Origin of the sequence: Ruegeria sp. HKCCA0370, assembly GCF_013033705.1 — a bacterium.
Classification (GTDB): domain Bacteria; phylum Pseudomonadota; class Alphaproteobacteria; order Rhodobacterales; family Rhodobacteraceae; genus Ruegeria.
The window spans coordinates 114,148-171,818 of sequence record NZ_WQEP01000003.1; the positions used below are offsets into that span (position 1 = coordinate 114,148).

Here is a 57,671-nt window from a genome sequence, read left to right on the forward strand (position 1 = left end):
CGCGCCGAATACCTGCTGGATCATGGGATGCTGGACCGTGTCACCAGACGTACCGAAATGCGCGATGAACTGATTACCATCACGCGGATGCTGATGAATCTGCCGCCGGCGATCAAGGGCGATCTGCCTGCACCGGAACCAACCGACGCAATCGAGGCCCCCGCCGAAGAGACAGATCAGAAATGACGGCCAAGACGTCCGACGCCATCCTCGACCGGATGATGGCGCTGCACCCCAAGATCATTGATCTGACCTTGGACCGTGTCTGGCGTCTGCTGGCGGCATTGGACAATCCGCAGCTGAAATTGCCGCCGGTCATCCATATTGCCGGAACCAACGGCAAGGGCTCGACTCAGGCGATGATCAGAGCGGGGCTGGAAGGGGTGGGGCGCTCGGTACATGCCTATACCTCGCCGCATCTGGCCCGTTTTCATGAACGTATTCGATTGGCCGGAGAGCTGATCTCGGAGCCAGAACTGACGGCGGTTCTGGATGAATGCTACGCTGCGAATGGCGGCGAAAACATCACTTATTTCGAGATCACCACATGCGCCGCCCTGTTGGCCTTTGCCCGCGCCAAGGCAGATTTCACATTGCTCGAGGTCGGGCTGGGCGGGCGTCTGGACGCCACAAACGTGATTGAAAACCCGGCCGTCACGGTTATTACCCCCGTATCCATCGACCATGAACAGTTCCTGGGTGATACTTTGGGCAAGATCGCGGCGGAAAAAGCGGGCATCATCAAGCCCGGCGTTCCGTGCATTGTCGGCCCGCAACAGGACGAAGCGCTTGAGGTCATCGAATACACGGCCGCCCGAATGGGTGCGCCTTTGTTGGTTCATGGTCAGCACTGGCACGTGCAGGAAGAAAACGGGCGTCTGATCTATCAGGACGAAACCGGTTTGCGGGATGTGCCTCTGCCCAACCTTCTGGGCGCGCATCAGATTCAGAATGCGGGCGCAGCGTTGGCAGTTCTGCGCCATCTGAACATGGGCGACGACGCATACGAAGCTGCCGTGACCAAGGCCGAATGGCCGGCGCGAATGCAGCGTATGAAATCCGGCCCGCTCGTCGATCAGGCCCCGCAGGCCGAGATTTGGCTGGATGGTGGTCACAACGCCGCCGCCGGAATCGCGTTGGCGGATGTGCTGACGAACCTGCCGCAAAAACCCACGCACATGATCTGCGGCATGCTCAACACCAAGGATGTGACAGGGTATCTGGCACCTCTGGCCGAGAAAGCGACAAGTCTGACAGCCGTGTCCATTCCGGGTGAGACCGCAACGCTCAGCGCGGAAGAAACCGCTGCGGCTGCGGCCAGGGTCAACCTTCCCGCATCCACCGCCGACAGCGTGGCGGACGCATTGAAAGTGATCACGGACACTGACCCGCAGGCGCGTGTTCTGATCTGCGGCTCGCTCTATCTGGCTGGAAAAATTCTGCAAGAAAACGCGTAGGTGCGTTCCGGCCTCATGATCTGGCTGACACTGTCTTGGCGCGGGCGATACGGGCGGATCAGCGCCCCTGTCGCCCCCAATCCTGATCCTGCATTTCCCGCAGGCGTGATGCCGTGCGTTCAAATTCGAAGGTTCCTTCGCCTTCGACATACAGCATCTCGGGTTCCGCGGCAGCCGAGCAGATCAAACGCACCCTGGCTTCGTAAAGCGCATCAATCAGGGTAACAAAACGCTTGGCCTCGTTGAAATTGTTGCGCGACAGGCGTGGGATGTCCTCAAGCACCAGCACCTTTACCTCTTCGGCGATCGCAAGATAATCACCCGGCCCAAGCATGCGGCCACACAGATCATAGAATGAAGCCCGCGCCACCCCGTTGCGAAAGGCGGGCAATTCAACGGCCCGGCCTTTGACGTGCAACACAAGCGGATCAGCGGGTCCACCGGCAAGATCTGTCCAGACTTCTCTGATCTTCTGCCGGGCTTCTGGGCCAATCGGAGTGAAATAGACCGGGGCACCCTCCAACCGGTTCTGCCGATAGTCCGTGGGCGACACCAATTCCCACACCTGCAACTGCTCTTTGATATGGGCGATGAAGGGCAGGAACAGCTGCCGGTTCAGCCCATCCTTGTACAGATCGTCGGGATGCCTGTTCGACGTGGTAACCACGACCACGCCGCCCTCGTGCAACAAGTCAAACAGCCGCCCGACAATCATTGCGTCCGTAATGTCGGTGATCTGCATTTCGTCAAACGCGAGCAAGCGAACTGAATTGACCACCTCCTTCGCCACCGGTGCCAGGGCATCCTCGACATTCTGTTGCCGGGCCTTGTGCATTCCAGCGTGAATCTCCTGCATGAAAGCGTGAAAATGCACGCGCCGTGCTGGGATATTGCCCAGCGTATCGACGAACATGTCCATCAGCATGGATTTCCCACGCCCGACACCGCCCCACAGGTACAGTCCTTTGGGTGGCGGAGGCACCTTGCGAAAGAGCCCTCGTTTTACCGGCTTGGACAGCGCCGCCCGGATGCGTTCGAATTGGGGTAGAACGGCCTCTTGCGCGTCGTCGCGTGTCAGCGTTCCGTCCGCAATGCGGGCCTCGTAAAGCGAAATAAGATCCGTCATGAATCCGAGCCTTACCCGTCGTCTCGGCCGTTGAAAAGAAGCCATTTTTGGCGACACATCAATTTTGTTTATCCGTGACCGCAAATCTGCTGAATTGACGGTGACACCAAAAGTAATACGGTCCTTCGGACGTAACGCCTGAGGTCCCATGCCCCGATCCGCCCGCTTGTTGAATCCGATTCTGATTGTCGGATGTATCATCATCACGGTCAGCTTCGCCGTTCGTGCGTCGTTCGGCGTATTCCAGATTCCGATAGCCGATGAGTTCGGCTGGCTTCGGACCGATTTCTCGATGGCGATTGCAATTCAAAACCTGGCCTGGGGCATCGGGCAGCCGATCTTTGCCGCGATTGCCGAAAAGGTGGGCGACCGCCGAGCCATCATCCTCGGCGCTCTCACTTACGCGGCTGGCATGGTGCTGACGGCATGGTCCGTTACGCCGTTCGAGCATCAGATATACGCGTGGCTGGTGGGTTTCGGCATCGCCGGGACTGGGTTTGGTGTGGTTCTGGCGGTTGTCGGGCGCGCGTCCACCGATGAAAACCGGTCCATGTCGCTGGCCATCGTTACCGCTGCGGGCAGCTTTGGGCAGGTTCTGGGGGCGCCGACCGCTGAATGGCTGCTGACTTTCCTGCCTTGGCAGCAGGTTTTTGTCGTGTTCGCCGCGGCAATTCTTGCCCTTGTGCTGACCTTGCCCTTCATGCGCGCACCCCAGCCCGTTTCGAAGGCAGAGATGCAAGAAAGCATGAGCGAGATTCTGGGCAAGGCGTTCCGCGACCCTTCCTATGCGCTGATATTTCTGGGTTTTTTCAGCTGCGGATACCAGCTGGGCTTCATCACCGCGCATTTCCCGGCTTTCGTGACCGAGATGTGTGGACCAATCCAGCCTGGAGGCGTACTGCATTCCATCGGGATCACCTCCACATCCGCACTTGGTGCGGTGTCGATTTCCTTGATCGGTCTGGCCAATATCGGCGGCACGCTACTGGCGGGTTGGGCCGGCAACCACTTTCCGAAAAAGTACCTTCTGGCCGCAGTTTATTCGGGCCGGACGATTGCTGCGGCTTTGTTCATCGTGTTCCCGATCACACCCTTTACGGTCATCGTGTTCTCGCTGGTGATGGGATCGCTTTGGCTGGCCACCGTGCCGCTGACTTCGGGGCTCGTCGCGCATCTATACGGTCTGCGTTATATGGGAACGCTCTATGGCGTTATCTTCTTGAGCCACCAGATCGGCAGCTTCCTGGGCGTCTGGCTTGGCGGACGCATGTACGACCAGTATGGCGACTACAACATGGTTTGGTGGATCGGGGTCGCGATCGGTGCCTTCAGCGCCATAGTCCACCTGCCGATCCGTGAGAACCGAACAGCAGTTCCTGCCTGAGGCACATCGATACGCCACAGGCAGGGAACCAATCGGGCAAAGGCGTTACCGAAGTTCGGCCTCGGTGTTGCCGCCATCCACCGTCACGACATGACCGGTGGTGCGTTCCATCAGCGCCAGCGCAACAAAGGCGTCCGCGACATGCTTCGCCTCGACTTCGCGGCCCAGCAGGTTGCCTGACATATAGGTCTCCTCGGAAATGCCACGTGCGGCAGCGCGTTCCTGAATGAACCCATCCGTCAGCAGGCCAGACCGAATTCGGTCTGCATTCACCCCATTCACACGGATCCCATATTCGGCCAATTCAAGTGTCAACTGGCGCAACAGGAACAGGGTGGCGGCTTTTGGCGTGCCATAGGCCCCCATGTTCCGGCCCGGGTTGATCGCCTGTTTGGAGATATTGAACAGGATCTGACCGCCGCGGCCCTGAGCTTGCATCACTCGGGCAGCCTGTGTCGCAAATGCCTTGTGCGCGAAGAAATTCAGTTCAAAAGCCGCGCGGAACTCGTCGTCACCAAGATCCAGCAAAGCGCCCGAAGTCGCCGACCCGGCATTCGATACCATTACATCGATTCCACCAAACCGGTGTATCGCCGCCGCAATCGCGGCATCTGCGGCGCCTCTCTCGGTTACGTCGCAGGCATATGTCGAATGCCATGTGCCAAGGGTCGATTTGGCCTCGGCCAACGCCCGTTCATCCCGGTCCACCAGAACGACATTTGCACCGGCGTCAGCAAAGGCCTTGGCGGTGGCCAAACCTATCGCCCCTGCACCGCCGGTCACCATCACAATCTTGCCCTGAAGCGGAGGTGGTGAGCTTTTGCCCAGCTTCGCCTGTTCCAAGGACCAGTATTCACAATCAAAGCGATCTTTTTCATTGATGGGAAAAAAACCGCCCGCGTCTTCGCCCACTGTTCGAACCCGCAGGTTTTGTTCCGCAAGATCCGCCGCTGCCGAGGCAGCCTTTGCGTTCGGGCCCATTCCCAGGATCCCCACGCCCTCGATCCAGGCATGCTTGGGGTCTTGGGGCAGTAGTTTCTTGGGTTCGTCGGCCTGCGGCGCCTGCCGTTCAAAATACGCCCGATAGTCTTTGGCAAACTCTTCGACCTTTGCCTTGATCCGCGACCGCCCCCCAGACAAATCCGACGCGCGCAATACAAGTGGGCAGCCTTTTGTCCGTAATACGTGATCCGGCGACGCCATGCCCCGCTGGGCCAATGAATCAATATCCGGACGATCAAAAAACTGCATGACATCCGGCCCGTTGCGGAGGTCAAAAACCGGCATCGGGTCATCCCGTTGGGCCGCCACTTCGGCGATGACCCCGCGCAGGATCGGCAATACCTCAAGATTCTCAGCTGGATCGCGACGGCCAATTGTCGTCAGGTCCTTCATTCCGAAATAGGCAGCAACCTCGTTGGTATGCGCCACAATCCGGTCATAGCTTTCCTGCGCCGACACGCCGAACGTGAAATGCCCGTGCTGAAGCAGCAGAAGCCCTTCGACATTCGGGTTTTCGTCAAATACTTCGGCCGCCTTTTTGGCCAGCCCGAAGCCGGGCATGATATAGGGCACAATGCCCAGTCGGTCGCCAAAAATCTCGCGGCAGACTTCCTCGGCATTTGGCAGATTGGCGAGCACCAGAAAGGGTGTCGCATGCGTATGATCCACATATTTGTGCGGTAAAAATGCATGCAACAGAGTTTCCACAGAGGGGTTCGGAGAACCCGAATCCAACAGATTGGCGCGCTGAACATTGACCATCTGCGCATCTGACAGATGGTCCAATGCGCGCAGTTTCATCAAAGGATCAAGCCACACGCCCGGCAAGCCCGGTGCCTCGATGCTGTCCAGATCCCACCCAGATCCCTTGACATGCAGAACGCGCTGCGGATCGCCGAACAGATCAGGGCGTTCCAGTTTGACCGACGTGTTGCCTCCTCCGTGCATCAGGAGGTCCGGGTTCTGACCGATCAGCCGCGAGGTATAGACACGTTCGCCCAGTTCCTGATCTGCGGGGTCTGTTCCGGCCCGATCACGCCATTTCCGTGCCTCGTCGGCCCTGTACCAGTTTTCAATCATCATTCATTCTCAGCAAGTTGAGCGGGTGCATGATCCGCGTGGGCGATTGCACAATTCAGGACTGTGCTAAACAAAGTGTTAACCAGCCCGTTCGGGAAACAACCGGGCAAGCCCGTCAGCAGACGCCTCGCTGACGCCGCGCTCGGTGATAAGCCCCGTCACCAGCCGGTTTGGGGTGACATCAAAGGCAGGATTGCCACCTTCCGTGCCGTCTGGCGTCACGCGTACATCCGAGATGTTCCCCTGCCCATCAACCCCCATGACATGGGTGACTTCCCTGGAATCACGTTCTTCGATCGGGATTTCGGCGACTCCGTCGCGAACGGTCCAGTCAATCGTAGGGGAGGGCAGGGCGACGTAAAATGGCACACCGTTGTCCCTCGCAGCCAAAGCTTTCAGATAGGTCCCGATCTTGTTGCAAACATCACCTTGGGCCGTGGTTCGGTCCGTGCCCGTAATCACCAAATCAACCAGGCCGTGCTGCATCAAATGACCGCCGGCATTGTCCACGATGTAACGATGTGGAATGCCATGTTCGCCCAATTCCCAGGATGTCAGCGCTCCCTGGTTGCGTGGTCTGGTTTCATCCACCCAGACGTGCAAGGGGATGCCCGCGTCATGTGCGTGATACATCGGGCTTGTGGCCGTGCCCCAATCCACAGTCGCCAGCCATCCCGCATTGCAATGCGTCAGCAACCGAACCGGTTCTCCGGCGGGTTTTCGGGCCGCGATATCCTTGATCAGTTCCAACCCGTGCCGGCCGATTGCCGCGTTGATCTCGACATCTTCGTCTGCAATCTCCTGTGCCAGCGACCAGGCGCGCTCGGCACGGTCACCCGGAGCAAGCGGCATCAGCGCTTCTCGGCATCTGTCCAATGCCCAGCGCAGGTTGATTGCCGTGGGTCGGGTTGCATGCAAAACGTCATACGCGGCATCAAAGGAGGCTTCGGAACTGTCCCGAGACATCTGCTCGGCAATTCCAAACGCAGCGGTCGCGCCTATCAAGGGTGCGCCCCTGACCCACATATCCCGTATCGCAGCTGCAAATTCATCAAGGGTTTTCAGGGTTACGACCCGAAAATCATGCGGCAACCACCTTTGGTCGATGATCCGAACCACGCCTGCCGGTTTGTCCCACCAAATAGACCGATAATGGGTGCCTTGTACTTTCATAACGCAGTCTCCGTGTTCGAAAAGCCTGATCGGAATTCAAGCACAGGGTGCGTTCTAATGAGGTACTTGTAAACGGGCGTTTCTGAATTCGGGTCAGTATTTGATCTGGAAAAAGGAATGGTCATCCCTTTCTGGCGGCACGTATTTCCCGTTCCAAGGCGTCCAGAAACCGCGAGCGGTCGGCTTTGCCGAAGGGTCGCCCACCGCCGCCGGTTCCCAACGGATTGGCCGCGCGCAGATCGGCCATCAAGTCACGCATTGCCAGTTGTTGGCCAATATTTGCCGCAGTGAAGGTTTCACCATTCGGGCGCAGCACGCGTGCGCCCGCTTCGACGCATTTTGCGGCCAAAGGGATGTCAGACGTTATGACGACATCCCCTTCTCCACAGCCGTCGGCAATCCATTTGTCCGCCTCATCGGCGCCTTCGGATACGACAATGACCTGCACCAGCGGGTTGGCCGATGGACGAAGCCCGCCATTGGACACCAGCGCCATCGGCACTTTGTGCCGCGTCGCGACCCGTTCGGCCTCAGCTTTTACGGGACAGGCATCGCCATCGACATACAGCGTCGTCACGCCTTCTTTGCCTCTTTCTTTGCCGGTTCCACCGGTTTCTTTTTGACCTTGAATTCCTCGGGTATGGGCATGCGGTTGAACGCATCCAACCCCGCGATTTTATACGCTTCTGCAAGTGTCGGGTAGTTGAACGTGTTCTGAACGAAGTAGTCCACCGTACCTTTCAGGTTCAGCACGGCCTGCGCGATATGGATCAACTCCGTCGCGCCTTCACCAACGATCTGGACACCCAGCACCCTGCGGGTCTTGAGCGAGAACAGCATTTTCAACATGCCGTGTTCCAGCCCCATGATATGCCCGCGTGAAGTCTCGCGGAATCGCGCGACGCCGACCTCGTAGGGGATGTTGCGCTCCTGCAATTCTTCTTCCGACATTCCGCAGGTTGATATTTCGGGCACTGAATAGATGCCATAGGGGTACCACGGGCTCTCCGGCAGCGTGGGCGTTTCAAGCGCGTGACAGGCAGCCACGCGCCCCTGCTGCAAAGAGGTCGATGCCAGTGACGGATGTCCGATCACATCGCCCGTGGCATAGATATGCGGCACCGCCGTTTGATATGTCTTGCGGTCTACCTTGATCCGGTTGCGGTGGTCTGTTTCCAGCCCGACGGCATCCAGATTGAGTTTGGACGTCGCCCCCATGCGTCCGGCCGCAAACAGAAGCATTTCAGCGCGAACGTGGCGACCGTTTTCAAGGGTCACTTCCACATGTTCACCGGCGTCTTCAATTTTCTCGACAGCCGAGCCCAAACGCAGGTCGACACCGTTTTCCCGGATCTGATGGGTAAAGTCGTGGATCAACCGGCTGTCGATGAAATCCAGAAACGTGTCGCGGGGTTCAATCAGCGTCACACGCACGTCCAGGGCTGAAAACATCGTGGCATATTCTACGCCAATGACCCCGGCACCGATAACGACCAACGAGCGCGGAATCTCAGCCATTTCCAGAAATTCATCACCGTCCACTACCGTTTTGCCGTTGAACGGGACATAATCCGGTCGATAGGTTTTCGTACCTGTCGCGATCAGGAACTTCGCGGCCGTCACACGCGTTGTTTCCCCGGCATCGGTTGCGACCTCTACTTCGTGCGGCCCGACAAATCTGGCCAGGCCGTCGAGGGTTTCGACGTGGTTCCGATTGAACTGATGCTCCAACACATCGACTTCATGGTCGAGGGTCATATGCAGGCGGGCTTTCAAGTCTTCTGCCCGGATCTGATCCTTTACCCGGTATGAACGCCCGTAAAAGCTGCGCTCGCGCCAGCCCGACAGGTTCAGAACCGTTTCGCGCAAGGTCTTGGACGGAATTGTCCCGGTGTGGACAGAGACGCCACCAAAACGGTCTTTGCGGTCGATGACCAGCACACGCCGTTTCAGTTTGCCTGCCTGAATCGCCGCAGAACGCCCAGAAGGCCCCGACCCTATGATGATCAGGTCATAATCGTAGCTGCTCATCCCTCAGTCTCCGTACAGTGCCTCGGCATGGAAGATGACGTGATCTTCCATAAACGTGGACACAAAGAAGTACGAATGATCGTAACCCGGCTGGAAGCGATACGTCGCTTGCTGGCGACGTTCGGCGATGGCTTGCGCCAACGCTTCGGGGCGCAGAAAATCCATGAACTGATCGTTTGCACCGGTGTCGATCAGGATCGGACCGTCGAAGCCGGTTTTCTTCATCAACAAGGACGCATCGTGTTTTGACCAAAGCGCTTCGTCGTCACCAAGGTAGGCGCTCAGCTGTTTGCGGCCCCAATCCGCTCCGGTCGGGTTCGAGATCGGCGCAAAGGCTGACACCGAACGGAAGCGTCCGGGCAGGTTCATGGCAAGTGTCAGGGCGCCGTGCCCCCCCATGGAATGGCCCGTAATGGCCTGGCGTTCGCTGTCGATGGCGAAGTTTTCGCACAGCAGGGCGGGCAGCTCTTCGGCAACATAGTCCCACATCCGAAAATGCGGCGCCCAAGGTTCCTGTGTCGCGTTCACATAGAACCCCGCGCCCTGACCCAGGTCGTAATCTTCGTGATCTGCGACGCCGTCACCACGCGGTGACGTATCTGGAAACACCACGGCAATTCCCTGTTCCGCGGCCCACGCCTGAGCCCCGGCTTTGGTCATCGCGTTTTCATGGGTGCAGGTCAATCCCGACAAATACCAAAGAACCGGGACCGGGCCGTCCTTGGCCTCGGCTGGAAGAAACAGGCCAAAAGTCATGTCACACTTGCACGACGAGGAAGCGTGGCGGTACACGCCCTGCACACCGCCGAAACAGGCATTTTCCGAAATGGTTTCCATCAGGCACCGTCCTTGTTTTCGAGTCGCAACATGGCTAACGATCCGCGGACCCGGCGTAAAGTCTGTGCGCCTTCGTTGAGAGTATTTTTCGAAAAGGTGAAGGTCAGAATGTGCCCGCCCAGGCGATCACCATCGGCACGGTGAGAATACTGACGATTGTGGATAGAAGGATTGCCGCCGACGCGCGATGCGGGGCAATGCCGTAATGCGCGGCCAGCATGTAAACATTGCCCGCCACAGGCAAAGCAGCGGCAGAGATGGCAACAGTTGCGGGAAAAGTATCAATCGGTATCAGCCATAACAGAGCGACCGCAACGCAGGCCGGATGGATCACCAGTTTGCAGAAGCTCAACCATGCCGCGATCTGGACACGTTCAGCCGACTTGTCCGCCAATGATGCACCAATGGCGAACAATGCACCCGGAGTTGCTGCCCCACCGAGAATGATAAGAAAATCGCCAAGAGGTTCAGGAACAGGCAATTGCAGCGAGGACCAGATGAGACCGGCCGAGATGGATACGATCATGGGATTGCGGACCAAACCCAGTCCGATCAGCTTGAAGGTGGTCGGGGTCAATCTACCGTCACGGCCGCCGTTGATCAGGATCACGATCAGGGAAGAGAACACGACCAGATCGACGGTCAGGACCAGCATCACGGGCCCGATCGCAGCCTCGGAGAACAAAAGGGAAAGCATGGGCAGCCCGAGGAACCCGACATTGCCGATGGCCGCGCACTGAGCCTCGACCGCAGCAGTCGGAATGTCGAGCCCGCGCAGCCAGGCGATGGCCGACGCCAGAACGTAAACGGTCATGGTTCCCAGCAGATATCCTAGGATGAGCCGGGCATTGAAAATCTCGGCAAAGGGAAGGGTGGCGGCAAAGCGAAACAGCATCGCCGACAATGCAAAGAAAAAGACGAACTTGGTCAGATATGCCGTGGCTTCAGCCGTGAAGAACCGCGTGCGCCCCGCCCAAAAGCCCAGGCCGATAATCGCGAAAAACGGAAGGGTGCGCAGAAATATTTCGACCATGGGCCCAGTCCTAGCACGGTTTGAACGCGCTGCAAGTCCCCGGCATCAAAGCAAATGCAACCTCCGCTTCGCTGAAATATTCGAGAATCGTTGTATCTAAACCGAACGGTTTATAAACTGGCGCGGCTATCGATCGAGGAGAAGACATGACCCAGACCGCCACCATCCTGCGCACCGGCCGAAAATTCGACCAGGTTCTGCGCGGGGCTCGAGAGGTTTTCATGGCGGATGGGTTTGAAGGGGCAAGTGTGGATGACATTGCCCGCGCGGCTGGCGTGTCAAAAGCAACGCTTTACAGCTATTTCCCGGACAAGCGCCTTTTGTTCATGGAAGTGGCCCAGACAGAATGCTGCCTGATGGCCGAGCGGGTCATCTCGATGATCGACGAAACCAAGCCTGCCCGCGAAGTGCTTCAGATCACGGCGACGCAATTGACGGCCTTCCTTGTTTCAGATTTCGCGCAGCAGGTTTTCAGGATCTGCGTTGCCGAACGCGACCGGTTTCCCGAGCTTGGTCGTGCGTTTTACGAGGCAGGGCCGCAAAACGGCCAGCGACAGATGGCCGAGTATCTGGAAAAAGCCGTGGCCAAGGGCGAATTGGCCATTGATGATGTACATATCGCTGCCGAGCAGTTTTCCGAACTGTGCAAAGTGCGGATCTGGACCCGGGCGGCTTTTGGTATTCAGAATACGTTCACCCAGGAAGAAATAGATCAGGTCGCTGCTCAGGCTGTTGACATGTTTCTTGCCCGTTACGGGGTCTGATCCATAAAAGTGATGGCCCGCGCCCGGAACAGGGGCGCAGACCATCGCTCACTCACCAAAACACTCGATACACAACAGTTTAAAGCTGTAAGTCTTGTAAAACCCTTTACTCGATGAAAGTTCTGGCCAGACGCTCGCTGACAGGCTGTGCCAGATATGCAATCACCGTGCGTTCGCCTTTGTTGACGAACAGGTCTGCGGGCATGCCGGGGGCCAAGTCCAAAGCCGCCACTTCGTCGGATTGCTGATCGTTCAGTTTGACCCGGGTCTTGAAATAGCTCTCGCCCGTGCGTTCGTCTTTCAACGCGTCGGTTGAGATATCAAAGAGGGAACCCCGGGCCTTGGGCGCATCGGCCTGCGCAAAAGCCGAAAAACGAATCCGTATGGCCTGCCCGATTTTCAGCTGGTTGATGTCGCCGGGATTGATCCGGCTCGAAATAGCCGAATTGCAACTGATCCAGCCCAGCTTCAAAATCCTCAACGATGTCGTTGCCGAAATTTACGCAAAACTGGAACGTATCTGCTCCTGAGCCACCGACAAGGATGTCGTCGCCGTCCGCTCCGTTCAGCGCATTGGTCAGATCGCTGCCGACAATCACGTCGCCATCAGCCGAGTCAATGACGTACTCAATTGAAAACAGTCCATCGGTTTCGACCTGGTTCGAGATCACGTCCTGACCGATGACACCTGTGCCCCCTTATGCGTTCACATTCAGCGTGGCGCATGCCTCCGCCAGCGATTCCTATACAACCGGGCCGTTTTGGCCGACCGGCGCATTGTACAGATGGATGGCCGAAACTGCGCCGGGGATGGGCGTGTTCAGGTCAGCTTCGTTCCGCCCGACAACGCTCAGTTCGCTGGAATACGAGACTTCTCCGGTCGCCGAATTCCGGGTGATGACTACGGTCGCGTGGCCGGTGACCTTGCTGTCCAAGGCCGGCCCGGGCTCTTGCTCCGCGTTCAGGCTACCGCTCAGGGTGACGGTGCGAATGTCACCCTTGGCCAACCAGATCAAAAAACTTAAACAGGAATTGGGAACCGATCTGTTCCTGCGCCTCAACAACGAGGTGCGCCCGGCACTGTACGGTGCCTGTGTCGTTGAACGGGCTGGGCGCCTTCTGAACGATGCGCAGAAAATCCGTGACACCGCAACCGAGTTCCGCGACCCCGAAGCAGTTCCTTTAACCGTCGGAAGGACTCCGACTTAGGCCCCTTATCTGACCGGGTATTTCTCTGAACCCTTCAGCTCGCTGTTTCTAAGGATGGGGGTCACGCTGGTCGAGGATCTGCCTGAAAAAATGTTGCGTATGGTCGATGATCACTTGCTGGACATGGCGCTTGCGGCGAAGATCAACAGCAGCGCTAGCTTGAATTTCACTTCAATCTGGTCGGAACTATTGTTTCTGGCCCTTCGAAAAGGGCAACCGCTTTGCGCCTTGTCGTCCACCACCCCAGAGGATGTTCCGCCATATGATTTCATCCGGCTTCCACACGGTTTCGGATACGAACTTGAGGGGAGGCTTCCCAAACATGACGGATCAACCCGGATCAGCAGACGTTTCGACCTGACCACGCTGAGGTTCGAGACGATCTGCCGCCATATTTGCCATTCCGACGATTGTACAATTGTCTCGGCCTTGGCCGCTGAACAACGAGAACCAAATCTCGGCTGCTTCGGACGCTGAACGGGCAAAGGTGACTGCCACGACAGTAAGGAAGGTGGGATCGAAGCGATAAGGTTTTGCCTCTATGTCAAAACCTGTTCGGTGCTCTGGCCTCAATACGTGGTGCGCATCTGGTATCCCTGATGGAAAGTCATGCGCACGAAAGTTACCGGATCGCTGCGAAACCATGTCGTGCGTTCCAGCTGAAACAACGGTGTGCCGGGCGGTACCGCCAGAAACTCCTGCAAATGCCCTGTTGCGGGGACGGCCGAGAAGGCAATTTCAGCGTTTGAAAACGGCACCTCGGACAGCAGCCATTCATTCGGCCCGGTGGTCAGGAAATCTTCGTCGAGAACCTGAGGCACGGTGCTGACGTTGATCCAGCGTTCCTCGAACTGGAATGGACGGTTGTCGGCGTGGTGCATACATTGCAGATGGACGACCTGCGCACCTTCCGGGATGTTCAGCTTTGCCTGCAACCACGCGGGGCAATCGATCAGTGTTCGGCTGACCAGAGCATAGCGGTATTCGGCGTTCATTTCTTCGATGGTCTGCCGAACGACAGTGATCGGTAATTTCGCCTGTTTTACCGGTGTGGTCACAACACGCGTGCCACCCTTGCGTTTGCGGGTGACAATTCCCTGTTCGGCAAGTTCCCGCAGCGCCCGATTGACCGTCGCCCGTGCAACGCCGAATTCGGCTGCCAGTTCCATCTCGGTGGGCAACAGGCTGCCCTGTGGCCAGACACGGGTTTGAATGCGGTTCACGACTTCGTCCCGAATGTCCTGAAAGCCGAGAGGTTTTTGATCGGTCACGTGGTGTTCATCCAATTAGGTACAAACATATTGCTATTATGAGGCCATTTTTGTCAGCCCGTAAAGGCGGCAGCAAGCTCAAAGCCTCGGCATGAGATCAGCCATGGCCCGCCGATAGCCGGATACGATCCGATCCCGAGCAATATGGCGGCCCCGGCGTACCTGATGGCGGCCAGCCGACCACAGATCGGTCACTACGTGGTCCTTCGCGGCAAAGACCAACCCGTCGAGCAACTGTTCAGGACGCAGGGCACAAAGTGCCGGATCCTGGCTGTCGATGGCAACAAGATCCGCCAGCATCCCTGCTGCGATCTGGCCCGCCGCGCGACCCAGGGCCTGCGCACCGCCCAAAGCCGCATTGCAATACAGTGTCTGTCCAACCGAACCGTCCCCTTCGACCAGGACATTGCGCGACAGGTCTCGCAGGCGTTGGGAATACTCCAGCGTACGCAGTTCCTCTGTCATCGAAACCAACACGTTTGAATCCGACCCGACCCCGAAACGACCACCGGCTTCAAGAAAGACGGCCCCATTGAAAGGGCCATCCCCCAAATTGGCCTCGGTGATCGGGCAAAGCCCCGCGACCGCGCCCGTTGCGGCCATATCGCGGGTTTCCTTTTCCGTCATGTGAGTGGCGTGGATGAGGCACCAGCGATGGTTTACCGTTGCATTGCTCAGCAGCCATTCCACCGGGCGGGCGCCCAGACCCTCGTGAACCTGCTCAACTTCCATGGGTTGTTCCGCAATGTGAATATGGACAGGTCCCGTCTTTTTTGCGTCCAGAACCCGGGCAAGATCTTGCGGTGATGTCGCGCGCAAGGAATGTGGGGCAATGCCTATCTGACAGTCATCCGGCAGATCGCCCAGTGCCGCCTGCGCCTGTTCGACCAACGCCAGATAGCGGTCCACATCATTGCCAAATCGTTGCTGTCCCGATTCCAACGGTTGCTCGCCGACCCCTGCGTAAGAATAAAGTACGGGCAGATGCGTCAGCCCGATTCCCGTCTCGTCCGCAGCAGCCATGATCCGCTGGGACAGCTCTGCAAGATTGTCATAAGGTGTGCCGTCTGGCTGGTGATGCAGATAATGGAATTCACCAACCGAGGCGTAACCGGCTTCCTGCATCTCCATATAGACCAGAGCGGCAATCGCCTGCACGTGATCAGGCGTCAGGTGCTGGGTGAAACGATACATCAGTTCCCGCCACGTCCAGAAACTGTCGCGACCGGCCTTTCGGTATTCGGTCATGCCTGCCATCGCGCGCTGAAATGCGTGGCTGTGCAGATTGGCCAATGCGGGCAGCAAAGTGTCGACGCAAGTGTCACCCTCTTGCGCCGTCGCGCCCTGTTGCAGCGACAATATCAGCCCTTGGCTGATTTCCACCCGCAGGTTCGTAGCCCAACCAGTGCTCAATAATGCGCGATTAGCGAAGATAGCCATTTTCCACCTCATTTTATGCATAGACATATAAATGATAGAAATGTACTAGAAAAGCAGGAAATGCACGGAGGGTGCGAGTCACATGCAGACGCAAACGCAGGTTTTGACGGATCTTGACGCCGCAACGATGACCGCAGGCGGTGCGCCATACGGTTTGGTCCCGGAAGCCGCGATCGCGTTGCAGGACGGGCGCATCGCATGGGTCGGCCCTGTTGCGGATCTTCCTCCTCGTTTTGCCGACCAGCCAAGGGCTCGAATGGGTGGGCGCCTGGTTACGCCCGCCTTTATCGATTGCCACACCCACGTGGTTCACGGTGGCCATCGCGCCGCAGAGTTCGAAATGCGCCTGAACGGCGCAAGCTATGAAGAGGTCGCCCGCGCCGGGGGTGGAATCATCTCGACCGTAAAGGCCACGCGTGCAGCCGGAGTGGAGGAGTTGGTCGCACAGGCATTGCCGCGAGTTGATGCGATGCTGGCCGAAGGGGTATCGGTCATCGAAGTGAAGTCCGGTTACGGATTGGATGACGATACCGAATTGAACATGTTGCGCGCGGCTCGGGCGTTGCCGGATCATCGTCCCGTCCGCGTTCTGACCAGCTTTCTGGGGGCGCATGCGGTGCCTCAGGACTATAAGGGCTGGGCGTCGGACTACATTCATCAGGTCTGCATTCCCACGCTTCGCGCCGCTCATGCCGAGGGATTGGTCGATGCGGTCGATGCCTTCTGCGAAGGCATTGCTTTTCAACCGGAAGAGTTGATCCCACTGTTTGAAGTCGCGACAGATCTTGGCTTGCCGATCAAGATCCACGCCGAACAATTGTCGAATTTGGGCGGCGCAAAACTGGCTGCCGGATACGGCGCGCTTTCGGCAGATCATATAGAATATCTTGACGAAGCAGGTGTTCAGGCCATGGCGCGGGCCGGAACCGTAGGCGTCATTTTGCCGGGTGCGTTCTACACACTGCGCGAAACACAGGCGCCACCGATTGACCTGTTGCGCCAGCACGGTGTGCCCATGGCGCTTGCCACGGATTGCAACCCCGGTTCGGCGCCGATGACCTCGTTGCTGCTTGCGATGAACATGGGCTGCACCCTGTTTCGCATGACGCCAGAAGAGGCCCTTAAGGGCGTGACGACCCACGCGGCCCGCGCTCTCGGGTTGGCTGACTGCGGTCAGATCTCAGTCGGGCGGCACGCTGATCTGGCGGTTTGGAATGTCGAACACCCTGCGGAGTTGGCCTATCGCATCGGCTTCAACCCTCTTCATACCCGCATATTCGGAGGTATATTTTGACGACCCTCACCCTTACCCCGGGCACCGTTACCCTGTCGCAGCTGGAACAGGTCTTTCGCGAAGAGTGCGCTGTTCGGTTGGACCCCGCTTGCCGCCCGTCCGTCGAAGAAGCGCACAAGCGCATCGCCGATGCGGCGGCGGGCGCGGCCGCCGTATATGGCGTGAACACAGGGTTCGGGAAGCTGGCCAGCGTCAAAATCGCGGCCGAGGACACAGCAACCTTGCAGCGCAACCTGATCCTCAGCCATTGCTGCGGCGTGGGCCCTGCGATCCCGCGCGCCCTTGCCAGATTGATGATGGTTCTGAAATTGCTGAGCCTGGGGCGCGGGGCCTCGGGGGTTCGGCCAGAAGTAATCAACCTGCTGGAAGGGATGTTGTCCAAAGGTGTGACCCCGGTGATCCCGGCGCAGGGTTCGGTCGGGGCTTCGGGTGATCTTGCGCCCTTGTCCCACATGGCTGCCGTCATGATGGGCGCTGGTGATGCCGAATTCGGTGGCGATGTGATGCCCGGTGACGCTGCGCTGTCCAAAGCGGGTCTGCACCCGATCGAACTGGGCCCCAAAGAAGGGCTGGCGCTGATCAATGGCACCCAGTTTTCGACGGCCTTTGCGCTGTCCGGCCTGTTTGGCGCGTGGCAGGCGGCGCAAAGCGCGCTGGTTACCTCGGCGCTGACGACGGATGCGATCATGGGTTCGACCGCCCCGTTGCAACCGGAAATCCACACGTTGCGCGGGCATCGCGGGCAGATCGAGGCCGGCGTGACCATGCGAGCGCTGCTGGCCGGGTCGGTCATTCGTGAAAGCCATCGGGATGGCGATACCCGGGTTCAGGACCCGTATTGTATCCGCTGCCAGCCTCAGGTGGTTGGCGCCGCGATGGATGTGCTGAGGCAGGCTGCAACAACGCTGGAAATCGAGGCCAACGCGGCGACGGACAATCCTCTGGTTTTATCGGAAACCGGCCTAATCGTTTCGGGCGGGAATTTTCACGCCGAACCCGTTGGGTTTGCCGCAGACATGATTGCGCTTGCCGTGGCCGAGATCGGGGCAATTGCGCAACGCCGCATTGCGTTGATCGTCGATCCGGCGCTCAGCTTTGATCTGCCGCCTTTTCTGACGCCCAATCCGGGTCTGAATTCGGGCTATATGATCGCTGAGGTGACGACCGCCGCACTGATGAGCGAAAACAAGCATCTGGCCACTCCATGCGTGACGGACTCGACGCCCACATCGGCCAATCAGGAAGATCACGTTTCGATGGCGGCCCATGGTGCTCGGCGATTGGGGCAGATGGTTGCCAATCTGGAACGCATTCTGGGGGTCGAACTGCTGTGTGCCACACAAGGGGTCGAGTTCCGCGCGCCGCTGCCTACGAGCGATACGTTGCAGGCCGTGATGGCACGGTTGCGCGCCGTGGTGCCGGCCTTGGGTGACGATCGCTATATGGCACCCGAGATCGAAGCAGCCTCGGCCCTGATTGCCAGTGGTGAGATTGCCCGTGGCACGGGCATCGCCATGCCGGAACTTGGCGCATGAGCGGCCCGGTCGAGATTTCGCGCGGTGACGGTCCGACCGTGCTGGGTCTGCCGCATACCGGCACCCATGTTCCGGCCACGATCGAGGCCAAGTTGAATGCGCGGGGTAAAGCTCTAGCAGATACGGATTGGCATGTTCATACCTTGTATGAAGGACTTCTGCCCAGTGCGACCACGGTTCGGGCGACCTTCCACCGATATGTGATCGACGCCAACCGGGATCCGTCGGGCGTGTCGCTTTATCCCGGCCAGAACACGACCTCTCTTGTGCCGCTGACGGATTTTGACGGCAAGGGCATCTGGGACATCCCGCCTTCGGAAAAGGATATCCTCGAACGACGGGAAGCTTTTCATGCACCGTATCATGCCGCCTTGAAGGCCGAGCTGGAACGCGTGAAGGCGGCCCATGGGGTTGCGGTGCTGTATGATTGCCACTCGATCCGCAGTCATATTCCTTTTCTGTTCGAAGGTACTCTGCCCGATATGAGCATCGGCACGAACAATGGGGCGACCTGCGCGCCGGAAATCGAAGCCCTAACGCATGAATTCGCGGCGTCCTCGCCCTATACGGCTGTTCTGAATGGGCGGTTCAAGGGCGGATGGACAACGCGCCATTATGGGCGCCCCTCGGAAGGGGTTCACGCGATCCAGATGGAGCTGGCTCAGTCGACCTACCTGAAAACTGAAGCGCCGCCCTGGGCTTTTGACACCGACAAAGCCGACCGCCTGCGCCGGTGGCTCAAAGACATTCTTGACGCTATCCACGACACTGCATTGGAGCTTGCCCGATGACCGATCCTCGCAAAAATACCCGTGACATCTATCCCCCGACAGGGCCCGAACTGAACGCCAAAAGCTGGATGACCGAGGCCCCGATGCGGATGCTGATGAACAATCTGCACCCGGATGTGGCCGAGAATCCGCATGAACTGGTTGTCTATGGCGGGATCGGCCGTGCCGCGCGGACGTGGAAAGATTTTGACACCATCGTTGCCAGCCTCAAGGACCTCGAGGAAGATGAAACGCTGGTGGTGCAATCCGGCAAACCGGTCGCCATCGTTCGGACGCATACCGATGCACCTCGGGTGCTGATCGCGAACTCGAACCTCGTGCCGCATTGGGCCAACTGGGACCACTTCAACGAGCTCGATAAGAAGGGCCTGATGATGTACGGCCAGATGACGGCCGGTTCGTGGATCTATATCGGGACGCAGGGCATCGTTCAGGGCACCTACGAAACCTTCGCCGAGGCGGGACGCCAACACTATGACGGGGACCTGACCGGCAAGTGGATTCTGACTGGCGGTTTGGGCGGCATGGGTGGCGCGCAACCTCTGGCGGCGGTCTTTGCAGGGGCGTGTTGCCTGGCCGTCGAGTGCAATCCAGACAGCATCGATTTCCGCCTGCGCACCAAGTATCTCGACGAAAAGGCCGAGACGCTGGACGAAGCGCTGGAAATGATCGACCGCTGGACCAGGGCGGGCGAGGCGAAATCGGTCGGTTTGCTGGGCAATGCGGCCGAGATTTTCCCCGAAATCTATCGGCGGATGCAGGCGGGCGGGATGCGCCCTGACATCGTGACCGACCAGACCAGCGCCCATGATCCGGTCAACGGCTATCTGCCATTGGGCTGGGGCATGGCGCAGTGGAAAGACAAGAGGGAAAGCGACCCCAAGGCCGTGGAAAAGGCAGCCCGAGCGTCGATGAAGCAACACGTGGCCGCCATGGTCGATTTCTGGAACGCGGGCGTGCCAACCCTGGACTATGGCAACAACATCCGGCAGGTGGCGCAGGACGAAGGTTTGGAAAACGCCTTTGCCTTTCCCGGTTTCGTGCCCGCCTATATCCGCCCGTTGTTCTGCCGCGGCATTGGCCCGTTCCGCTGGTGCGCACTGTCGGGTGATCCCGAGGACATCTACAAAACCGACGCAAAGATGAAGGAACTGTTCCCCGACAACACCCATCTGCACAACTGGCTCGACATGGCGCAGGAGCGCATCGCCTTTCAGGGCCTTCCCGCGCGCATCTGCTGGATCGGGTTGGGCGACCGCCACAAGGCTGGGCTGGCATTCAACGAGATGGTCAAAACCGGAGAACTGAAGGCGCCGGTCGTCATCGGTCGCGACCACCTCGACAGCGGCTCGGTCGCGTCGCCGAACCGCGAAACCGAGGCGATGAAGGACGGCTCGGACGCCGTTTCGGATTGGCCGCTGCTGAACGCGCTGGTCAATACCGCCTCGGGCGCGACATGGGTCTCGCTGCACCACGGAGGCGGCGTTGGCATGGGTTTCAGTCAACATGCGGGTGTCGTGATTTGTGCCGACGGAACCGATGCAGCGGCCAGACGTCTCGAACGGGTTCTGTGGAACGATCCGGCTTCTGGCGTCTGGCGTCACGCAGATGCGGGTTATGCGGACGCCAAGGCCTGCGCACGTGAACACGGGCTGCGTCTGCCGGGGATTCTGGGCTGATTTGCCATTCATCTTTGAATTTGTCTGCATGGCTTAGCGCTAACGTCTCATTTTCCGGTTTCGAACCGAGGATGTTTCCGCTAGGGCTAAGCCGTTAAGCAGCCCGCCAGGCTAACGACAACTGACAAAGGTGGCTCGCCCGTTGCTCGATATTGCACAAGTCCGCACTGTTCTTTCGGACGTCTATGACCTCGCCCCATCGGCCACGTTGGCCAATGAGATGAAAGACACGTTTGCCCGTATGGATCGTGTGATCAGCCCGCCGGATTGGGCGATCTATGCGCCCTATGTGCGGGCGATCAACGCGCTCAAGAAAGAGCGTAACGCCGTGATCCTTGGGCACAATTACATGACGCCGGAAATCTATCATGGTGTGTCCGATTTCGTGGGTGACAGCCTGCAACTGGCGATCAAGGCCAGCGAGGTGGAAGAGGATGTGATCGTTCAGGCCGGGGTTCATTTCATGGCCGAGACATCGAAAATTCTGAGCCCCGGGAAAACTGTTCTGATGCCCGACATGGATGCGGGCTGTTCTTTGGCAGAATCGATTACTGCCGAAGGAATCGACGAAATGCGGGCCAAATACCCCGGCGCGCCAGTTGTGTCTTACGTGAACACCACTGCCGAGGTCAAAGCGGCTTCGGATATCTGCTGCACCTCGTCGAACGCCTTGCAGATCGTGAATGCCATGGAGAGCGACACGGTCATCATGACGCCGGATCAATATCTGGCTCAAAACGTGGCCAATGAAAGCCACAAGAACGTGGTGTACTGGCCCGGTTCCTGCATCGTGCATGAACAATACACCGCACAGGACCTGCGCGACTTCCGCGAATGGAACCCCGGAACGCGCCTGATTGCGCATCCGGAATGCCCGCCGGATGTGGTGTCCGAGGCGGATTATTCCGGTTCGACCAGCGGGATCATCAAATATGTGCATGATGAGAAACCCGAAAAGGCGATGCTGATCACCGAATGTTCGATGGCGTCGAACATCGCGGGTGAACTGCCCGAGGTCGATTTCGTAGGGCCGTGCAATATGTGCCCGTACATGAAAAAGATCACGCTGGAAAAGATCCTCTATGCGCTGCACACGATGGACGGCCAGGTCGAGGTCGCCGAAGACGTGGCAGAGAAGGCCCGCAAATCTGTTCAGGCGATGATTGATCTGTCCCGCAAGCTCGGCATCTGATCGGCAATGACCGACATCACCACGGATCGCGTCGTTATTGTCGGGGCCGGGATTGGCGCGCTTTATGCTGCGCTGAAACTGGCGCCGCGCCCGGTGGTGATCATCTCGCCTGATCCTTTGGGCGAAGGTGCAAGTTCGGCATGGGCGCAGGGTGGCGTGGCGGCGGCGATGGACCTGGCTGACAGCCCGGAAAGCCACGCCGTTGACACCGTCAATGCCGGGGCAGGCACTGTCGAGCCTGACGTTGCGGATTTGGTGACGCGAGAGGCGCGGGATTATATTCTGGACCTGACCACTTTGGGCACACCATTTGATCGCACCGAGGGTGGCGGGTATGTCCTGTCCCGAGAAGCCGCGCACAGTTTTGCCCGCGTCGTGCGGGTAAAGGGCGATCAGGCCGGCAGTGAAATCATGGCCGCCCTGATCGAACGAGTTCGCGAAACTCCTTCGGTGCAGGTATTGGAAGGGGTCCTTGCCGTTGCGTTGGAAGTGACGGATGGGCGCGTGGTGGGCGTGGTTTTGCAGGAGGCCTCGGAAAGCGGATCCGCGCCTGTGACGCTTCGTGCGCCTGCCGTATTGTTGGCGGGTGGCGGTTCTGGCGGGCTTTATGCCCTGACGACCAATCCGGCCCGCATCCGCGGACAGGTCATCGGAATGGCCGCTCGGGCGGGGGCGCTGATCGCCGATGCCGAATTCGTGCAGTTCCACCCCACCGCCATGGACGTGGGTGAAGACCCGGCCCCGCTGGCGACCGAGGCCCTGCGCGGAGAAGGGGCAATACTGATAAACAAGCACGGCGAGCGTTTCATGCAGGCCGTTCACCCTGATGCCGAGCTTGCCCCGCGCGACGTTGTGGCCCGGGCGATATTTGCCGAGGTACAGGCCGGCAACCGCCCGATGCTGGACACTCGCAAGGCTTTGGGCGCGCAAGTCAACGAACTTTTTCCGGCGGTTGCCGCATATTGCGCGCGCAACGGAATCGATCCGGTCCGGGATGCGATCCCGGTTGCTCCGGCAGCGCATTACCACATGGGCGGGATTGCCACAGGCACTGATGGCCGCGCGACGCTGGATCGGTTGTGGGTGTGCGGCGAGGCGTCTTCGACCGGCCTTCACGGCGCCAACCGGCTGGCCTCGAACGGTTTGCTCGAAGCGTTGGTGTTTGCACGCATCTGTGCCCAGGACATTGCGCGTTCGTTACCGGACACTTCCGCGTCGGAACCTGTGGCCCTTCGATTTGATCAAGCTGACATCCCTGATACGTCCGATGCGGTCAGTACGTTGCGCACGACCATGTCGCGCGATGTTGGCGTTGTCCGGGACCGCGCCGGGTTATGCCGGGCATTGCGCAGGATTGCCACGCTCGAAGAGCAGCATGGCACATGCCCGTCCTTCAGAAACATGTGTGCCACAGCAACCTTGATCGCCGCGGCGGCATTGCAGCGCGAAGAAAGCCGCGGCGCGCATGAGCGATCCGACTTTCCGGAAGCTGCCGATGGCCCCGGCAAACGATCCCGGATGTATCTTAGCGACGCGCTGCACATTCGCGCCGAAGCCTGCAAGGAAATATCATGAGTTTTGCGACCCTGCCCGATCTGATCCTCGAACCCGTCATCCGCGCGGCGCTGATGGAGGATCTGGGAGCATACGGTGATGTGACCACCCGCGCCGTGATCCCACCGAACGCGACCTATACGGCCCGGCTGAATGCGCGTGAGGATGCCGTCGTTTCGGGCGTGCAGGTGGCGACGATAGCGTTCCGGCTGGTCGACCCGACGCTTGAGGTTGAGGTGCTTGTCAAGGATGGCCAGCCTTGTCGGCGCGGCGACACGCTGATGATCATCAAAGGGTCCGCGGCCTCGATCCTGTCGGGTGAGCGGGTCGCGCTGAATTTTGCCGGTCGCCTGACCGGTATTGCCACAAAAACTGCCAGCTTTGTTCAGCAGACAAAGGGCACGAATGCCCGCATGACCTGTACCCGCAAAACCACGCCCGGACTTCGCATCGTCGAAAAACAGGCCGTGCTGCATGGCGGCGGTTTCAATCATCGCTACTCTTTATCCGACGCGATCCTGATCAAGGACAACCACATCGCCGCCGCCGGGGGTGTGCGTCAGGTTCTTGAGGCCGCCAAAGCGCAAGCCAGCCACATGATGGCCGTCGAGATCGAAGTCGATCGACTGGACCAGCTGGCCGAAGTCCTCAGGATTGGCGGCGCGTCCGTCGTATTGCTGGACAACATGGATGACGAGATGCTGCGCGAAGCGGTTGCCATGGTGGACGGGCGGATGAAGACCGAAGCCAGCGGGAATGTGACGTTGGGCCGGGTTGCATCAATTGCGGCGACCGGGGTCGATTACATCTCGTCCGGGGCGCTGACGCATTCCGCCCGAACCGTTGATCTGGGTCTTGATTTCTGAAAAATTTCTGAAAAGCGCGGCATTTCTGCTTGATTTGAGATCGTTTGCGCCAACACGGTTGCGCCTTCAGGTTTTATCGATAATAAATCCTCGGCAACGCAAGCTGCAGGAAGTTTTATAGATAAAATGATCATCCCTCATTCCGGCTGGACCCGAAAGTCTGCGCAAGCTGTTCATGACCTCCCGTTGATGGACCTTCTGTTCCGGGCACAGACCGTGCACCGCGAGAACTTTGATCCGAACAAGATCCAGACCTCTAAGCTGCTGTCGATCAAAACCGGCGGGTGCGCCGAGGATTGCGCCTATTGCTCGCAATCGGCCCGCAACGGATCCACCCTGCCTGCATCGAAGCTGATCGAGGTTCAGCGTGTACTGGCCGAGGCCAAAAAGGCCCGCGACGGTGGCGCGACCCGGTTCTGCATGGGGGCCGCCTGGCGCGAGCCCAAGCCGCGCGATATGCCTGCCCTGATTGCCATGGTGGAAGGCGTCAAGGCGATGGGCATGGAAACCTGCATGACGCTGGGCATGCTGGATGACACCCAGGTGGTTCAGCTGCGCGATGCCGGGTTGGACTATTACAACCACAATATCGACACGTCCGAACGCTATTATTCCGAAGTGATCACCACCCGTACTTTCGCGGACCGGATCGACACGATGAACCGGGTGCAGGAAGCCGGAATCAAGGTCTGCTCGGGTGGTATTCTGGGGATGGGTGAACACACTGGTGACCGTATCGATATGTTGCTGACTTTGGCCAACATGACCCCGCCGCCGGATTCGGTGCCGATCAACATGCTGATGCCACAGGCGGATACTCCGCTGGCTGATGCGGAACCGGTTGATCCAATCGACTTTGTGCGGATCATCGCAACCGCTCGCATCCTGATGCCCAAAGCCTATGTTCGGTTGTCCGCCGGGCGCAGCGACATGAGCGACGAGATGCAGGCGATGTGCTTCTTCGCCGGAGCTAATTCCATCTTTGTCGGTGAAACTCTTTTGACGGCGGAAAACCCCGAAGAAGACACCGACTCGATCCTGTTTGCAAAACTTGGCCTTCAGGCCGAAACGGCTGAAGACCATAAGCGCACGGAAGCCGCCGAATGAAAGCAGTCGAACGACTGGAATCCATGCTGGGTGCGCTGGAAGCCCGGCACCGCCGCCGGGTTTTGATCCCCGCGCGCGGGCTGGATTTTGCGTCCAACGACTATTTGGGCTTGGCCGGGTCAAGCCTGTTGCAAGAGGCCGCACAGGCGGCGCTGGCCCGCGGCGTGCCCGTAGGCTCGGGCGGCTCGCGGCTGCTGCGGGGAAATCACCCCGAGCATGAGGCGCTGGAACACGAAGCAGCTGTGTTCTTTGGGGCCGAGGCCGCATTGTTCATGGGTGGAGGGTTTCAGGCCAATCAGGCAATCTTTTCCACCCTGCCGGCGGCCGGGGATCTGGTTTTGTATGACGAACTGGTTCACGCCAGCGCCCATGAGGGGATGCGCGCCAGCCGAGCGGATCTGCGCGCTTTTCGTCACAACGACGTCGCGGATGCGCGAAACGTTCTGACCGAATGGCGATCCGCTGGTGGGCAGGGTCAGGTGTGGGTTGCCGTTGAAAGCGTCTATTCCATGGAGGGCGATCTGGCTCCGCTGGAAGATTTGTCATGTCTGGCGCGTGAAGCCCAAGCTGTTCTGATCGTGGATGAGGCGCACGCAACCGGCGTTTTCGGGGCAAATGGCAAAGGTCTGGCGCATGATCTGAACGCTGACCTTCTGACCCTGCACACCTGCGGCAAGGGGCTTGGAGTTTCCGGCGGGCTGATCTGTGGCCCGCGGGCGATGATCGATACCCTGATCAACCGCGCACGGCCCTTTATCTTTGCAACGGCGCCGTCCCCTCTGAATGCTGCGCTGGTACGGGCTGTCCTGTGTGAACTGGCCGGGACTGACGATTTGGTCACTGCTGCACGCAAACGTCTGCGCCATGCACATGAGGCGGCCCGTGAAACAGGGTTGCCTGACGCGGCCTTGAACAGCCAGATCATTCCCGTCGTTCTTGGGGACGAGGCCCGCACGATGGCGATGGCACAGGCTTTGCAACATCAGGGGTTTGACATTCGCGGCATTCGCCCGCCAACCGTTCCAAAAGGCACATCCCGTCTGCGCGTCTCGATCACCGGGAATGTCGGTCCCGAGGACATTTCGGCCCTGTTTGCAACCATCTCCAGCCATCAGTCGGAGGCCGCATGAGCGCTCTGGTCATTGTCGGAACCGACACGGGCGTCGGAAAAACAGTTTTTTCGGCTGGCCTGACGGCGGCCCTGAACGCCACTTACTGGAAGCCGGTTCAATCGGGGCTCGAGGATGCGACGGACACGGAAACCGTCTGCACCTTGTCCGGTGTGGACGTGTTGCCCGAGGCGTATCGCCTGAACATGCCTGCCTCACCCCATCTTTCTGCCGAGGATATGGGCATAGAGATCGATCTGTCCCGGCTCGCGCTGCCGCAAGTTGACGGGCCGCTGGTTGTGGAAGGGGCAGGGGGGCTGATGGTGCCTCTGAACCGCAAATCCTACTATCTGGATCTGATTGCCCAATGGCAGGCCCCGGTCGTTCTGGTCGCACGCACGGCGTTGGGAACGATCAACCACACCACGTTGTCCCTGATGGCGCTTCGACGCGCTGGGTCCGAGGTGGTCGGCGTTGCCTTTGTCGGAGATCCGGAGCCCGACGTGGAACAAACCATCGTCGAAATGAGCAAGGTGCGACACCTCGGACGCCTGCCTTATCTTGGCGACCTGACGCAGCAAAGCTTGTCAGAAGCTTTCTCGTCCATAGACGTGGCGACCATACGGAGGTTTCTGTGACCCCGCTGGAGTTTGACGCCCACCACCTTTGGCATCCCTATACCAACGTGGCCGATACCGGTGCGATGCATCTCATCGACCGGGCCGAGGGCGTGTATCTTTACCGGGAGGACGGCGCAAAGATGATAGACGCCATGTCGTCATGGTGGTGCGCCATCCACGGCCACAAGCATCCCGAAATCACATCCGCCATGCAGTCCCAGCTGGAAAAGATGCCTCATGTGATGTTCGGGGGGCTGACACACCATCCGGCCATTGATCTGGGGCGCAGGATGGTCGACATGTTGCCCGAGGGGCTGGATCGCATTTTCTATTGCGACAGTGGGTCTGTCTCGGTCGAAGTGTCGATGAAGATGGCGGTGCAGTACCAAATGGCCCATGGCCGCACCCGCAAATTCGAATTTGCCACAATTCGGGGCGGCTATCACGGTGACACGTGGAAAGCGATGAGCGTCTGTGACCCGGTCACGGGTATGCACGGGCTGTTCCGAGGGGCTTTGTCGATCCAGCACTTCCTGCCGCGTCCCCAGGTTCGGTTGGAGGATGACTGGCCCGAAGACCCGGCGCTGAACGGGTTGGGGGCGCTGGAACGACTGTTGGCCGACAAGGGTGATCACCTCGCGGCCCTGATCCTTGAACCCGTGGTTCAAGGCGCCGGGGGCATGTATTTCTATCATCCCCAATGGCTGCGCGCGGCACGCGCCATGTGCGATGCCCATGACGTGCTGATCATTTTTGACGAGATCGCAACCGGATTTGGCCGAACCGGCAAGCTGTTCGCCACCGATCATGCGGGCATCACCCCGGATATAATGTGTCTGGGCAAGGCATTGACCGGGGGGCATATCTCGTTTGCTGCTACCGTAACCAGCAAGCAGGTGGCGTATGGCATTGGCAACAGTGAGGCCGGAGTGTTCATGCACGGCCCGACCTATATGGCCAACCCTCTGGCCTGTGCCGCAGGTTCGGCCAGCCTCAGACTGCTGGCCGAGGGGAACTGGCAACGCCAGGTGGCTGATATCGAAGGCCAGATGCGGACCGAACTGGAGCCAGCACGCAGTTTGTCGGGCGTTGCAGATGTCAGGGTTCTTGGCGCTATTGGCGTTATCGAAATGAAGGAAACGGTAGATCCTTCGGTTGCTCATCGGCTGGCCCCTGAAACCGGAGTGTGGCTGCGCCCCTTTGCGCGCAACATCTATTGTATGCCGCCTTACATTGTTTCACCTGATGAGCTCGGCCGGATCACCAGCGCGATGGTCGCTTTGGCCGGGGGGCAGCAATGAAACACCAGTGGCTGGCGCAATCGGATGACAGCAAGCTGACCCTGATCTTCGGGGGGTGGGCGCTAGGTGCTGCCCCGTTCCGCGGGCTGACCGGAGGCGGATCTGTTCTGCTGGTGGATGACTATACCCGGCTTGATGATCCCTTGCCCGATCTGGCCGGGTTTGACCGCGTCGAAATGCTTGCGTTTTCCTTCGGTGTCGCATCCGCGGCCCATTGGCTGGCCAGCACAGGGTTTCGCCCTGACCGGCTGGTTGCCGTCAGTGGTACGTTGCATCCTGCCTGCGCAGACCGGGGCATCGCGCCCGATATTGTCCGGGCCACGGCGGATCAGCTGTCATCGGCAAGTTTCGTCAAATTTTGCCGACGCGCCGGACTGTCTGCTGACATACCTGAACTGGACATCGAGCAGGCAAGAAAGGAACTTCACGCGGTCATCGAACGCGGCTCGGCGCCTGATCCCGGCTTTGATCGGGTTTGGATATCAGAGCGGGACCGGATCATTCCGACCAATGCTCAGAGGGCGGCCTGGGCCGCAACCCCGGATGTGGTCAAGGGCGTTGCCGCTCCGCACGTGCCATTTGAACCGGGCCAAAGCTGGGCGGAGTGGATGTCATGACGGCGCAATTGGCGGACAAGGTGCAGCGAAGCTTCAGCCGAAGCTTCCAGACTTACAACGATACAGCCAGCCAGCAGGCCTGGGTTGCCCGCAAGCTGGTTTCCGAGATGCACCGGGTTGGCGCGCCGAACCGGTTTGATGTGGCCTTCGAGCTGGGATGCGGCACTGGCCATCTGACCCGGTTGCTGCGGCAGAACTTTGACCTTCCCGATTTTCACGTGAACGATATAGCGCCGCAGGCTCGGGCGACGGCAGATGCGGAAAATGCGGCTTTCATTGACGGAGACGTCCGCCTGGTCGAATGGCCCGCAAAGCTGGATTTGGTCGCATCGGCCTCGATGATCCAATGGATGGAGGATCCGGCCGGTTTGCTGCAACAGGTTGCCGAAGCGCTTGAACCCGGAGGGTGGCTGGCCATTTCAGGGTTTGGCCCAATGCAATATCAAGAGCTTGCGCAAATTGGATCAACAGCCCGTGCACCGGGCCTGTGCCTGCCTGACACCCTTGCAGCCGCCATAGATGGGCCGTTTAAGATTCTGACGGTTGGCCAAAGTGTTCGGCCATCCTATTTTGACACGCCCAGAGATGTACTGAAACATTTGCGCAGTACAGGGGTAAATGGCCGGGCTCAGGGTGCATGGACCCGGTCCACCTTGGCCCGGTTCGAAGCTGACTACGTTCAGAAGTTCGGAGCTGACGGCAGGGTTCCTCTGACCTACCATCCGGGGTGGGTCATTGCCGAAAAGCGTTAGGCGCTTATTCGGCGACGACAAGGTCGATTTCATTCGCCGACAGCATCTGGCAGATACCCTCGGGCGGGGTCACATCTGTAAAGAACAGATTGATCTTGTCGGCAGGTTCCAATGTGACCGGCGCGCGCTTTCCCAGCTTTTCGCCATCGGCCACGACAATGCGGACCTGTGCGTTTTGAATGGCGACGCGGGCCAAGTTTGCTTCTTGCAGGTCGTGCAGCATAAAGCCCGGGTCCGCGTTGACCGCCCCGACTGAAAGAACGGCGAAACGGACGTTCAAACGTTTGATCAGGTCCTGAGCTTCAACGCCGAATGCGCCCCCATCGTGCGACCGCAGCTCGCCACCAGCCATGAACACCCGGTTGTTGTTTCGTGAAGCCAATGCCTGAGCGACAAAAACCGAGTTCGTCACGACAAAGAGATCGCTGTGGTTGCCAAGCGCCTGCGCCACATAAGCGGTAGTAGAGCCGATATCGAGGAAAACGGAGTCGCCGTCACTGATGACCTCGGCAACCGCCTTCGCCAGCTTCTCTTTCGCGTCAACCTTCTTGTCAAGGCGGCTTTGCAGCGACGGTTCCAGAATGTCTTCGAGAAGATGAACCCCGCCATGGACCTTGCGCACGATGCCGCGTTCTTCCAGATTGCGGACGTTTCGCCGAATGGTTTCCAGGCTGACCCCAAGTTCATTCGCCAGAACGCTTACGCGGCACGACCCGCCCGCGCGAAAAAGGGCGCGCAGGATTTCTTCTTCTCGTTGGTTTGTGGTTGGCAGGTTCATGTTTCGCGCTCTGATGGCATCGTCATAAGGGACGTTAAGCCATACCACAATACCCACATAAAGCAACGTTATCCGCGGGTATGGCTTTAGAAACTTGCTTCATGCAGGAAATAATGTGGCTTTACGTGGTTTTTATTGACACAAAACCCCACGATGTGGTCGTCTGTACTCAATACCACCGATTCATCGAAAAAAATCACGACAGGGAGAAGGTGTTATGAATTGTAAAATGGGAATCTCTGCGCTGGCCATCATGGCCGCCGGAGCCGCAACAACTGCATGGGCTGTTGAGTCCACGGACCCAATCAAACTGACGCTGCACGACTGGTCGGGGCAGTTGATCAATACCAAGATCATGGGTTCGATCCTGGAAGAAGCCGGGTACAACGTTGAATATGTTCAGGCGGATTACATTGCTCAGTTCGCCGGTCTGAAAACGGGTGACCTGCATCTGGCAATGGAAATCTGGGAAACCACCGGACGCGAAGCGCTGGACGAGGCAACCGGCACCGGCAAGGTCGTCAATGTCGGCGAAACCGGCCTGATGGCGATCGAAGAATGGTGGTATCCCAGCTACATGAAGGAACGGTGCCCGGGATTGCCGAATTGGGAGGCGCTGAAAGACTGCGCCGAGGAATTCGCGACGGCGGAAACTGCTCCGAACGGGCGTTATGTCGGCGGCCCGGTGACCTGGGGTGGCTTCGATGACGAGCGTGTCGAAGCGCTTGAACTGGATTTCGAAGTCGTCCATGCGGGTACCGACGCGGCCCTGTTTGCAGAATTGGAATCCGCTTATCAAAGACAGGATCCAATTGTTCTGTGGGTCTATGTCCCACATTGGGCGCCGGCAAAATACGAAGGCGAGTTCGTCGAGTTCCCGCCATTTACGCCAGAGTGTTACAGCGACCCTTCTGTCGGTGTGAACCCGAATATGGCCTATGATTGCGGCAAGCCGCGTGGCCCGATCTGGAAAGCAGCCTGGTCTGGCCTGCAAGAAAAATGGCCGGGTGCTTATGACATCATCGAAGCCTACAAAATCAACAATGATGAAATGAGCGCTATGGTTGGCAAGGCCGATCTGGACGGCGTGGAAATCGACAGCGTTGTTGCAGAGTGGATGGAGACCAACAAAGACCGCTGGTCTGGCTGGATCTCGAAGTAATCCACTGGCCAGAGCGGGCCTGTCGCTCTCTCGGACCGCTCTGGCCTTTTTCGCGAATGAACCGGACCACCCTGATGCCCCCCAAGACCAAACTGTCGTGCCGAAACGTCTGGAAGCTTTATGGCCCCAACGCAGATCGGTTGCTGCGGACAACCCCCGAACCTACGGCAGAAGAAATTCGCAAGGCAGGCGTGATCGGCGCAGTGCGCAACGCAAATATCGAGATCTCGGAAGGTGAGATTTTCGTCATCATGGGCCTGTCGGGGTCCGGCAAATCCACTCTGGTTCGGTGCTTGTCCCGGTTGATCGAACCAACCGCCGGTGAAGTTCTGTTCGACGATGCTGACCTCTTGCGCGCCAGCGAGAATGAGCTGATCGAAATCCGGCGTCACAAGATGGGCATGGTGTTCCAGCATTTCGCGTTGCTGCCGCATCTGACCGTTTTGCAGAATGTGATGTTTCCGTTGACGATTCAGGCCACACCCAAACCCGAAGCCGACGCCAAGGCCCGCGAGGTGGTGGAACTGGTCGGTTTGAAGGGGCGCGAGGATTATTACCCGCGTGAGCTGTCCGGCGGCCAGCAACAGCGCGTCGGCATTGCCCGTTCCTTGGTGACCGAGCCTGATCTATGGTTTCTGGACGAGCCGTTCTCGGCCCTCGATCCGCTGATCCGGCGCGAGATGCAGGATGAATTCCTGCGGTTGCAGGAGCGGTTGCACAAGACCATCGTTTTCATCACCCATGATTTCGAAGAGGCCGTTCGCCTGGCCGACCGCATCGCCATCATGAAGGACGGAGAGGTGATCCAGATCGCCACGCCGGAAGAGCTGGTGATGCACCCGGCCACAGACTATGTGGCTGAATTCACCAAACATATCCCCCGTTCAAAGGTCCTGACCGTCGGCGGTGTCATGGCCCCCGGCGCTGTGGGCGAGGGCAATCCGATCTCTCAATCCACCCGCATCTCGGACGTGGTGGAACGGATTATCGCGGCAGATGCGCCGATCCCCGTCGTGGACGCAGAGGGCCAGCCCATCGGAGCGATTGACCGCAAGGCCGTTGCGCATGTGCTGTTCGGCGGCGGAGACACGGCATGATCCGCCTGACCCGCAGCCAGATGGCAATTCTGCTGCTTGTTCTGATCACCATCGTGCTTGGCTATTTCGGTCGTGATTTGAGCAAGGCGCTGGATGCGCGCTGGTTGACCAAGTTCCCTTCGGCCTGGGTGATCCCGTTCAAAACCTACATTTCGTCGGCGATGACATGGCTGATCGAGGATGCCGCCATCGGGCCGGTGTCCTTCACCGATGTCACCCGCGCCATCGCGTGGTTGATCGAGCAGCCCTACAATCTGGTATTGGCTCTGCTGGCCGATGGCTTTGTCAGCGGTCAGGGAAATGACGCGCAGGTCATCCTGCCTGCGATCAGCTGGATCGTGGTCATCACCGCCGTTGTCGCTTTGGGTCAATATTGCCGTGACTGGGGATTGGCCGCTCTGGTCGGGGCCTGCTTCGTCTATCTTGCAGTTTTCGGACAATGGGATAGCGCCATGGTGACGCTGGCCTCGGTCCTGATCGCGGTGCCGATTGGAGCGGGCGGCGGGTTGCTGTTGGGCATTCTCGCCTATCGCCATCCGCTTTTTGAAAAGATCATCTCACCAATACTGGACCTGATGCAGACGATCCCGATCTTTGCCTATCTGGTGCCGATCCTGTTCATGTTTGGCTTTGGCCCGATCTCTGCCTTGGTCGCGACGATCATCTATGCGACCCCGCCGATGGTGCGGATCACAACGCTGGCACTGAAAGGCGTGGATCCTGAGATTCTGGATTTCGGACGCATGGCGGGCACGACCCGGCGGCAGTTGATGTGGCGCGTGCTTGTGCCCTCGGCCAGCCACAGCCTGATGGTGGGCGTCAATCAGGTGATCATGCTGACCCTGAACATGGTCATCATCGCCTCGATGATCGGGGCTGGGGGGCTGGGCTTTGACGTCCTCGCCGCGCTGCGCCGTCTGGACATTGGGGCAGGGTTCGAAGCCGGCATTGCCATCGTGGTACTGGCCATCGCCGTCGACCGTCTGAGCCAGGCCTTTGCCGAACGGATGGGGCAGGTGCATCATGAGGCCCCCGGCTCGTGGATCGCGCGTCATCGCCGGACGGTTCTGGTTGTGGTCCTGATGCTGCTGACCTGGGTGCTGGGACAGTTCTCGCCTCTGTTGCTGGAATATCCTGAAAGCCAGACCATCACCACCGGCGCGTTCTGGGACAACACGGTCGAATACCTGAACGTCAACTATTTCGACACGTTCGAGGCCATCAAGGTTTTCTTCCTGACCTGGTTCATGATCCCGATCAAAACGGTTCTGCTGGGCATCCCGTGGCCATGGGCCATCGCGATGCTGTTCCTGCTGGGCTGGCACGCAGGCGGTTGGCGTCTGGCGTTTCTGTGTGGCGGAATGGCCTCGCTGATACTTGTGTCGGGCCTGTGGTCAAAGGCGATGGTGACAGTGTATCTGTGCGGCGCATCTGTCATTCTGGCGACGCTGATCGGGGTGCCTCTGGGTGTTCTGGCGGCACTGAACAAACGCGCCGGAACGGCCATCAACCTGCTGATCGACACACTGCAAACCCTGCCCAGCTTTGTTTATCTGATCCCTGTCGTCATGCTGTTCCGGGTCGGCGATTTCACCGCCCTGATTGCCATCGTTCTCTATGCGCTGGCCCCGGCGGTCCGTTATGCCGCCCATGGCGTGCGCTCGGTCAGTGAGGAACTGATCGAGGCGGGTCTGGTTTCGGGCTGCACCCGCAGACAACTGCTGCGCCATATCCGCCTGCCGATGGCGTTGCCTGAAATCCTGCTGGGCGTCAATCAGACGATCATGCTGGCGCTGTCGATGCTGGTGATCACCGCCCTCGTCGGCACCCGCGATCTGGGGCAGGAGGTCTATATCGCCCTGACCAAGGCCGATACCGGCCGCGGTCTGGTGGCCGGCCTGTCGATTGCCTTCATCGCCATCATCGCTGATCGGTTGATCAATGCCAGTGCCCGCCAGGCCCGCATCCGCTTTGGACTGGAGAGTTGATATGAGCCATCCCGATCTGATGACCCGCATCCGCGCTCTGCCGATCTGGCAGGGAGAGATCGAGGCCACTCCGTTGACCGGTGGCATCACCAATGTGAACTACAAGGTTACGGATGGCAGCGGGTCTTATGTGGTGCGTGTGGGCGATGACATCCCCCTGCACCAGGTGATGCGGTTCAATGAGCTGGCCGCCAGCAAAGCTGCCAATGCGGCGGGTCTGTCGCCTGCCGTGCTGCATTCCTCGGGCGATTTGACAGTGCTGGAATTCATCGAAAGCCGCACATTGACGGAAGAAGATGTACGCCACCCGAACATGCTGCCCCGAGTTCTGGAATTGGTGAAGGCCTGTCATGTCGAAGTGCCGAAACACCTGCGCGGGCCGTCGCTGGTATTCTGGGTGTTCCATGTCATCCAGGACTATGCCGCAACGCTAACCGAGAATGACAGCGCCCATGCAAAGCTGATCCCCGATCTGATAGACGCAGGCACGCTGCTGGAACGTGAGGCAAGGCCGTATGACATCGTGTTCGGCCATAACGACCTGCTCTGCGGCAATTTTCTGGACGACGGCAACCGCCTTTGGCTGATCGATTTCGACTATGCCGGGTTCAATTCTCCGCTGTTCGATCTGGGCGGGCTGGCGTCGAACAATGGCCTGTCGTCTGAACAGGAAGACTGGGTGTTGGAGAGCTATTTCGAAGCCCCGGTCACCGACGATCTGCGCCACCGCTATGCGGCGATGAAATGTGCCTCGCTGCTGCGGGAAACCATGTGGAGCATGGTGTCCGAGATCACCTCGGATATCGACTTTGATTACGCAGCCTACACAGCTGAAAACCTGGCGCGGTTCCGCGCGGCCCTTACCGATTTCAAAAATACCTGAGGACAGACATGACCGACCTTCCGACAACAGCCAAAGCCGTCATTATCGGTGGCGGGATCATCGGCTGCTCGACCGCGTATCACCTGGCCAAGCTGGGCTGGACGGATACGGTGCTGCTGGAGCGCAAGAAGCTGACCTCGGGCACCACCTTCCACGCCGCGGGTCTGGTGGGGCAGTTGCGTTCGAACGCCAATATCACGCAATTGCTGGGTTATTCCGTCGATCTGTACAACAAGATCGAAGAGGAAACAGGGCTTGGCACTGGCTGGAAGATGAACGGCGGCTTGCGTCTGGCCTGCAACGAAGAGCGCTGGACCGAGGTGAAACGCCAGGCCACTACGGCGCATTCCTTTGGTCTGGACATGCAGCTTCTGACCCCATCCGAGGCGCAGGAGCTGTGGCCCTTGATGGATGTCTCTGACGTGATCGGCGCGGCTTACCTGCCGACTGACGGTCAGGCGAACCCGTCAGATATCACGCAGGCATTGGCCAAGGGCGCCCGCATGGCCGGGGCGAAGATAATCGAAGATACCAAAGTTACCGATATCGAGATCGAAGGTGGCAAAATTCGCGCGGTTATCACCGAACAAGGTCGGATCGAGTGTGAAAAGGTGATCTGCTGCGCCGGGCAATGGTCCCGCACCTTTGCCAGCCGCTTTGGCGTCAACGTTCCTCTGGTTCCGATGGAGCACCAGTACATGGTGACTGAACCTTTCGACGTGCCCGGCAATCTGCCCACTCTGCGCGATCCCGACCGGCTGACTTACTACAAGGAAGAAGTCGGAGGTCTGGTCATGGGCGGCTATGAGCCGAACCCGATCCCCTGGGCCACCAAGGGTATTCCGCAAGGCTTCCACTATACCCTTCTTGACAGCAACTTCGATCATTTCGAACAGCTTATGGAACTTGCGCTGGGTCGCGTGCCCGCGCTGGAGAACGCCGGCGTCAAGACGCTGACCAACGGGCCGGAAAGCTTCACGCCCGACGGCAATTTCATCATCGGCGAAGCGCCCGAGTTGAGGAACTTCTTCGTCGGTGCTGGCTTCAATGCCTTTGGCATCGCGGCTGGCGGTGGTGCGGGCATGGCGCTGGCGGAATGGGTGCATAAGGGCGAGCCGCCCTTCGATTTGTGGTCTGCCGATATCCGTCGCTTTGGCCGCCCGCATTTCGACACCGACTGGGTTCGCACCCGTACTGTCGAGGCATATGGCAAACACTACACGATGGGTTGGCCGCATGAGGAACATGACTCGGGCCGCCCCTGCCGAAAATCGCCGCTTTATGACACGCTGAAAAAGCAGGGCGCGTGTTTTGGCGAGAAACTGGGCTGGGAACGCCCCAACTGGTACGCGGACGCGTCAAAGGGCGAGGTGCCCAAGGATGAATACAGCTTTGGCCGCCAGAACTGGTTCGATGCCGTCGGGCGGGAACATAAAGCGGCACGTGAAGCGGCTGTGTTGTTCGATCAGACCTCTTTCGCCAAATTCGCCCTCAAGGGTCCGGATGCTTTGGCAGCGTTGAACTGGATCTGCGCCAATGATGTGGACAAGCCGGTTGGCGCGCTTGCCTACACCCAGATGCTGAACGACAAGGGCGGGATCGAGTGTGACCTGACCGTTGGGCGCGTGGCCCATGATGAGTTCTATATCGTCACCGGCACCGGCTATGCCACCCATGACTTCGACTGGATCAACCGCAGCATTCCCGAGGGCATGAATTGCCAGCTTTTCGATATCACCTCATCGAATGCGGTTCTGTCATTGATGGGGCCAAAATCACGTGAGATTCTGGCGCCGGTGACGCGCGATGACGTCTCGAACAGCGGGTTCAAGTTTGGCACGATCCGCACCATCGGCATCGCCGGGTGCCCGGTTAAGGCGCTGCGCGTGACTTATGTGGGTGAACTGGGCTGGGAACTGCACCTGCCGGTGGAATATGCACAAACCGTGTATGACGCCTTGATGGAGGCAGGGCGCCCGCATGGATTGATCAATGCGGGCTACAGGGCGATTGAATCGCTGCGTCTTGAAAAAGGCTATCGCGCCTGGGGCTCGGATATCGGGCCGGATCATACGCCGTTCGAAAGCGGCTTGGGCTGGGCCGTGAAACTCCGGAAAAATATTGATTTCAAAGGGCGCGCCGCCTCTGAGGCGCAAAAAACCGGCGGCGTAAAGAAGATGCTGGCATGTTTCACGGTTGACCCCGAGGTTGTTCTTCTGGGGCGTGAAACGATCTATCGGAATGGCGAAAGGGTCGGATGGCTGACTTCGGGCGGCTATGGTTACACCGTCGAAAAGTCGATCGGCTACGGTTACATCCGAAACGCCAACGGTGTCGACGCACAATACGTCACATCAGGGACATATGAATTGGATGTCGCCACTCAGAGGGTTCCTTGCGAAGTGACGCTGCAACCGCTTTACGACCCGCAGATGAGCCGGGTGAAGACCTGACCCAAGGGTGCAAGAGCAGATCTACCGACACACGCACGGCGATCGGAACATATGGGGAAAGCATGCAAACAGGGCAAATCCGCCCCGAGTGTCCGAATGTTCGTTGAATCTGACGGATTTCGATCCATAAGCCATTGATAAAGTTTCAGTATTGTCACACCTCATGCCCATCTGAAAACTGAACTGCAAGACTTCTCATTCAGCTTTCAGGGCAAACAACCTTTCATCCGTCGGAGATTGGATGACTTCAGCCGAAAGGACCGGAAATGGTAACCCCAGATGCGTTGACTGAGCATGCGATGAAGATTGCGGATATTGCCTCGGAGTCCGCGATGCGGTTTTTTCGGGGGTCTTTGGGCATTGAATTCAAACAGGATGAAAGCCCGGTGACGCAGGCCGACAAGGCAGTTGAGGCAGAAGTACGCTCTTACCTGAAACAGCATTTTCCCGGACACGGCATCTTTGGCGAAGAGCACGGGCAAGAAGCAGGCGACGGGCGTCATATGTGGGTGATTGACCCCATTGACGGAACCCGTTCGTTTCTGTCCGGCCATCCTTTGTTCGGGTTCCTTTTGGCGCACCTTGTGGATGGGCGCCCTCGGTTGGGCCTAGTCGGAATGCCGGCCTTACATGAGACCTATTTGGGTGTGGTCGGTGACGGCGCCAGCCTGAACGGGCAACCGATAGAGGTGTCGAACACCACGCGTCTGGATCAATCGGTTTTGTACGTGAATGAAGGCGACAAAATTTATCGCGATCATCCTGACCTGTTCAGCCGGCTGATGAATGCAGGGCAGACGCGCCGATTTGCCTATGATTGTTATCCCCATGCCTTGCTTGCTTCGGGGCATATCGATGCTGTGGTGGATTACGATCTGCAACCTTATGACTATCTGGCGCTCTCACCTCTGATCACGGCTGCTGGCGGAGTGATGACCAATTGGCACGGGCATGAGTTGACCCTCGATTCAGATGGCGCGGTCGTTTCCGCCGCAACCCCTGAACTGCATGCTGAACTGCTTGACCTCATCAATGTCGAAAAATGACGGTGTTGCGCAACCTTGGAAAACTATCTCCCGCGATCAGATTTGAACAAATACAAAAAAACAAAAAGTGATCCTATCGACGTCGTGACGATTCCGACGGGCAACTCCTGCGGAGCCAGAAGAAGGCGTGACAAGATATCGGACAGTGTCAGCAGAATCGCGCCCACGATCGCCGAGACAACCAGCAGGTTTCGGTGCAGAGTTCCGGCGATGCCGCGTGCAATATGAGGCACCATCAGCCCGACAAAGCCGATGACACCGGCAACGGAAACGAAACTGGCCGTCGCCAACGCGGCAACGAAAAACATGCTGAACCGCAGACCTTGAACGGGAATACCCAGTGACGAGGCCGTGAAATCCCCGGTCAGCAACGCGTCAAGCCACCGGCTGCGGTAAAGTGAATAGCTCAGGATCAGGCCCAATCCGATCAGGACAAGCGGGAAGGTTTCCCATCTTGCCAATCCCAGGCCCCCAAGCATCCAGAATATCACCGAATGAGCCGCGCGATTGTCGCCAGAGAAAATCAGGTAGTTGGTGATTGCGGAAAACAGAAAGGACACCGCCAGGCCAGCCAGGATCAGTTTTTCGGGTGCGCTCGTACGCAAGCCCTGAACCAGCGCCAGAACAATGCCGGAGGCGATCAGACCACCGCAAAATGCCGCCAACGGTAACGTCCAGATTCCCAGAACATCACCCGTGACGGTGATCACCAGAACGGCGCCTGCAGCAGCACCCGAGGACAGACCGAACAGAAACGGATCTGCCAGGTCGTTTCGCGTCGTTGTTTGCAAAATGACACCAACGACGCCCAGTCCCGCACCAATCACGGCGGCAAACAAGGCACGGGGCAGGCGAAGGTCGAAGACGATCCGGTGCAAGGGCGACATGTCTCCTTCCACCAGACCGGTTCCGAGGCCGATGGCCGAAAAAACTTCGCGTATGGGGATTGGGGTGGTCCCGTAGACGATCGACAACAGCAAAAGGGCGGTCAGAACAACCGCCCCCAGCACTATCAAACGGCCCAATCGGACCATATCAGTTGGTCTCCGGGTGCATCGCCTTCGCCATCTTCTCGATCGCTTCGATATTTGCCGGGCCGGGCGTCAGTTCCTCGTAACGCAGGCCAATCCAGCGCTCGTTCTTTACCGCGTCCGTTTGTGACATCACCGGGTGATCCTTGAGGAACTGAAAGGTGTCCTCTGCGCCGTTGCCGGATTGATAATCGAGCAGCACCAGAAACTCCGGGTTGGCCGCTGCCACGGCCTCCCACGACGTGCGGCCCCAGCTGGTACCCAGATCATGCGTCACGTTCGCGCCACCCGCCGCTGTGATCATCGCATCGGGAATGGCGAACTTGCCGGCGGTGAATGGAGCATCGGCCGGTCCGTCCAACAGGAATACGCGGGGCTTTGCCAGATCGGCTGTTTTTGCTTCGATGGCTGACAATTTGTCTTTCCAGCCGGCAACCAGCGCCTCGGCCTTGTCTTCGACATGCATGACCTTGCCCAGACGCAGAACGTCATCAAACAACAGGTTCATGCTGGCCTCGGGGCGATCCTTGTCCAGATGCACGCAGCTTTCGGACAGGATCATGGTCTTGATACCAAAGGGTTCCAGCGTGTCGGGCGTGACGTCACCGCCGGGTTTCATGCCATAGTACCAACCGGCAAAAAACAGATCGGGTTCGACGGCCACAAGGTTTTCAATCGTCGGGTATTTGGGGGCAAGCTCTGGGATATCGCCACGCTGAGCATCAAAATCAGGGCTTGTTTTGTACCAGCCGGTAATTCCGGTAAGCCCCACGATCTTGTCCTGAAGGCCGAGCGCAAAGGCCATATCCGCCATGTTCATGTCATGCACGACCAGACGTTCCGGCGCCGAGTCAAAAGCCAGCGGTTCGCCGCAATTGTCCACGGTGACGGCTTCCGCTGCCGCGCCACCTGCCAAGCCAGCGAAAACAACCACCGGCCAGAGTTTTTGCATCATATTTAAGCTCCTGTTATTGTGACAATTTCCGTTTTCGGATATCCAGTGCGGGGATCATGCGGCCTTCGTGCTGAAAGCACAGATAATCCACGCCGAATGTCTCACGTACCCGGTCTGGGGTCAGAACTTCGACAACAGGCCCGAACCCCGTCAGACGCGTGGCTTTCATCAGCGCCACATGGGTGGCGAATTCCGGGATCATGACCAGATCATGGACGATCATGACGACCGTTACCCCCAGATCAGCAACCAGAGACAGCATGTGCCCCTTGGCATCGGGGTCCAGATGGTTGGTTGGCTCGTCTAGAAACAGCAAGGACGGGTTCTGGGCCAACGCGCGCGCGATATGTGCGCGCTGACGTTCTCCGCCGGACAGTTGACCCATCGTTTTGTTGGCAAAATGCGACAGCTCGGTCGTCGTCAGAACCCGTTCCAGATCAGCCTTGTGCTGAGCCATCGAACGTTCGCCCTGAATCGGGATTTGCCCCAGCGCAACATAGTCTTGCAGGCGCATCCGCCCGTCAGGCATTTCCTGCTGCCCGACCACAGCAATGGAGCGGGCACGTTGGCGGGCGGACAGGGTCCGAAGGCTTTGGCCTTCTATCCAAACATCACCCAAGATAACCCGTTCGATCCCGCACAGCAGTTTCAGCAGAGTGGTCTTGCCGGCGCCGTTCGGCCCGGCGATTGCCAGAATTGATCCTTCTTCCAGACGAAAGGACACATCCTGCAACAGGATATCGCCATTAAGAGCATAGTACTCCAAATTCTCGGCAACCAGAAAACTCATGAAGCGCCACCGGACGGCAATGCGGGTATTCGCGACAAGGTCTTTGCGAAAAGGGCAGGGGGGCGGTCCGAGGCGCTGGTCCAGCCATCGTCACTGTCGCCGAACTGGGTCGCGAATTCGACCAAGGCGGACAGGTCGTGTGATGTCGTGATATCGCCAAACAGGTACTGCGCTTTGCCCGGGGCCTGAAATCCGACCGTCATGGCCCGTTCACAACCTGCCATGCACGCCACCATTCGGGTTTCAAAACCGTCAGGCAACCGGGCATTCAGCACGTCTTGCGCAGCCTCGGCAGACATCGCCCCCTGACATGTTGAACAGATCAGAACGTAGTGATCAGAATAGCAGGTCATAGCCATCTCCGTCGTTTGCCAGACGCAGACAGAGGGCACATACCCAGATATTACGCAAACGCGCCATCAAGCCTCCTTCCGAGACGCCCCGCCTCGGGTTGGTTTATAGTGCGATGGCAGGTCTCCTGACTTGCGGGTCGTTGCTTGGCCGACCTTCCCAACCCATGCGGGTCAGTGGTGAAGTGGCGTCGCTCACCGCTTACAGTTGCGGGGGCAGTCACGGACTTGGCACATTCCAGCGCCGCACCGTGTTCCCATTTTCATCCCTTACGGAACCATCCCGCTCAGCTAGTCCGGCAATGCCAGACTTGTCAAGCGGCAGACGAAGGCGGTGGTAGATGGAATTGCAACAGCCGCGCCAGCTGTCCTGCTGCGCCAGCCCGGACCGAACGGTGTCAATAGTCTGATACAAGAAGGAAATCCGGCTCGAAATCTTTCTCGACCTTTGAAAACCGTGGAATTGGCTTTTCAAACACATTGTCCGTACGGTCGTCATTCACGGTCGATACCTCGCCAATAAGGCAATCGCCGCGCTCGGCCCAAAAAGCGTGCCAGATGCCGGGCATCAGAGTTACGCTTTGCCTCGGCTTCAGCCGCACGTACTCTTGGGGTTGCAAGGTTACAGGGCAGGCATCGCTGGGGACCGTCACCGGGTTGTCGCGGTCGACGCCACCGTTTGGATCCGACGCATGAATTTCCAGAACGAGATCGCCGCCGCCCCGGTTGATGATGTCTTCTGCCTTGATAATATGCCGGTGCATCGGAGAAAGCTGATTGTCTTTCAAGATCAACAGTTTTCTGCACAGAGCATCCCACGCCCGGATTTCAGATCCTTCGTCTAACCAATGCGTAGAGTGAACGGGAATAGGCAATGTTCGTCGAAACGGCCTTGTGCGTAATTGGTAATGTTCCATCCCAGCCTGCAGCTGCGGACAGTTTCGACCAAAGAGATGCGCATTTTCTCGGGCGATCAATCCGCAAAGAGCGGCTATGCGGCGCCGAAAGATTGAATGAACGTCTGGGCCTAGGGCTTGATGTGGTTGATTTCGGATCGTTTCATCATGCCATCCCGCAGATCAAAGTTCGTGCGCCCAAGGGGGTTCTGCCCCGGCTCGGGAAACGGTCACGGCCGCCACGTCAGCGCCCAGTTCCATGGCTGCTTGCAGGCTTTCAACCGTCAATCCGCGCAGACCTGACTTGGTAAGATGCCCTGCGCGGCTGAGCTCGGTCAGGACGCCGGCGTTGAACGTGTCACCTGCACCGATCGTATCGACCACTTCAACGGGTTTCACAGGAACCGAAACTTCGGAACCACCCGCCAGGTAACCGTGTGCCCCGTCGCTGCCACGCGTGACGATGACAACGGAAGGACCCGCCTGCAACAGCACAGACGCTTTTGCGGATTCGGCTTCAGCGCCCGGAATGATCCAGTCCAGGTCCTCGTCTGAAACCTTGACGATATCCGCACGCGAGATCATGCGGTTCAAACGCGTCCGAAATCGGGTTTGATCCTTGATGAAATCCGGGCGGATATTCGGGTCCAGCATCACTGCCCGGTCGGAACCGTGGCGGTCCAGAAGGGCGGCGTAGGCATCTGCGCAAGGTTCACACGCAAGGCTGATTCCGCCGAGATACAGGGCAGAGACAGCAGGAAGCTGATCGGGCATGTCTTCGGGCAGCAACATCCGGCCCGCAGTGTTTTCATCAACAAAGCTGTACGACGCGTGTCCATCCGAGAGCTGCACAAAGGCAAGCGTGGTCGGACGGTCCGAGGTGATCACATGTGTCGTGTCCACATGGCTCGCTTTCAGCGCATCGATCAGTTGTTGGCCGAACATGTCCGATGACAAACCTGTCAGCATCCCTACCGGAACACCCAGACGTCCCATCGCGACGGCTGTGTTCAGAACTGCACCACCAGTATGTGGCACAAAACCAATTGCGCCCGATGCGGTCGGTTCTAAAATCATATCTATCAGCGCTTCACCACAGCACAGGATCATGTCTTGGTCCTTTTAGGTAAGAAACTTCGGTTAGTCTGGTTGCTGTCTCAGCGCGTTCTTGCAGAAGTTGTTTGCGCCGATGATCCCGAACTCTGCCTGTTCAGATACGTATAGGTTCAGGGAGCGGCGCAAATCGCTGAAGCGGCCGCCGCCGTTGAACGCATCCTTGAAGTTGTCACTGAATAGCCAGCGGTTTTTCTCGGCAACGCCGCCGACGAGGAAAACGCCCCCCTCCGGCATCAAGGTGACCGCCAGATCACCCATCAAAGCACCTAAGTGGGTGGTAAAAATCTGCGCCGCCTTTTCGGCGACCAGATCGGTGCCGTTGCGGGCATCGTTCAGAATGTCCTTTGCAGAGCGCGCCTGAGTTCGCGCTTGACCGGCCGCCAATTCAACCGCCTGATACAGGATCGGCAGGCCGGTTCCGCTCAGGAACATTTCTGCTTCCAGCGCCAGGCTGTCCCCAAAGAAACAGCCCGGTGCGATGCGACGTGCCGCCTCAAAGATATCAACTTCGTCGCGATGTCGCGGGTACAGGCCCACGTGCCCGCCTTCGCCGGAAACCGTGTGATACCTGCCTTCGGAATATAGCAACGCACCAACGCCAAGCCCGGTTCCGGGCCCTACAACCAGCCGTGTGCCTGCGGGCGGCGTTGCCTGACCCTGCAAGACCGCCACATCCGACCGGGTCACCTCGGCCACTGACCACGCCGCAGCGGTGAAATCATTTATGACAAAAGTGCGCTCTGCTCCTGTTGCTTTCGCCAGCTCGGTCTCCGAAAGATCCAGGTTCGCGTTGGTCAACTGAATCGTTCCGTCCCTGACCGGCCCGGCTCCGGCTGCTACGACGGCCTGTGGGTTGGTTCCGATCTCGTCCCTGAGATCATGAAACGCCTCCAGCAGATCTTCCAATGTCCCCGTCGGGTGTTTCCGAAGATCTGCCAATTCTCCGTTCGTGACGACGCCCAGACGTGTGTTCGTACCGCCGATATCCGCAACCAGGTTCCAATGCTCATGCACGGCACCGAATGGTTGCGCTAACGGCTGAGAGACGCTCTGACCCCCGGACAGGGCGGATTTCAGCGCCATGAAAGACGCTTTGGGCGTTCTCGCAAGTGTTTCGAAATCCACGTCCACCAGTCCAAACCTCTTCTCGTACCCGAAGGCCCATTCATAATTGTCCAGCAGCGACCAGACAAAATAGCCATTCACCGGAACACCTTGTGCCAAAGCGTCCAGCACGGCCGCAAGGTGCTTGTCGAGATAATCGATACGATCATCGTCCTGCACGCGCTCCTCACTCGCCATACCGTTTTCGGTGATATAGATTGGCAACGCGCCCGTATAGTCTTTCCTTGTTCTGACAAGAAAGCGGGTAAGGGCAGAGGGATCGATTTCCCATCCCATCTGCGTTTTGGGTAACGGTCCGGGAACCTCTTGCAGGCTGGGCCAGGCGGCGTCCGCCGGGGCAATCAATTTTCGGGTATAGTAGTTCAACCCGCACCAATCGACCTGTGTGCCGATGGTTTCAAAGTCGTTCTGCCAGCCCTTGGGCAAGTGTGGCTCCAACCCCTCCAGGACTGTTTGGGGATATTCCTTGCTGAAAACACCGCCAAGGAAGAATCGGTTGTAGATCGCATCGTAGCGATCTGCCGCAAGCCGCGCTTCCGCGCTGTCATCCGCGGGCTCGGACCATTCGAGGTTGAACACGGCACCCAGATTGCCCATCCCAAGACTGCGCATGGCCTGAATCGCCCGCCCGTGGGCCAACAAAACGTGATGCATCGCCCGGGCGGCGGCGCGGATATCGCGCAGACCGGGCGCATGGTGGCCTTCAAAATGGCTCAGCCAACTGACACACCAGGGTTCGTTGATCGGCGCGGCACTGAACATCCGGTCGCCGATCCGACCCATGATGACCTGCGTATAATCCGCGAACCAATCCGCGATGTCGCGATTGCACCATCCCCCCTGATCCGCAAGCGCTGACGGCAATTCCCAATGATAAAGCGTCACACAGGGGCGGATACCGCGTTCCAGCAGGGCGTCCGCCAATCGGTCATAATAATCCAGCCCCGCCTGATTGACCTGACCACGCCCGTCCGGCAGCACGCGTGCCCAGCTGGTCGAAAAACGATAACAGTCAAACCCGGCCTCGCGCACCAGATCGAAATCCTGCTCGAACCGGTTCAGGTGATCGCAGGCGACGTCTCCGTTTTCCCCGCGCACCACGTTGCCCGGCGACGCCGCAAAGGTATCCCAATGAGTTCGCCCCGCCCCGCCCTGCGCGTGGCCTTCAATCTGGTACGCAGAGGTGGCAACACCAAAGAGAAAATCTTTGGGAAAATCAGCGCGTGCGTGTTTCATGGTTGCACCTTGTTGGGCGCAGGGCCGGTTGACCTGCCCACGACCAGTTCGGCCTCCAGCAGCCTGGTTTTGACGGGATCATTCGGGGATTTGATGCGCTGGATCAACATGTCAGCCGCCATTTCACCCGCCTGACGGACGGATGAGCGCGTTGCCGTGAAAATCGGAACATCCTGCCCGTTCTTCAAATAGGACAGGTCGTCGTCATGGGCGATCACTGACACATCCGTACCCATCGCAAGCCCGTTTTCGGACAGCGCACGCCGTACGCCGATGGCAGAGATCATCGATGAACACAAAATAGCGGTCGGAGGAGAATCCAGGCGCAACATGTTCTGCGTTTCGTGATGGCCGTAAACCTCTGTCATTTCAGCGCTGCGCATCAGATTTGCATCGGGCGCAAGCCCGGCCTGACCAAGCGCCTCAAGATATCCGTCGCGGCGGCGTTGGGCAAAATCCATATCTTCCAGACCGTTGATCAGAGCGATACTGCGATGGCCAAGGTCAATCAGAAAGCGTGTGGCGCGCATGAACGAACTTTTGTTGTTGACGTCGATCCAGTCATATTGCGCGTCGACGCCGGTCGACCGTCCGTGCACGATGAATGGGACGCCCATGCGGGTCAGGACTTCGATCCGTGGTTCGTTCACTTTGGGGCCTTGCAGCACGACTCCGTCCACCGCGCCGCGCTGAAAAAGACTCCGATACGCTTCTTCAATCGAAGTGTCGTCGGCATTGGTGAACATCATGTCATAGCCATGTTCAGCGTATTTCTTTGCGGCACCGGCGACGAAGTCTCCGAAGATCGGGTTGACCATTTCATGCCGGGACGAGCTGGGAATGACGTGGCCGATCACCATCGATCGTCCGGTCGCAAGCCCCTTGGCGCGACTGTTCGGCCGGTACCCGTGTTTGCGCGCCGCGGCTTGAACGCGCGCACGTGTGTCCTCGCTCACTTCGGGGTACCCGTTCAGCGCCCGGCTGACCGTAGTTTGCGAAAGGCCCAGAACTTCCGAGAGCTGCTTCAGGTTCATTTTTCGATTCAAAGCGCCTTAAATTGGGTGGCTCTTTTTTGTTTTGTGAGCAAATGCGGCATCCGTCAACTTGTTTTGCGTTGAAAGCAGAAAATATAATTATTTTGGCGCTGGGAAGCAAAATATTGACAGGGCGCCAATGTTAGCGGATAACACACATCATCCAAAGCGCTTTGAAAGCGAGTCTTTGAATACATGAAAGCTTGGGAGGAGGATTTGATGAAACACGGGCTTTACGCAGGTGCGGCGGCACTCGCCCTGATGGCCGGATCAGTTCAGGCAGAGGGTGAGATGATCCATGCCGTCGGCGAGGGCAGTTTTGACTGGGATGGGTTTCAGGCCTTTGCCGAAGCGAATGATCTGTCCGGCGAAAGCCTGACCATTTTCGGCCCCTGGCTGGCTGGCGAGGGCAAGTCCTTCGAAAACCTCGTGGCCTATTTCGATGAGGCAACAGGCGCGAATTCCAGCTATGTGGGTTCGGATTCTCTGGAACAGCAGATCCTGATAGATGCGGCCGCAGGCTCGGCGCCGAATCTGACTGTTTTCCCGCAGCCTGGTCTGGCGGCAAACCTCGCAAAACAGGGCTATCTGACGCCATTGGCCGAAGGCACTGCGGACTGGATCAAGGAAAACTTCGCCGCCGGTCAATCCTGGGTCGATCTGGGTACATTTGAGAACGCGGAAGGGTCTGACGATTTTTACGGGTTCTTCTTCAATGTGAACGTCAAATCGCTGGTTTGGTACGTGCCCGAAAACTTCGAAGACTTTGGGTATGAAGTGCCCGAAACCATGGAAGAGTTCAAAGCTCTGATGGATCAGATGGTCGAGGACGGCGAGACGCCCTTGTGCGTCGGTCTGGCCTCGGGCGGCGCAACGGGTTGGCCTGCGACGGATTGGGTCGAGGATCTTATGCTGCGTACGCAACCACCTGAAGTCTACGACCAATGGGTGTCGAACGAAATGAAGTTCGATGATCCCCGCGTCATAGCCGCGATTGAGGAATATGGCAGCTTTACCCGCAATGACGACTATGTGGTAGGTGACGCAGACGACACGGCGGCAATCGATTTCCGTGACAGCCCCAAAGGTCTTTTCGATAGCCCGCCCGCTTGCATGATGCATCGTCAGGCTTCGTTTATTCCCGCCTATTTTCCGGAAGGCACGGAATTGGGAGTGGATGCTGATTTCTTCTACTTCCCGGCTTATGCCGAAAAAGACCTGGGGACGCCGGTGCTTGGGGCAGGGACATTGTTCACAATCACCAACCCAAACCCTGCAGCCGAAGCCTTTCTGGAGTTCCTCAAAACACCTTTCGCCCATGAGATCATGATGTCGCAGGACGGTTTCCTGACGCCTCATCTGGGTGCAGATCCCGCGAACTATTCGAATGATTCACAGCGGGGACAGGGCGAAATTCTGACCAACGCAACGACCTTCCGCTTTGACGGGTCCGACCTGATGCCCGGTGCAGTCGGGGCGGGTACGTTTTGGACCGGGATGGTCGATTACTCGTCGGGTGCAAAAGATGCAGCCACCGTGGCACGTGAAATCCAGGCGTCCTGGGACGCAATCAAGTGACCAACTCATGGGGCGGTCCTGAGGCCGCCCCGTTTGCCAAACGGATGGGCGTATCATGACACCCGCACTACAAGGCCTGCTGACGATCGCCATCGGCGTGTCGGGTTGCGTGGGCTACTTCTATCTTTCCAACCAGTTTCTGGACAAAGTCCTGTTTCCGCCGCGCGGGCCAAATGCGGGCCGAAACATCAACCGCGCGAACTTGATCCGCCCGTGGTTGTTCCTGTTCCCGGCGCTTGCTGCATTGGGGCTGTATCTGGCGTATCCGGTGGTTGAGACCTTGCGCCTTTCGCTTACGGAACGCGTGCCCGGTGGCGGATACCGCTGGGTTGGCCTGGACAACTATACCCAAATGGCGGCCGAGCCGAAGTTTTGGGAGGCCATGCGCAACAACATGTTCTGGCTGATCGTCGTGCCGGCCATGTCAACGGCTTTTGGTCTTCTCGTGGCGCAACTGACCGACCGCATCCGCTGGGGCAACTTTGCCAAATCCCTGATTTTCATGCCGATGGCCATTTCATTTGTTGGTGCATCGGTGATCTGGAAGCTGGTTTATGATGCGCGACCAGCGGAACAGGACCAGATAGGCATCCTGAACGCGCTGTACATCTTCTTCGGCGGCACCGAACCCAACACGTGGTTAACAATTCCTTTCTGGAACAGTTTCTTTCTGATGGTTGTCCTGATCTGGATACAGACGGGTTTCGCGATGGTCATCCTGTCGGCGGCCTTGCGCGGTATTCCCGAAGAAACCATCGAGGCGGCCATTTTGGATGGGGCCAATCCCTTTCAGATCTTCTTCAGGATCAAGGTGCCGCAGATCAAAACCACGATCCTTGTTGTTTGGACGACGATCACGATCACTGTTCTCAAAGTATTCGACATCGTCTTTGCCATGACCAACGGCCAGTGGGAGACGCAGGTGCTGGCAAACTACATGTATGACAAGCTTTTCCGCGCCAATGACTGGGGCGTCGGGTCGGCCTCGGCCATGGTGATCATGTTGCTTGTTGCACCGATCCTTGTCTGGAACGTGCGCAACGCGCGCAAGGAGATGGAGTAAGCCATGAGCGATATCGCCGGAACCAAACCCGCGCTCAGATGGGTGGTGCATCTGTCAGTCGTCTTTCTTGTGACCCTTTGGGTCATCCCCACGCTTGGCTTGCTGATTTCGTCTTTTCGGACGGCAGATCAGATTTCGTCCAGCGGCTGGTGGCGGTCGCTGTTTCCCTCTGAACAAAACCTTACGCTTCGCAGTGCCGCGCCCGAGACGCAGGTGCTGGAAAACGGAGTGTATGTCATTCAGGGGGCGTTGTTCGGCGAAGATGAGCAAGCAACGATTTCCAGATGGGGTATCAGTTCGCGCGAGGTTGATGCATTTGAACCGGGCCAAACAGCCGAGCTGCGCCGAGGTGGTACGATCACGGTGGATGCGGCGGGCAACTATCGGATGGAAAACACCGAGGAGTTCGCCGGGAAACGTGGCGCGCGCATCTTCGTAACAGCGGAACTGCCACCCGAGTTCACTTTGGAAAACTACCGAAAGGTTCTTCTGGATCAAAGCAGTACGGACAGCATGGCCAAGGCGTTCTTCAACACGCTGACCGTAACCATCCCGGCGACCATAATTCCGATTTTGGTTGCCGCCTTTGCAGCTTATGCACTGGCGTGGATGGATTTCCCCGGACGCGCCTTGCTGATCGCGGCTGTTGTTGGCCTTTTGGTCGTGCCGCTTCAATTGGCCTTGATCCCGTTGCTGAAGTTTCACCTCAATATCGGGATCGGCAAAGGCTATCTGGGAGTCTGGCTTGCGCATACAGGCTTTGGGATGCCCCTGGCGATTTACCTGCTGCGCAACTACATGGCCGGATTGCCGCGTGATCTGATCGAAAACGCCCGCGTCGATGGCGCCACAGAGTTTCAGATCTTTACCAAACTGATCCTGCCACTCAGCTTCCCGGCGCTGGCGTCTTTCGCGATCTTCCAGTTCCTGTGGACATGGAATGACCTGCTTGTTGCCAAGGTTTTCCTGATCGACGCGACCGGCCAGACAACCGTGATGACGAACCGCATCGTCGAGCTGCTGGGTACGCGTGGCGGCAACTGGGAAATCCTTGCGACCGCTGCATTTGTCTCGATCTTCGTGCCGCTGGTCGTCTTCTTCGCAATGCAAAAATACCTGGTCCGGGGCCTGTTGGCCGGATCTGTCAAATAGAGGCGTCTGATGAACGTGCAGAACAACCTTGAACAATGCAAAGCAACGAAACTGTCTTCGGATTGGTGGCGCGGTGGTGTGATCTATCAGATCTACCCACGCAGTTTTCAGGACAGCAACGGGGATGGAATCGGTGATCTGAAAGGCATCACTGCGCGACTGGATTACATCGCCTCGCTGGGCGTTGATGCAATCTGGATCTCGCCGTTTTTCAAATCGCCGATGAAGGATTTTGGTTACGACGTCAGCGATTACCGCGATGTTGACCCCATGTTCGGGTCGCTGGCGGATTTCAAAGAGCTTTTGGATCAGGCCCATGCGAAGGGTCTGAGGATCATGATTGATCTGGTCCTGTCGCATACATCCGATCAGCACCCTTGGTTCATCGAAAGCCGTAGCAATCGGGAAAACCCGAAATCCGATTGGTATGTTTGGGCGGATCCCAAACCGGATGGCACGCCACCGAACAACTGGCTTTCGATCTTCGGCGGCTCGGCCTGGCAATGGGATGCCCGACGGCTGCAATATTATCTGCACAACTTCCTGATATCGCAGCCGGATCTGAATTTCCACTGTCTGGCTGTTCAGGATGCGTTGCTGGACGTGGCGCGGTTCTGGCTTGATCTGGGGGTGGATGGCTTTCGGCTGGATACCATCAATTTCTATTTCCACGACAAGGCGCTGCGCGACAATCCCGCGCTGCCGATGGATCAACGCAACGCCACGATCGCACCGGCCGTGAACCCCTACAACCATCAGGACCACCTGTTTTCGAAAAGCCAGCCCGAGAACATCGCCTTCCTCGAAAGACTGCGGGCCTTGACGGACGAATATAAAGGCCGGGCTTGTCTGGGTGAGGTCGGAGATGCGCAGCGTGGGCTCGAGATCATGGGCGAATACACATCCGGGGATAAGCGGATGCACATGTGCTATGCCTTCGAGTTCCTGGAAAAACGTTCATTGACAGCAACTTACACTAAGCACGTTTTCGACCAGCTGGAAGCGAAGGCAGGTGACGCGTGGCCATGTTGGGCATTTTCCAACCACGACGTGCAGCGTCACGTCTCGCGCTGGAATCTGGATGACGCGGCAGCCCGCCAGCACGCGGTTCTCATGATGTGCCTGCGCGGCTCTGCCTGCCTCTATCAGGGCGAAGAGCTGGGCCTGCACGAAGCGGATGTGCCGTTCGAGAAACTGCAAGACCCCTATGGCATTGAGTTCTGGCCCGAGTACAAGGGCCGCGACGGCTGCCGCACACCGATGGTTTGGGCGGCACAAGATGAACAATCGGGTTTCAGCACCGCAGAGCCCTGGCTGCCGGTAAGTGCACAGCAGGCCGGGCAGGCGGTAGACCGATTGGAGGCGGATCCACATTCGATGTTGAATCACTACCGTCGCGCCATTGCCTTGCGGCATGCGCATCCTGCTTTGGCAATGGGGGCGCAGACCGGCATGGCAGAAACGGGCTCGGTTCTGTCTTTTGTACGTGAGGATTCGCACGAGCAGATTTTCTGCGCGTTCAATCTGGGCACGGATTCTGCCGCGTTCAACCTGCCCGAAGGCAGTTGGCAGGTCATGGGTCAGGACCTGGGCGGTGTCGAAGGAAGCGGCAACGTTGTCCTGAACGCGGCGCAGTTCATCCTGATGTACAGGAAAAAGGGATAAAGCATGTCTGAACTCAACCTCACGGACGTCGCCAAGTCCTATGGCCCTGTCGATGTTTTGAAGAACATCAACCTCGACATCGAACAAGGCGAACTGATCGTTTTTGTCGGTCCTTCCGGATGCGGCAAGTCCACCCTGCTGCGGATGATTGCCGGGTTGGAGAAGATTACAGGCGGCACGCTGGAAATCGAAGGGCAGGTCATGAACGATGTTCCGCCTGCACAGCGGGGCATCGCGATGGTGTTTCAAAGCTATGCTTTGTATCCCCACATGACCGTTCGCGAGAACATGGCCTTTGCCCTGAAAATCGCGAAGATGCCCACGGCCGAGATTGATGCTGCCGTAGACCGTGCCGCTCAAATCCTTCAGCTGGAACCATTCCTGGACCGCCTGCCAAAAGCTCTTTCCGGGGGGCAGCGTCAACGGGTTGCCATCGGGCGCGCGATCGTACGTGACCCAAAGGTGTATCTGTTCGACGAACCCCTCTCGAACCTCGACGCGGCACTTCGGGTGGCCACGCGGATCGAGATCGCGCGTCTGAAAGAGGCCATGCCTGACAGCACTATGATCTACGTGACCCACGATCAGGTCGAGGCGATGACACTGGCCAGTCGGATCGTGGTATTGGCCAACAAGGGCATCGCGCAGGTCGGGACACCGCTTGAACTGTATGAGGCGCCTGACAACGAGTTTGTTGCGCAGTTCATCGGTTCGCCTTCCATGAACCTGCTGTCCGGCACAATCACCGGAACCGGCGAAATGACCACCGTCGAACTGTCATCAGGCGGGATTGCAAGATCCGCGGTTCCAACCGAAGACAGTGACCTGGGGAAAAAGGTCAATATCGGGGTGCGCCCCGAAGACTTGGCCATGACGGAAGAATCCGCGATTCTGTCCGGCAAGGTGGATTTCACCGAAGCCCTGGGCGAAGTCACGCTGCTGTATTTTGAGAAAACCAATGGTGCGGATGCAGTCATTGCAAAGCTGCCGGGGGTTCAGCGGAACCTGCGCGGCCAGACGGTCTCGGTCACGGCCGCACCGGACAAGGTGCATCTGTTCCACAATGGATTGTCCATGCGTAAATAGCAGCGAAACGCAGTTCTTGACAGAATTGCGTTTTGTGTTTCACCATAATTGAAACGTTTCAATGGTGAAAAATGCGGGTATCGGCGCAGCTTTACACGGTTCGGCAATGCGGTGACCTCTCGGACCAACTGAAGTTGGTTTCTGCTTGCGGGTTTTCGGATATCGAAACCACCGGTCTGCATGACATGACACCGCAAGAGATGGCGCGCATCGTCCATCAATCAGGTCTTAACCTTCGTTCTGCACATTTCGATTGGGAGGAGTTCCACGAGCGTTTCGATGACATCGTTGAAGTACTTCACCTTTTGAAATGCCAGGTGGCGGTCATGCCTTGGCTGGCGCCACAGGCGCGGCCCGGCACTGTCGAGGGATGGAAGGCAGTGTCGGGCCAGTTGTCCGATTGGGCAAATCGACTAGGAGATCACGGCGTCAGCCTGGCCTATCACAACCACGATTTTGATCTGTTCGGGGCGCCGGGAAAAACGCCTCTTGAACAGATTCTGGCGCAAGAAAACATCTATTGGCAACCTGATATCGGTTGGATCGTCGGGGCCGGTCAGGACGCGGCTGACCTGCTGGCGCGCCATGCGGATCGCATCCTGTCTGTTCATGCAAAGGACGTGGACCCGCAGGGCGGATCAGGCGACAGGCGCTGGCGCAATCTGGGTGAGGGTGTTGTCGATTGGGACGCCACGATACGAGCCCTTTCAACCACCAAGTGCACCGACCTTTTCGTCGAGCATGATGAATCCGCCGATCACAGGCGCACCTTGCAAACGGGGCGGTCGTTTTTGACTGAACGGCTTGGGGGCATCGGCTGATGGCGCGGGCAACGATCAAATCGATCGCCCGTATGACCGGCTATTCAGTTGGTACAGTTTCAAACGCCCTGCGCGGAGCCTCTTCGGTAAAACGGGAAACGCGGGAGGAGATCCAAAAGGCGGCGTCCGAGCTTGGGTATCGGGTCAATCTGGATGGCCTGAAACTGCGCACCAATAAATCCTACAGGATTGCGGTATTGGTCAGCGTTTCGGGCAGTGCCGCTGAAGAGTGGGAGGGGGTGGAGTTTACCCGGATCCTGGCCGGAATATCCGACGCGGTTCAAGGGTCACGCTATGAGTTGAGCGTCTTCAGTGTACGAGATGTTGAAGCCGCATTGCAGACCCTACATTCCATCGTGCAGGAAGGGTTGGCAGACGGCGTGATCTTTTCCGGAACTCGCGTGAATGACCCGCGTATCGCCTATCTGCAAGATAAAGGTTTTCCGTTTGTCACATACGGGATGAGTGACAGTGCCCAACCACATCCTTACGTGGATCTCGACAGTCAGGCTGCTGCTTTTGATGCAACGGCTCGGCTGCTGGCATTGGGGCATAAGCGGATTGCGCTTATCAACCCGCCGGATGACCTGATCTATGCCCGTCAACGTCGCCAGGGGTATTCAGATGCTCTGACAGCAGGTAGCATGGAGTTTGACCCGGCCCTTGTTTATCCCGGCCCGACCACGGCGAAGACCGGGCAAAGGGCCTTTGCGGCGCTCATGCGAATGCACAACCGGCCAAGCGCCATCATTTGCGCGAACGAGGCGATGACCCTTGGCGCCTTGTCCGCTGCGGCCGACATGGGCGTTCAGGTCGGCAGGGATGTCGTTGTTATTTCAAACGACGATCTGAAGCTTAGCCAGTATTTCATACCCCCGCCCAGCACCTACTATTTGCCGATAGGCGAGACCAGCCGCATGCTGGGGGAATTCATGCTTAAAGCACTGGACGGCGTTGATCCGTCGGAAACGCAAAAAAAGATCAGGGCCACATTGATCGAGCGGCAACCTGACACCCCGGCGCCGGGCATGGCGCAGACCAACTGAGCCAACAGAGGAGAAACCGAACATGTTCAAAAACCTATTTGCCGTTGCAACGCTTGCAATGCTGACAGCGCCGGCGGCTTTTGCCGCCGATCTGGAAGGTCGCGTTCTCAAGATCGGAACGGATGCAACCTATCCCCCGATGGAAACCGTCGACGAAACAACCGGTGAAATCGTAGGCTTTGATGTCGATGTGATGAATGCAATCTGTGAAAAGATCAATTGCGTTCCGAATTTCGTAAACACCGCTTGGGACGGCATCTTTGCGGCGCTTCAACAGGGTGAGTTCGACCTGGTCATCTCGGGCGTATCGATCACGCCCGAACGTGAAGAAACTATGGACTTTTCCGAACCGTACATCGTTGTCAGCCAGGCCATTTTGCTGCAAGTCGACAACGCGGATATGACGCTTGAGGATTTCAAAGCGGGTGGCCAGAAACTGGCGGCACAAACAGCGACGACCAACGCCCAACTGGCGGAAGAGCTTGTAGGGCGCGAGAATGTCAGCCTCTACGACAACTTCTCGGCGGCTATTCTGGCGCTTCAAAACGCAGACGTGCAAGGGGTGATCATCGATGGCACCTCTGCCGCGGCCTACGAGCAGGAGTTTGCCGGAGAACTGACCGTGGGCATCACAGGCCTGCAATCGGATCCATTGGGAATCGTGTTTCAGGAAGGTGACCCGACGGTGGATGCAATCAATGCCGGTCTCGCCGCCATTCAGGAAGACGGCACGCTGGACGCGCTGAAGGCCAAATACTGGGGCACAAACTGATCCTTCAAGCCTTTCTGGGCCCGGGGGCTAAGGCTGCCGGGCCATGTTTCAGCGGAGAAGTTCCATGTCGCGTCTCAGCACGATCCGCCCGAGCAATCTTGTATTGCTCGCAGCCGCTCCCTTCATCATCTATCTGTTCGCCACATCCTCGAAATATCTGCGATCTCTGATCGCAATTCTGGGGATCGGCAACAATGCAGGGCCGATTTTCGTCGGCTTTCTGCTGATCGTCTCGGTTGCAATCCTTGGATATCTCTGCGCCCGGTATGCACGTTTTACCAATCATGCCCCCGGCTGGTTGCGCGTTTTGGCCCTTGCGGCGCT

At 58.3% G+C, this 57,671-nt stretch carries 52 protein-coding genes, 2 pseudogenes and 1 riboswitch (2 of these 55 only partly in view); of the genes and pseudogenes, 34 read left to right on the forward strand and 20 right to left on the reverse strand.

What is annotated here, in order from left to right:
• Together accD and GOW31_RS09220 are read left to right on the forward strand one after the other, a co-directional pair.
• Positions 1–186, forward strand: partial view of an acetyl-CoA carboxylase, carboxyltransferase subunit beta gene (gene accD, locus GOW31_RS09215; protein ID WP_152460202.1) — the final stretch only. It extends 744 nt beyond the left edge of the window; 186 of the gene's 930 nt are visible here — the last part of the coding sequence; its start codon lies beyond the left edge, outside the window; the stop codon is at positions 184–186.
• Complete coding sequence (locus GOW31_RS09220; RefSeq protein ID WP_171169488.1) at positions 183–1,457, forward strand: folylpolyglutamate synthase/dihydrofolate synthase family protein; 1,275 nt, start codon at positions 183–185, stop codon at positions 1,455–1,457. The genes accD and GOW31_RS09220 overlap by 4 nt, the downstream gene beginning before the upstream one ends.
• A 58-nt stretch (positions 1,458–1,515) precedes the next feature.
• Here GOW31_RS09220 and zapE read toward each other — a convergent pair whose 3' ends face one another.
• On the reverse strand, positions 1,516–2,583 hold the full coding sequence (zapE, locus tag GOW31_RS09225; RefSeq protein WP_171169490.1) for a cell division protein ZapE: 1,068 nt from the start codon (positions 2,581–2,583) through the stop codon (positions 1,516–1,518).
• A 148-nt stretch (positions 2,584–2,731) separates the two neighbouring features.
• Between zapE and GOW31_RS09230 the strand changes: the two genes are divergently transcribed.
• Positions 2,732–3,967 carry an MFS transporter gene (locus tag GOW31_RS09230; RefSeq protein ID WP_171169493.1) on the forward strand — a complete coding sequence of 412 codons (1,236 nt, stop codon included), beginning with the start codon at positions 2,732–2,734 and terminating at the stop codon, positions 3,965–3,967.
• Between the two features lie 45 nt (positions 3,968–4,012).
• Here GOW31_RS09230 and GOW31_RS09235 read toward each other — a convergent pair whose 3' ends face one another.
• The 6 genes from GOW31_RS09235 to GOW31_RS09260 form a co-directional block, all read right to left on the reverse strand.
• On the reverse strand, positions 4,013–6,052 hold the full coding sequence (locus GOW31_RS09235; protein WP_217356652.1) for a bifunctional aldolase/short-chain dehydrogenase: 2,040 nt from the start codon (positions 6,050–6,052) through the stop codon (positions 4,013–4,015).
• Between the two features lie 75 nt (positions 6,053–6,127).
• A complete protein-coding gene (gene mtnA / locus GOW31_RS09240) occupies positions 6,128–7,222 on the reverse strand; it encodes an S-methyl-5-thioribose-1-phosphate isomerase (protein WP_171169495.1) in 1,095 nt (364 codons plus the stop codon).
• A gap of 121 nt (positions 7,223–7,343) precedes the next feature.
• Positions 7,344–7,799 carry a YaiI/YqxD family protein gene (locus tag GOW31_RS09245; RefSeq protein WP_171169497.1) on the reverse strand — a complete coding sequence of 152 codons (456 nt, stop codon included), beginning with the start codon at positions 7,797–7,799 and terminating at the stop codon, positions 7,344–7,346.
• Positions 7,796–9,253 carry a Si-specific NAD(P)(+) transhydrogenase gene (gene sthA, locus GOW31_RS09250; RefSeq protein WP_152460208.1) on the reverse strand — a complete coding sequence of 486 codons (1,458 nt, stop codon included), beginning with the start codon at positions 9,251–9,253 and terminating at the stop codon, positions 7,796–7,798. The genes GOW31_RS09245 and sthA overlap by 4 nt, the downstream gene beginning before the upstream one ends.
• Before the next feature lie 3 nt (positions 9,254–9,256).
• Positions 9,257–10,090, reverse strand: a complete 834-nt coding sequence (gene fghA / locus GOW31_RS09255; RefSeq protein ID WP_171119176.1) for an S-formylglutathione hydrolase — start codon at positions 10,088–10,090, stop codon at positions 9,257–9,259.
• A gap of 103 nt (positions 10,091–10,193) precedes the next feature.
• A complete protein-coding gene (locus GOW31_RS09260; RefSeq protein WP_171119178.1) occupies positions 10,194–11,123 on the reverse strand; it encodes an AEC family transporter in 930 nt (309 codons plus the stop codon).
• A gap of 146 nt (positions 11,124–11,269) precedes the next feature.
• Here GOW31_RS09260 and GOW31_RS09265 point away from each other — a divergent pair, with 146 nt between their 5' ends.
• Positions 11,270–11,887, forward strand: a complete 618-nt coding sequence (locus tag GOW31_RS09265; RefSeq protein WP_171169500.1) for a TetR/AcrR family transcriptional regulator — start codon at positions 11,270–11,272, stop codon at positions 11,885–11,887.
• A gap of 106 nt (positions 11,888–11,993) precedes the next feature.
• On the opposite strand, the gene GOW31_RS09270 is transcribed toward GOW31_RS09265, so the two are convergent.
• Entirely contained in the window at positions 11,994–12,368 is a 375-nt protein-coding gene (locus GOW31_RS09270; protein WP_171169502.1) for an HlyD family secretion protein, read from the reverse strand.
• Positions 12,369–12,676: 308 nt separating this feature from the next.
• Here GOW31_RS09270 and GOW31_RS09275 point away from each other — a divergent pair, with 308 nt between their 5' ends.
• Together GOW31_RS09275 and GOW31_RS09280 are read left to right on the forward strand one after the other, a co-directional pair.
• Complete coding sequence (locus GOW31_RS09275) at positions 12,677–13,096, forward strand: hypothetical protein (RefSeq protein ID WP_171169504.1); 420 nt, start codon at positions 12,677–12,679, stop codon at positions 13,094–13,096.
• 42 nt (positions 13,097–13,138) lie between these two features.
• The gene (locus GOW31_RS09280) at positions 13,139–13,573 is read left to right on the forward strand and encodes a LysR family transcriptional regulator substrate-binding protein (RefSeq protein WP_305849411.1); all 435 of its coding nucleotides are present in this window, start codon (positions 13,139–13,141) and stop codon (positions 13,571–13,573) included.
• A 92-nt stretch (positions 13,574–13,665) separates the two neighbouring features.
• Here the strand turns inward: GOW31_RS09280 and GOW31_RS09285 are convergent, their stop codons facing one another.
• A complete protein-coding gene (locus GOW31_RS09285; protein ID WP_152460215.1) occupies positions 13,666–14,367 on the reverse strand; it encodes a GntR family transcriptional regulator in 702 nt (233 codons plus the stop codon).
• A gap of 78 nt (positions 14,368–14,445) precedes the next feature.
• Positions 14,446–15,807, reverse strand: coding sequence for a formimidoylglutamate deiminase (locus GOW31_RS09290; protein WP_171169508.1), 1,362 nt, complete (start codon positions 15,805–15,807; stop codon positions 14,446–14,448).
• 82 nt (positions 15,808–15,889) lie between these two features.
• Between GOW31_RS09290 and hutI the strand changes: the two genes are divergently transcribed.
• From hutI to GOW31_RS09355, 13 genes are all read left to right on the forward strand, one after another.
• Positions 15,890–17,101 (forward strand): imidazolonepropionase, encoded by a 1,212-nt coding sequence (gene hutI / locus GOW31_RS09295; RefSeq protein WP_171169510.1) that lies wholly within the window; start codon positions 15,890–15,892, stop codon positions 17,099–17,101.
• Positions 17,098–18,636 (forward strand): histidine ammonia-lyase, encoded by a 1,539-nt coding sequence (gene hutH, locus GOW31_RS09300; RefSeq protein WP_171169512.1) that lies wholly within the window; start codon positions 17,098–17,100, stop codon positions 18,634–18,636. Before hutI ends, hutH begins: the two co-directional genes overlap by 4 nt.
• A complete protein-coding gene (hutG, locus tag GOW31_RS09305; RefSeq protein ID WP_171169514.1) occupies positions 18,633–19,427 on the forward strand; it encodes an N-formylglutamate deformylase in 795 nt (264 codons plus the stop codon). The genes hutH and hutG overlap by 4 nt, the downstream gene beginning before the upstream one ends.
• Positions 19,424–21,106, forward strand: coding sequence for a urocanate hydratase (gene hutU, locus GOW31_RS09310; RefSeq protein WP_171169516.1), 1,683 nt, complete (start codon positions 19,424–19,426; stop codon positions 21,104–21,106). Before hutG ends, hutU begins: the two co-directional genes overlap by 4 nt.
• Before the next feature lie 142 nt (positions 21,107–21,248).
• On the forward strand, positions 21,249–22,298 hold the full coding sequence (nadA, locus tag GOW31_RS09315) for a quinolinate synthase NadA (RefSeq protein ID WP_171169518.1): 1,050 nt from the start codon (positions 21,249–21,251) through the stop codon (positions 22,296–22,298).
• A 6-nt stretch (positions 22,299–22,304) separates the two neighbouring features.
• A complete protein-coding gene (locus GOW31_RS09320) occupies positions 22,305–23,873 on the forward strand; it encodes an L-aspartate oxidase (RefSeq protein WP_171169520.1) in 1,569 nt (522 codons plus the stop codon).
• Positions 23,870–24,718 carry a carboxylating nicotinate-nucleotide diphosphorylase gene (nadC, locus tag GOW31_RS09325; protein WP_171169523.1) on the forward strand — a complete coding sequence of 283 codons (849 nt, stop codon included), beginning with the start codon at positions 23,870–23,872 and terminating at the stop codon, positions 24,716–24,718. Before GOW31_RS09320 ends, nadC begins: the two co-directional genes overlap by 4 nt.
• A 126-nt stretch (positions 24,719–24,844) precedes the next feature.
• The gene (gene bioB, locus GOW31_RS09330; RefSeq protein ID WP_152460224.1) at positions 24,845–25,825 is read left to right on the forward strand and encodes a biotin synthase BioB; all 981 of its coding nucleotides are present in this window, start codon (positions 24,845–24,847) and stop codon (positions 25,823–25,825) included.
• Positions 25,822–26,955, forward strand: coding sequence for an 8-amino-7-oxononanoate synthase (locus GOW31_RS09335; protein ID WP_171169525.1), 1,134 nt, complete (start codon positions 25,822–25,824; stop codon positions 26,953–26,955). Before bioB ends, GOW31_RS09335 begins: the two co-directional genes overlap by 4 nt.
• The gene (gene bioD / locus GOW31_RS09340) at positions 26,952–27,572 is read left to right on the forward strand and encodes a dethiobiotin synthase (RefSeq protein WP_171119205.1); all 621 of its coding nucleotides are present in this window, start codon (positions 26,952–26,954) and stop codon (positions 27,570–27,572) included. The genes GOW31_RS09335 and bioD overlap by 4 nt, the downstream gene beginning before the upstream one ends.
• Positions 27,569–28,855: an adenosylmethionine--8-amino-7-oxononanoate transaminase gene (bioA, locus tag GOW31_RS09345; RefSeq protein ID WP_171169527.1), complete on the forward strand. Its 1,287-nt coding sequence runs from the start codon at positions 27,569–27,571 to the stop codon at positions 28,853–28,855. The genes bioD and bioA overlap by 4 nt, the downstream gene beginning before the upstream one ends.
• A complete protein-coding gene (locus GOW31_RS09350) occupies positions 28,852–29,472 on the forward strand; it encodes a DUF452 family protein (RefSeq protein WP_171169528.1) in 621 nt (206 codons plus the stop codon). Before bioA ends, GOW31_RS09350 begins: the two co-directional genes overlap by 4 nt.
• Positions 29,469–30,224: a methyltransferase gene (locus tag GOW31_RS09355; RefSeq protein ID WP_171169530.1), complete on the forward strand. Its 756-nt coding sequence runs from the start codon at positions 29,469–29,471 to the stop codon at positions 30,222–30,224. Before GOW31_RS09350 ends, GOW31_RS09355 begins: the two co-directional genes overlap by 4 nt.
• Before the next feature lie 4 nt (positions 30,225–30,228).
• On the opposite strand, the gene GOW31_RS09360 is transcribed toward GOW31_RS09355, so the two are convergent.
• Complete coding sequence (locus GOW31_RS09360; RefSeq protein WP_171169532.1) at positions 30,229–31,002, reverse strand: DeoR/GlpR family DNA-binding transcription regulator; 774 nt, start codon at positions 31,000–31,002, stop codon at positions 30,229–30,231.
• Positions 31,003–31,219: 217 nt separating this feature from the next.
• On the opposite strand from GOW31_RS09360, the gene GOW31_RS09365 reads away from it, so the two are divergent.
• The 6 genes from GOW31_RS09365 (at position 31,220) to GOW31_RS09390 (ending at position 39,631) form a co-directional block, all read left to right on the forward strand.
• Positions 31,220–32,164, forward strand: a complete 945-nt coding sequence (locus tag GOW31_RS09365) for an ABC transporter substrate-binding protein (protein WP_171169534.1) — start codon at positions 31,220–31,222, stop codon at positions 32,162–32,164.
• A 74-nt stretch (positions 32,165–32,238) separates the two neighbouring features.
• Positions 32,239–33,261, forward strand: a complete 1,023-nt coding sequence (locus GOW31_RS09370; protein WP_171169827.1) for a glycine betaine/L-proline ABC transporter ATP-binding protein — start codon at positions 32,239–32,241, stop codon at positions 33,259–33,261.
• Positions 33,258–35,249, forward strand: a complete 1,992-nt coding sequence (locus tag GOW31_RS09375) for a proline/glycine betaine ABC transporter permease (RefSeq protein WP_171169536.1) — start codon at positions 33,258–33,260, stop codon at positions 35,247–35,249. The genes GOW31_RS09370 and GOW31_RS09375 overlap by 4 nt, the downstream gene beginning before the upstream one ends.
• A 1-nt stretch (position 35,250) precedes the next feature.
• Complete coding sequence (locus GOW31_RS09380; RefSeq protein ID WP_152460234.1) at positions 35,251–36,132, forward strand: phosphotransferase; 882 nt, start codon at positions 35,251–35,253, stop codon at positions 36,130–36,132.
• An 8-nt stretch (positions 36,133–36,140) separates the two neighbouring features.
• Positions 36,141–38,585, forward strand: coding sequence for an FAD-dependent oxidoreductase (locus GOW31_RS09385; protein ID WP_171169538.1), 2,445 nt, complete (start codon positions 36,141–36,143; stop codon positions 38,583–38,585).
• 266 nt (positions 38,586–38,851) lie between these two features.
• On the forward strand, positions 38,852–39,631 hold the full coding sequence (locus GOW31_RS09390) for an inositol monophosphatase family protein (protein ID WP_171169540.1): 780 nt from the start codon (positions 38,852–38,854) through the stop codon (positions 39,629–39,631).
• A gap of 23 nt (positions 39,632–39,654) precedes the next feature.
• Here the strand turns inward: GOW31_RS09390 and GOW31_RS09395 are convergent, their stop codons facing one another.
• From GOW31_RS09395 to GOW31_RS09430, 9 genes and pseudogenes are all read right to left on the reverse strand, one after another.
• Positions 39,655–40,665, reverse strand: a complete 1,011-nt coding sequence (locus tag GOW31_RS09395) for an iron ABC transporter permease (protein ID WP_171169542.1) — start codon at positions 40,663–40,665, stop codon at positions 39,655–39,657.
• Position 40,666: 1 nt separating this feature from the next.
• A complete protein-coding gene (locus GOW31_RS09400) occupies positions 40,667–41,617 on the reverse strand; it encodes an ABC transporter substrate-binding protein (RefSeq protein WP_254441678.1) in 951 nt (316 codons plus the stop codon).
• 13 nt (positions 41,618–41,630) lie between these two features.
• Entirely contained in the window at positions 41,631–42,407 is a 777-nt protein-coding gene (locus GOW31_RS09405) for an ABC transporter ATP-binding protein (protein WP_171169544.1), read from the reverse strand.
• Positions 42,404–42,760, reverse strand: a complete 357-nt coding sequence (locus tag GOW31_RS09410) for a DUF1636 domain-containing protein (RefSeq protein ID WP_171169546.1) — start codon at positions 42,758–42,760, stop codon at positions 42,404–42,406. Before GOW31_RS09410 ends, GOW31_RS09405 begins: the two co-directional genes overlap by 4 nt.
• Before the next feature lie 97 nt (positions 42,761–42,857).
• Positions 42,858–43,055: riboswitch (cobalamin riboswitch) on the reverse strand.
• A 100-nt stretch (positions 43,056–43,155) separates the two neighbouring features.
• Positions 43,156–43,772, reverse strand: a pseudogene (locus GOW31_RS09415) (D-lyxose/D-mannose family sugar isomerase).
• A gap of 64 nt (positions 43,773–43,836) precedes the next feature.
• The gene (locus tag GOW31_RS09420) at positions 43,837–44,763 is read right to left on the reverse strand and encodes a carbohydrate kinase (RefSeq protein ID WP_171169548.1); all 927 of its coding nucleotides are present in this window, start codon (positions 44,761–44,763) and stop codon (positions 43,837–43,839) included.
• Between the two features lie 30 nt (positions 44,764–44,793).
• On the reverse strand, positions 44,794–45,852 hold the full coding sequence (locus GOW31_RS22020) for an ROK family protein (RefSeq protein WP_254441684.1): 1,059 nt from the start codon (positions 45,850–45,852) through the stop codon (positions 44,794–44,796).
• Positions 45,826–47,130: pseudogene (locus GOW31_RS22025) on the reverse strand (GH1 family beta-glucosidase); the annotation flags it as partial. The pseudogene GOW31_RS22025 and the gene GOW31_RS22020, both read right to left, overlap by 27 nt.
• Complete coding sequence (locus tag GOW31_RS09430; RefSeq protein WP_171169552.1) at positions 47,127–48,164, reverse strand: LacI family DNA-binding transcriptional regulator; 1,038 nt, start codon at positions 48,162–48,164, stop codon at positions 47,127–47,129. The pseudogene GOW31_RS22025 and the gene GOW31_RS09430, both read right to left, overlap by 4 nt.
• A 219-nt stretch (positions 48,165–48,383) precedes the next feature.
• Here GOW31_RS09430 and GOW31_RS09435 point away from each other — a divergent pair, with 219 nt between their 5' ends.
• The 9 genes from GOW31_RS09435 to GOW31_RS09475 all read left to right on the forward strand — a co-directional run.
• Positions 48,384–49,742 carry an ABC transporter substrate-binding protein gene (locus tag GOW31_RS09435; RefSeq protein ID WP_171169554.1) on the forward strand — a complete coding sequence of 453 codons (1,359 nt, stop codon included), beginning with the start codon at positions 48,384–48,386 and terminating at the stop codon, positions 49,740–49,742.
• Between the two features lie 55 nt (positions 49,743–49,797).
• Positions 49,798–50,805 (forward strand): carbohydrate ABC transporter permease, encoded by a 1,008-nt coding sequence (locus tag GOW31_RS09440; RefSeq protein ID WP_171169556.1) that lies wholly within the window; start codon positions 49,798–49,800, stop codon positions 50,803–50,805.
• A 3-nt stretch (positions 50,806–50,808) separates the two neighbouring features.
• Positions 50,809–51,957, forward strand: coding sequence for a carbohydrate ABC transporter permease (locus GOW31_RS09445; protein WP_171169558.1), 1,149 nt, complete (start codon positions 50,809–50,811; stop codon positions 51,955–51,957).
• A 9-nt stretch (positions 51,958–51,966) separates the two neighbouring features.
• Positions 51,967–53,622, forward strand: coding sequence for an alpha-glucosidase (locus tag GOW31_RS09450; protein ID WP_171169560.1), 1,656 nt, complete (start codon positions 51,967–51,969; stop codon positions 53,620–53,622).
• Positions 53,623–53,625: 3 nt separating this feature from the next.
• Entirely contained in the window at positions 53,626–54,708 is a 1,083-nt protein-coding gene (locus GOW31_RS09455; RefSeq protein ID WP_171169562.1) for an ABC transporter ATP-binding protein, read from the forward strand.
• Positions 54,709–54,779: 71 nt separating this feature from the next.
• A complete protein-coding gene (locus GOW31_RS09460; RefSeq protein WP_171169564.1) occupies positions 54,780–55,529 on the forward strand; it encodes a sugar phosphate isomerase/epimerase in 750 nt (249 codons plus the stop codon).
• Positions 55,529–56,575, forward strand: a complete 1,047-nt coding sequence (locus GOW31_RS09465) for a LacI family DNA-binding transcriptional regulator (protein ID WP_171169566.1) — start codon at positions 55,529–55,531, stop codon at positions 56,573–56,575. The genes GOW31_RS09460 and GOW31_RS09465 overlap by 1 nt, the downstream gene beginning before the upstream one ends.
• Positions 56,576–56,597: 22 nt before the next feature.
• On the forward strand, positions 56,598–57,347 hold the full coding sequence (locus GOW31_RS09470) for a basic amino acid ABC transporter substrate-binding protein (protein WP_171119251.1): 750 nt from the start codon (positions 56,598–56,600) through the stop codon (positions 57,345–57,347).
• Positions 57,348–57,411: 64 nt separating this feature from the next.
• Positions 57,412–57,671 carry the 5' end (the start) of an amino acid ABC transporter permease gene (locus GOW31_RS09475; protein ID WP_171169568.1) on the forward strand. Its footprint extends 1,387 nt past the window's final position, so 260 of the gene's 1,647 nt are visible here — the first part of the coding sequence; its start codon is at positions 57,412–57,414; its stop codon lies beyond the right edge, outside the window.

Bases quoted from the DNA above. Each gene is read 5' to 3' on its own strand.
- GOW31_RS09435 (WP_171169554.1), top strand. From the start codon at position 48,384: ATGAAACACGGGCTTTACGCAGGTGCGGCGGCACTCGCCCTGATGGCC.
- hutI (WP_171169510.1), top strand. From the start codon at position 15,890: ATGCAGACGCAAACGCAGGTTTTGACGGATCTTGACGCCGCAACGATG.
- GOW31_RS09390 (WP_171169540.1), top strand. From the start codon at position 38,852: ATGGTAACCCCAGATGCGTTGACTGAGCATGCGATGAAGATTGCGGAT.
- GOW31_RS09385 (WP_171169538.1), top strand. From the start codon at position 36,141: ATGACCGACCTTCCGACAACAGCCAAAGCCGTCATTATCGGTGGCGGG.
- hutG (WP_171169514.1), top strand. From the start codon at position 18,633: ATGAGCGGCCCGGTCGAGATTTCGCGCGGTGACGGTCCGACCGTGCTG.
- GOW31_RS09375 (WP_171169536.1), top strand. From the start codon at position 33,258: ATGATCCGCCTGACCCGCAGCCAGATGGCAATTCTGCTGCTTGTTCTG.
- GOW31_RS22020 (WP_254441684.1), bottom strand. From the start codon at position 45,852: ATGGCGCTGAAATCCGCCCTGTCCGGGGGTCAGAGCGTCTCTCAGCCG.
- GOW31_RS09405 (WP_171169544.1), bottom strand. From the start codon at position 42,407: ATGAGTTTTCTGGTTGCCGAGAATTTGGAGTACTATGCTCTTAATGGC.
- GOW31_RS09445 (WP_171169558.1), top strand. From the start codon at position 50,809: ATGAGCGATATCGCCGGAACCAAACCCGCGCTCAGATGGGTGGTGCAT.
- GOW31_RS09370 (WP_171169827.1), top strand. From the start codon at position 32,239: ATGCCCCCCAAGACCAAACTGTCGTGCCGAAACGTCTGGAAGCTTTAT.
- GOW31_RS09365 (WP_171169534.1), top strand. From the start codon at position 31,220: ATGAATTGTAAAATGGGAATCTCTGCGCTGGCCATCATGGCCGCCGGA.
- GOW31_RS09235 (WP_217356652.1), bottom strand. From the start codon at position 6,052: ATGATGATTGAAAACTGGTACAGGGCCGACGAGGCACGGAAATGGCGT.
- GOW31_RS09430 (WP_171169552.1), bottom strand. From the start codon at position 48,164: ATGAACCTGAAGCAGCTCTCGGAAGTTCTGGGCCTTTCGCAAACTACG.
- fghA (WP_171119176.1), bottom strand. From the start codon at position 10,090: ATGGAAACCATTTCGGAAAATGCCTGTTTCGGCGGTGTGCAGGGCGTG.
- GOW31_RS09320 (WP_171169520.1), top strand. From the start codon at position 22,305: ATGACCGACATCACCACGGATCGCGTCGTTATTGTCGGGGCCGGGATT.
- GOW31_RS09220 (WP_171169488.1), top strand. From the start codon at position 183: ATGACGGCCAAGACGTCCGACGCCATCCTCGACCGGATGATGGCGCTG.
- GOW31_RS09350 (WP_171169528.1), top strand. From the start codon at position 28,852: ATGAAACACCAGTGGCTGGCGCAATCGGATGACAGCAAGCTGACCCTG.
- GOW31_RS09275 (WP_171169504.1), top strand. From the start codon at position 12,677: ATGGCCGAAACTGCGCCGGGGATGGGCGTGTTCAGGTCAGCTTCGTTC.
- zapE (WP_171169490.1), bottom strand. From the start codon at position 2,583: ATGACGGATCTTATTTCGCTTTACGAGGCCCGCATTGCGGACGGAACG.
- GOW31_RS09265 (WP_171169500.1), top strand. From the start codon at position 11,270: ATGACCCAGACCGCCACCATCCTGCGCACCGGCCGAAAATTCGACCAG.
- GOW31_RS09470 (WP_171119251.1), top strand. From the start codon at position 56,598: ATGTTCAAAAACCTATTTGCCGTTGCAACGCTTGCAATGCTGACAGCG.
- GOW31_RS09420 (WP_171169548.1), bottom strand. From the start codon at position 44,763: ATGATCCTGTGCTGTGGTGAAGCGCTGATAGATATGATTTTAGAACCG.
- GOW31_RS09440 (WP_171169556.1), top strand. From the start codon at position 49,798: ATGACACCCGCACTACAAGGCCTGCTGACGATCGCCATCGGCGTGTCG.
- GOW31_RS09380 (WP_152460234.1), top strand. From the start codon at position 35,251: ATGAGCCATCCCGATCTGATGACCCGCATCCGCGCTCTGCCGATCTGG.
- nadC (WP_171169523.1), top strand. From the start codon at position 23,870: ATGAGTTTTGCGACCCTGCCCGATCTGATCCTCGAACCCGTCATCCGC.
- sthA (WP_152460208.1), bottom strand. From the start codon at position 9,253: ATGAGCAGCTACGATTATGACCTGATCATCATAGGGTCGGGGCCTTCT.
- hutU (WP_171169516.1), top strand. From the start codon at position 19,424: ATGACCGATCCTCGCAAAAATACCCGTGACATCTATCCCCCGACAGGG.
- GOW31_RS09260 (WP_171119178.1), bottom strand. From the start codon at position 11,123: ATGGTCGAAATATTTCTGCGCACCCTTCCGTTTTTCGCGATTATCGGC.
- GOW31_RS09410 (WP_171169546.1), bottom strand. From the start codon at position 42,760: ATGACCTGCTATTCTGATCACTACGTTCTGATCTGTTCAACATGTCAG.
- GOW31_RS09230 (WP_171169493.1), top strand. From the start codon at position 2,732: ATGCCCCGATCCGCCCGCTTGTTGAATCCGATTCTGATTGTCGGATGT.
- GOW31_RS09335 (WP_171169525.1), top strand. From the start codon at position 25,822: ATGAAAGCAGTCGAACGACTGGAATCCATGCTGGGTGCGCTGGAAGCC.
- GOW31_RS09395 (WP_171169542.1), bottom strand. From the start codon at position 40,665: ATGGTCCGATTGGGCCGTTTGATAGTGCTGGGGGCGGTTGTTCTGACC.
- bioB (WP_152460224.1), top strand. From the start codon at position 24,845: ATGATCATCCCTCATTCCGGCTGGACCCGAAAGTCTGCGCAAGCTGTT.
- GOW31_RS09460 (WP_171169564.1), top strand. From the start codon at position 54,780: ATGCGGGTATCGGCGCAGCTTTACACGGTTCGGCAATGCGGTGACCTC.
- GOW31_RS09355 (WP_171169530.1), top strand. From the start codon at position 29,469: ATGACGGCGCAATTGGCGGACAAGGTGCAGCGAAGCTTCAGCCGAAGC.
- GOW31_RS09465 (WP_171169566.1), top strand. From the start codon at position 55,529: ATGGCGCGGGCAACGATCAAATCGATCGCCCGTATGACCGGCTATTCA.
- GOW31_RS09455 (WP_171169562.1), top strand. From the start codon at position 53,626: ATGTCTGAACTCAACCTCACGGACGTCGCCAAGTCCTATGGCCCTGTC.
- bioD (WP_171119205.1), top strand. From the start codon at position 26,952: ATGAGCGCTCTGGTCATTGTCGGAACCGACACGGGCGTCGGAAAAACA.
- mtnA (WP_171169495.1), bottom strand. From the start codon at position 7,222: ATGAAAGTACAAGGCACCCATTATCGGTCTATTTGGTGGGACAAACCG.
- GOW31_RS09360 (WP_171169532.1), bottom strand. From the start codon at position 31,002: ATGAACCTGCCAACCACAAACCAACGAGAAGAAGAAATCCTGCGCGCC.
- GOW31_RS09450 (WP_171169560.1), top strand. From the start codon at position 51,967: ATGAACGTGCAGAACAACCTTGAACAATGCAAAGCAACGAAACTGTCT.
- GOW31_RS09400 (WP_254441678.1), bottom strand. From the start codon at position 41,617: ATGATGCAAAAACTCTGGCCGGTGGTTGTTTTCGCTGGCTTGGCAGGT.
- GOW31_RS09290 (WP_171169508.1), bottom strand. From the start codon at position 15,807: ATGGCTATCTTCGCTAATCGCGCATTATTGAGCACTGGTTGGGCTACG.